This is a genomic window from Micrococcus sp. NPDC078436, assembly GCF_040702705.1.
Taxonomy (GTDB): Bacteria; Actinomycetota; Actinomycetes; order Actinomycetales; family Micrococcaceae; genus Micrococcus.
The window spans coordinates 1-46,024 of the sequence record NZ_JBFBLX010000005.1 but is presented as its reverse complement, the minus strand read 5'-3'; the positions used below and the strand labels follow the sequence as shown (position 1 = coordinate 46,024).

The 46,024-nt window shown below is 72.6% G+C and carries 39 protein-coding genes and 3 tRNA genes; 30 read left to right on the top strand and 12 right to left on the bottom strand.

The window, feature by feature from the left end; all coding sequences use genetic code 11:
- From AB0302_RS04455 to AB0302_RS04395, 13 genes are all read left to right on the top strand, one after another.
- On the top strand, positions 1–1,067 hold a 1,067-nt coding region (locus AB0302_RS04455), incomplete at its 5' end, for a hypothetical protein (RefSeq protein ID WP_366370640.1).
- An 18-nt stretch (positions 1,068–1,085) separates the two neighbouring features.
- Positions 1,086–3,353 carry a fibronectin type III domain-containing protein gene (locus tag AB0302_RS04450; RefSeq protein ID WP_366370639.1) on the top strand — a complete coding sequence of 756 codons (2,268 nt, stop codon included), beginning with the start codon at positions 1,086–1,088 and terminating at the stop codon, positions 3,351–3,353.
- Positions 3,350–4,465 (top strand): hypothetical protein, encoded by a 1,116-nt coding sequence (locus AB0302_RS04445; RefSeq protein ID WP_366370638.1) that lies wholly within the window; start codon positions 3,350–3,352, stop codon positions 4,463–4,465. The genes AB0302_RS04450 and AB0302_RS04445 overlap by 4 nt, the downstream gene beginning before the upstream one ends.
- On the top strand, positions 4,462–5,526 hold the full coding sequence (locus AB0302_RS04440; protein WP_366370637.1) for a hypothetical protein: 1,065 nt from the start codon (positions 4,462–4,464) through the stop codon (positions 5,524–5,526). Before AB0302_RS04445 ends, AB0302_RS04440 begins: the two co-directional genes overlap by 4 nt.
- A gap of 26 nt (positions 5,527–5,552) precedes the next feature.
- Positions 5,553–7,469: a pyocin knob domain-containing protein gene (locus AB0302_RS04435; RefSeq protein ID WP_366370636.1), complete on the top strand. Its 1,917-nt coding sequence runs from the start codon at positions 5,553–5,555 to the stop codon at positions 7,467–7,469.
- Positions 7,470–7,489: 20 nt separating this feature from the next.
- A complete protein-coding gene (locus AB0302_RS04430; protein WP_366370635.1) occupies positions 7,490–8,800 on the top strand; it encodes a hypothetical protein in 1,311 nt (436 codons plus the stop codon).
- Positions 8,801–8,831: 31 nt separating this feature from the next.
- On the top strand, positions 8,832–9,359 hold the full coding sequence (locus AB0302_RS04425) for a carbohydrate-binding protein (RefSeq protein ID WP_366370634.1): 528 nt from the start codon (positions 8,832–8,834) through the stop codon (positions 9,357–9,359).
- Positions 9,360–9,431: 72 nt separating this feature from the next.
- Entirely contained in the window at positions 9,432–9,866 is a 435-nt protein-coding gene (locus AB0302_RS04420; RefSeq protein ID WP_366370633.1) for a hypothetical protein, read from the top strand.
- Positions 9,863–10,342: a hypothetical protein gene (locus AB0302_RS04415; RefSeq protein WP_366370632.1), complete on the top strand. Its 480-nt coding sequence runs from the start codon at positions 9,863–9,865 to the stop codon at positions 10,340–10,342. The genes AB0302_RS04420 and AB0302_RS04415 overlap by 4 nt, the downstream gene beginning before the upstream one ends.
- 5 nt (positions 10,343–10,347) lie before the next feature.
- On the top strand, positions 10,348–10,644 hold the full coding sequence (locus AB0302_RS04410) for a hypothetical protein (RefSeq protein ID WP_366370631.1): 297 nt from the start codon (positions 10,348–10,350) through the stop codon (positions 10,642–10,644).
- Positions 10,641–11,378 carry a hypothetical protein gene (locus AB0302_RS04405; protein ID WP_366370630.1) on the top strand — a complete coding sequence of 246 codons (738 nt, stop codon included), beginning with the start codon at positions 10,641–10,643 and terminating at the stop codon, positions 11,376–11,378. Before AB0302_RS04410 ends, AB0302_RS04405 begins: the two co-directional genes overlap by 4 nt.
- 3 nt (positions 11,379–11,381) lie before the next feature.
- Positions 11,382–12,284 (top strand): M15 family metallopeptidase, encoded by a 903-nt coding sequence (locus AB0302_RS04400; RefSeq protein WP_366370629.1) that lies wholly within the window; start codon positions 11,382–11,384, stop codon positions 12,282–12,284.
- Positions 12,281–12,574, top strand: coding sequence for a holin (locus AB0302_RS04395; RefSeq protein WP_366370628.1), 294 nt, complete (start codon positions 12,281–12,283; stop codon positions 12,572–12,574). The genes AB0302_RS04400 and AB0302_RS04395 overlap by 4 nt, the downstream gene beginning before the upstream one ends.
- 121 nt (positions 12,575–12,695) lie before the next feature.
- Here the strand turns inward: AB0302_RS04395 and AB0302_RS04390 are convergent, their stop codons facing one another.
- The 3 genes from AB0302_RS04390 to AB0302_RS04380 all read right to left on the bottom strand — a co-directional run bounded on the left by AB0302_RS04390 (position 12,696) and on the right by AB0302_RS04380 (position 15,062).
- Positions 12,696–13,823, bottom strand: coding sequence for a site-specific integrase (locus AB0302_RS04390; RefSeq protein ID WP_366370627.1), 1,128 nt, complete (start codon positions 13,821–13,823; stop codon positions 12,696–12,698).
- A gap of 86 nt (positions 13,824–13,909) precedes the next feature.
- Positions 13,910–14,001: transfer RNA gene (locus AB0302_RS04385), tRNA-Ser, on the bottom strand.
- Between the two features lie 233 nt (positions 14,002–14,234).
- Entirely contained in the window at positions 14,235–15,062 is an 828-nt protein-coding gene (locus AB0302_RS04380; RefSeq protein ID WP_298713543.1) for a PRC and DUF2382 domain-containing protein, read from the bottom strand.
- Positions 15,063–15,353: 291 nt separating this feature from the next.
- On the opposite strand from AB0302_RS04380, the gene AB0302_RS04375 reads away from it, so the two are divergent.
- Complete coding sequence (locus AB0302_RS04375; protein WP_366370626.1) at positions 15,354–17,321, top strand: FAD/NAD(P)-binding protein; 1,968 nt, start codon at positions 15,354–15,356, stop codon at positions 17,319–17,321.
- Positions 17,322–17,432: 111 nt separating this feature from the next.
- Here AB0302_RS04375 and AB0302_RS04370 read toward each other — a convergent pair whose 3' ends face one another.
- The 3 genes from AB0302_RS04370 to AB0302_RS04360 all read right to left on the bottom strand — a co-directional run bounded on the left by AB0302_RS04370 (position 17,433) and on the right by AB0302_RS04360 (position 22,946).
- Positions 17,433–20,228 carry an ExeM/NucH family extracellular endonuclease gene (locus AB0302_RS04370; protein WP_366370625.1) on the bottom strand — a complete coding sequence of 932 codons (2,796 nt, stop codon included), beginning with the start codon at positions 20,226–20,228 and terminating at the stop codon, positions 17,433–17,435.
- Between the two features lie 33 nt (positions 20,229–20,261).
- Positions 20,262–22,679 (bottom strand): 5'-nucleotidase C-terminal domain-containing protein, encoded by a 2,418-nt coding sequence (locus tag AB0302_RS04365; protein WP_366370624.1) that lies wholly within the window; start codon positions 22,677–22,679, stop codon positions 20,262–20,264.
- Between the two features lie 179 nt (positions 22,680–22,858).
- A tRNA-Ser gene (locus AB0302_RS04360) sits at positions 22,859–22,946 on the bottom strand.
- A 141-nt stretch (positions 22,947–23,087) separates the two neighbouring features.
- Between AB0302_RS04360 and AB0302_RS04355 the strand changes: the two genes are divergently transcribed.
- Complete coding sequence (locus tag AB0302_RS04355) at positions 23,088–24,197, top strand: NAD(P)H-quinone oxidoreductase (protein ID WP_366370623.1); 1,110 nt, start codon at positions 23,088–23,090, stop codon at positions 24,195–24,197.
- Positions 24,194–24,643: a hypothetical protein gene (locus AB0302_RS04350; RefSeq protein WP_298713529.1), complete on the top strand. Its 450-nt coding sequence runs from the start codon at positions 24,194–24,196 to the stop codon at positions 24,641–24,643. Before AB0302_RS04355 ends, AB0302_RS04350 begins: the two co-directional genes overlap by 4 nt.
- Positions 24,644–24,721: 78 nt before the next feature.
- On the opposite strand, the gene AB0302_RS04345 is transcribed toward AB0302_RS04350, so the two are convergent.
- A tRNA-Thr gene (locus AB0302_RS04345) sits at positions 24,722–24,795 on the bottom strand.
- A gap of 176 nt (positions 24,796–24,971) precedes the next feature.
- Between AB0302_RS04345 and AB0302_RS04340 the strand changes: the two genes are divergently transcribed.
- Positions 24,972–25,769, top strand: coding sequence for an HAD family hydrolase (locus tag AB0302_RS04340; RefSeq protein WP_366370622.1), 798 nt, complete (start codon positions 24,972–24,974; stop codon positions 25,767–25,769).
- 1 nt (position 25,770) lies between these two features.
- Here the strand turns inward: AB0302_RS04340 and AB0302_RS04335 are convergent, their stop codons facing one another.
- Positions 25,771–26,973, bottom strand: a complete 1,203-nt coding sequence (locus AB0302_RS04335; RefSeq protein WP_248118360.1) for a DNA polymerase III subunit delta' — start codon at positions 26,971–26,973, stop codon at positions 25,771–25,773.
- The gene (gene tmk / locus AB0302_RS04330) at positions 26,970–27,641 is read right to left on the bottom strand and encodes a dTMP kinase (RefSeq protein WP_248118362.1); all 672 of its coding nucleotides are present in this window, start codon (positions 27,639–27,641) and stop codon (positions 26,970–26,972) included. The genes AB0302_RS04335 and tmk overlap by 4 nt, the downstream gene beginning before the upstream one ends.
- An 85-nt stretch (positions 27,642–27,726) precedes the next feature.
- Here tmk and AB0302_RS04325 point away from each other — a divergent pair, with 85 nt between their 5' ends.
- Positions 27,727–28,032: a DUF2516 family protein gene (locus AB0302_RS04325; protein ID WP_248118363.1), complete on the top strand. Its 306-nt coding sequence runs from the start codon at positions 27,727–27,729 to the stop codon at positions 28,030–28,032.
- Positions 28,033–28,087: 55 nt separating this feature from the next.
- On the opposite strand, the gene AB0302_RS04320 is transcribed toward AB0302_RS04325, so the two are convergent.
- On the bottom strand, positions 28,088–28,930 hold the full coding sequence (locus AB0302_RS04320; RefSeq protein ID WP_248118365.1) for a class I SAM-dependent methyltransferase: 843 nt from the start codon (positions 28,928–28,930) through the stop codon (positions 28,088–28,090).
- Between the two features lie 106 nt (positions 28,931–29,036).
- Between AB0302_RS04320 and AB0302_RS04315 the strand changes: the two genes are divergently transcribed.
- Positions 29,037–29,795, top strand: a complete 759-nt coding sequence (locus tag AB0302_RS04315) for a phosphoglyceromutase (RefSeq protein WP_298713517.1) — start codon at positions 29,037–29,039, stop codon at positions 29,793–29,795.
- Positions 29,796–29,866: 71 nt separating this feature from the next.
- On the opposite strand, the gene phoU is transcribed toward AB0302_RS04315, so the two are convergent.
- On the bottom strand, positions 29,867–30,538 hold the full coding sequence (phoU, locus tag AB0302_RS04310; RefSeq protein ID WP_248118369.1) for a phosphate signaling complex protein PhoU: 672 nt from the start codon (positions 30,536–30,538) through the stop codon (positions 29,867–29,869).
- A gap of 175 nt (positions 30,539–30,713) precedes the next feature.
- Here phoU and AB0302_RS04305 point away from each other — a divergent pair, with 175 nt between their 5' ends.
- Positions 30,714–31,940, top strand: coding sequence for an ATP-binding protein (locus tag AB0302_RS04305; protein WP_248118371.1), 1,227 nt, complete (start codon positions 30,714–30,716; stop codon positions 31,938–31,940).
- Positions 31,937–32,617, top strand: coding sequence for a response regulator transcription factor (locus AB0302_RS04300; RefSeq protein WP_366370621.1), 681 nt, complete (start codon positions 31,937–31,939; stop codon positions 32,615–32,617). Before AB0302_RS04305 ends, AB0302_RS04300 begins: the two co-directional genes overlap by 4 nt.
- 81 nt (positions 32,618–32,698) lie before the next feature.
- Here AB0302_RS04300 and AB0302_RS04295 read toward each other — a convergent pair whose 3' ends face one another.
- Entirely contained in the window at positions 32,699–33,247 is a 549-nt protein-coding gene (locus AB0302_RS04295; protein ID WP_248118375.1) for a hypothetical protein, read from the bottom strand.
- 194 nt (positions 33,248–33,441) lie between these two features.
- Between AB0302_RS04295 and AB0302_RS04290 the strand changes: the two genes are divergently transcribed.
- From AB0302_RS04290 to glgB, 9 genes are all read left to right on the top strand, one after another.
- A complete protein-coding gene (locus AB0302_RS04290; protein WP_248118377.1) occupies positions 33,442–33,924 on the top strand; it encodes a CarD family transcriptional regulator in 483 nt (160 codons plus the stop codon).
- A gap of 112 nt (positions 33,925–34,036) precedes the next feature.
- Entirely contained in the window at positions 34,037–35,374 is a 1,338-nt protein-coding gene (ispF, locus tag AB0302_RS04285; protein ID WP_366370620.1) for a 2-C-methyl-D-erythritol 2,4-cyclodiphosphate synthase, read from the top strand.
- A gap of 76 nt (positions 35,375–35,450) precedes the next feature.
- The gene (gene cysS, locus AB0302_RS04280; RefSeq protein WP_366370619.1) at positions 35,451–36,914 is read left to right on the top strand and encodes a cysteine--tRNA ligase; all 1,464 of its coding nucleotides are present in this window, start codon (positions 35,451–35,453) and stop codon (positions 36,912–36,914) included.
- A 77-nt stretch (positions 36,915–36,991) separates the two neighbouring features.
- Positions 36,992–37,981 carry a 23S rRNA (guanosine(2251)-2'-O)-methyltransferase RlmB gene (gene rlmB / locus AB0302_RS04275; protein WP_298713499.1) on the top strand — a complete coding sequence of 330 codons (990 nt, stop codon included), beginning with the start codon at positions 36,992–36,994 and terminating at the stop codon, positions 37,979–37,981.
- A 285-nt stretch (positions 37,982–38,266) separates the two neighbouring features.
- Positions 38,267–39,298: an ABC transporter substrate-binding protein gene (locus AB0302_RS04270; RefSeq protein ID WP_298713496.1), complete on the top strand. Its 1,032-nt coding sequence runs from the start codon at positions 38,267–38,269 to the stop codon at positions 39,296–39,298.
- Between the two features lie 108 nt (positions 39,299–39,406).
- A complete protein-coding gene (locus AB0302_RS04265) occupies positions 39,407–40,390 on the top strand; it encodes an ABC transporter permease (RefSeq protein ID WP_298713493.1) in 984 nt (327 codons plus the stop codon).
- Positions 40,383–41,174, top strand: a complete 792-nt coding sequence (locus AB0302_RS04260) for an ABC transporter ATP-binding protein (RefSeq protein ID WP_366370618.1) — start codon at positions 40,383–40,385, stop codon at positions 41,172–41,174. The genes AB0302_RS04265 and AB0302_RS04260 overlap by 8 nt, the downstream gene beginning before the upstream one ends.
- Positions 41,175–41,256: 82 nt before the next feature.
- Positions 41,257–43,341: a maltotransferase domain-containing protein gene (locus AB0302_RS04255; protein ID WP_366370617.1), complete on the top strand. Its 2,085-nt coding sequence runs from the start codon at positions 41,257–41,259 to the stop codon at positions 43,339–43,341.
- Positions 43,342–43,400: 59 nt separating this feature from the next.
- On the top strand, positions 43,401–45,794 hold the full coding sequence (gene glgB / locus AB0302_RS04250) for a 1,4-alpha-glucan branching protein GlgB (RefSeq protein ID WP_366370616.1): 2,394 nt from the start codon (positions 43,401–43,403) through the stop codon (positions 45,792–45,794).
- The last annotated feature ends 230 nt before the right edge of the window (positions 45,795–46,024 follow it).

Genomic DNA, 46,024 nt, shown 5'->3' with positions numbered 1-46,024 from the left:
ACGTCCCGGCGTGGTCCGGGATCAGTTCGGCGGTTAAGGTCGCGTGGGCCGTGATCAGCGCGGTCTTCGAGCTCCTCATGGGTGGGGTCCGCCTGCTGGGCGACATTGCGGTCTGGCTCTGGGAAGGATGGCAGGATGCCTGGCGCTACATTGTTGATGCAACCAGCCAGGCCATCTCGGCAGTCGTGGAGTTCGTCTCTGGTCTCGTCTCCGACGTGGTCCGCTTCTTCAGCGCCCTCTACTCACAGGCATCGGAAAAGGTGTCCGAGCTGTGGTCGCGGGTCCGTTCCTTCTTCTCGGACGGGATCGAGCGGGTCAAGTCGCTCGTGAGCGACTTCGTGACCCGAGTCGTCGGATTCTACGCAGACCTCTTCCGGAGCGCCACGGACAAGGTACGTGAGGGCATGGACAGCGCCAAGCGCGGGTTCTCCGACGGCATGGAGGCCGCGCGGCGCACCGTCTCCGACGGCATCGACAGGGTCCTCGGATTCTTCCGGGACCTGCCCGGCAACGTGCTGCGCGCCTTGGGCGACCTGGGCGGCACGCTGCGCCAGTCCGGGGAAGCCTTGCTGAATGGCTTCATGGACGGCCTCCGCGGCGGCTTCGATAGGGCCAAGGGCGTCGTCGAGGGCGGCATGGCGAAGATCCGTGAGTTCTTCCCGTTCTCGCCTGCCAAGCGGGGGCCGTTCTCCGGCCGCGGGTACACCACCTACTCGGGTCGCGCGTTGAGCCGCGACTTCGCGGACGCCATCGCGGGCGAGGACGGCTACCTTGCCGACGCGGCGGAGCAGTACCTCTCCGCCGCCGACCTGACCCTGAATCCCACCCTCACTGAGCCCGCGCTCGCGGCGCTGTCCGCGTCGGCAGGCTGGGCGGGTGGGGCGATGGCGGGCCCATCTGCGCAGGCCGCGCCGTCCGCTCTGGCCGGCTTTCCCGACGAGGTCATTCTCGTCCTCGACGACGGCACGAAGCTGCGCACGCACATCGAGGGAATCACCACGGCGCAGGCTGCGTCGTGGGTGGCGGGCCTGCAGCAGCCGCTGCGCCAGACCGTCGGCTCGCACTGATCTGAGAGGAGGCCCGCGGTGGCCATCACCTGGGGCGCGCCCGTCAAGAACTCGGAGGGCTGGGAGGTCCGTCTGGGCGCCGAGGCCGTGCCTGGCGCCTGGAACACCGGGTCCCTGACCCCGGCCACGGAGTACCGCACGTGGACCACGAACGTGTACATCTGGACCAAGTACCCCGTGTGGTCGAACGCGTCCAAGATCGCCTACGCGGGGGAGGTGGCGCCCCCCGGCGGCCCCTTCACTGTGGCGTTCAACCACAAGTCCTACGACGCGTGGTCCACGGCGAACATCACCAAGATTCACAGCGGAACCGACCGACTCTATCTGTTCTACGGGGAGCCGTACACGGATACGTCCTCCGTGGAGTGGTACGGGCACCCAGATTTCCCGGCTGCGCGGGTGAACTACAGCGCATCCATGCCTGCCCGCCCCTACGCGGCCCCGGACGCCCCCACGGGCGTGGCCGTGGCCCGCACCTCGGACGCCAAGCACACGGTGTCCTGGACGCGGGTGAACCCCGGCGCCGAGGCCAAGCCCTACCAGTCCGTGCTCGTGCAGCGGTGGGACCACGTGTCCAACGCGTACGTCACGATCGCCACGGTCGGGAACGTCTCGAGCTATGTGGACTCCTCCACGAAGCCCGGCATGCGGTACCGCTACCGGGTGCGCTCGCAGAACAGCGGGGGCGCCTCCGCGTGGGCGTACGGCCCGTACTTCTACACGACGCCTCCGGCGCCGACGCAGGTCACAGCGACCCGCTCAGGGGCGGACATCGCGGTGACGTGGGGGTTGCCCTCGGTCCCAGGCGTGGCGGCGGAGCTCGCGCGGTCCACGGACAACGGCGCGACATGGTCCTACCCGGGGTGGACGTCGTCGGGCAGCAGCTACCTGGTAAAGGCCCCGGACCCGGCGGTGCAGCACCGGTACGCGGTGCGCACGACGGCGGGCTCGCTGGCGTCGGCGTGGGTGTGGACGGCGAACGTCGTGCTGATCACCGCGCCGGCAGCGCCGACGAAGCTCGCACCGGTGGTCGCGGACGCGGCGCAGCCGGTGACCCTCTCGTGGGTGCACAACCCGCTGGACACGACCGCGCAGCAGGCCTACGAGGTCCGGTGGCGGCAGGGCGGGGCCACGGAGTGGTCGGGCACGCCGAAGACGGCGGCGACGGGCTCCAAGCACATCGTGCCGGCGGGCCTGTGGCCGGCCGGGAAGACGGTGGAGTGGCAGGTCCGCACGTGGGGCCAGCACGCTGACCCGTCCCCCTGGTCGGCGGTGTGCCTGACAGCGGTGTCGCAGCGGCCCTCGGCGACGATCACCGCGCCGGCCGAGGCCGCTTTCGCTTCCTCCCGCGTGCAGGTCCGCTGGTCGTTCTTCGATCCGGACGGCGGTGGGCAGGACCAGTACCGGGTGAGCCTCTACGCCGCGGACGGGTCCACAGTGCTGTGGCAGGTGGCCCGCGCGTCGGCCTGGACGATCGCCGACGTGGACCACGTGCTGCAGGATGGCATGTCCTACGTGGTCGGCGTGCAGGTCGCCGACGGCGTGGGCCTGTGGTCGGAGGAGGCTCGCCAGCAGATCGACGTGACCTACGCGCCGCCGCCCACGGCACAGGTCACCACGCACTGGGACGAGGACTCGGCGACCGTGCAGGTCTCCATCCGGCACGAGGCGCCGTCGGCCACGGAGCTCGCGGCGGTCTCGTGCGAGCTGTGGCGGTCCACGGACGGCGGGGACTGGCTGCGCCTCGAGGCTGGGCTGCCGCTGGACACGGCGGTGGTGGACCCGATCCCGGCGACGTCGACGCCGTCGGCGTACCGGGTGGTCACGATCTCGGAGATCGGCTCGACGGCGCAGTCCCCGGTGATCCTCGTGGCCCCGGACCCGGAGGGCTGGATCTGGCTGAACGCCGGCCCGGGGTGGACGCAGGCCGTGAAGATGCGCGACAACGCGGCCCTGGACGTGGACTGGTCCCGCGGCGCGGCGTACCACCACCTGGCCACGGACTCGGACACGGATCTGACGCTGCCGGTGTCGGTGCGCAACCGGCGCGAGTCGGACGTGCTGGACGTGTCCGTGTCCCTCGCGCCGAACCCGGACGGTGGGGCGAGCCTGGCGGAGCTGAAGGCGTTCCTGCGCGCCGCGGAGGAGCCGCTGTGCTACCGGGACGCGAAGGGCCACCGCTGGTTCGTGTCCATCCCGGCGCTGGGCGGCAAGGCGACCGACATCCGGGAGTCGGCGCAGTTCCGGGTGACCCGGATCCGCTTCGATGAGCAGGAGGGCCTGTGACGGATCAGCTGCACCTCGTGGGCGCCCCCTCGTGGGAGGCGTCCAGGGTGGACCTGCTCGCCGCGTCCTCCCGCACGGAGGACTGGATCTTCGAGCTCGTGCACGCCCGCACGAACCGGTTCATCCGGCGGATCGCGGGCGTGCGCGGCTTCGAGGCCGAGTTCAACCTACACGCCACGATCCGCTCGGGCGGGTCCTGCGTGTGGCAGGGCGACGAGCCGGTGGATTGGGCCTCGCACCGGCTGCGGGCGCACTACCGCATCCAGTCCCGCGGGCAGGCGATGCAGTGGACAGTGGGCACGTTCATCGCGCAGACCCCGAAGCGAACGCTCACGGACCAGTCCCGTGGGGCGCTGGAGCTGCAGCTCTTCGACGCGATGGCCCGCCTGGAGTGGCAGACCTCCACCGCCGGCCAGTGGGTGGCGCACAAGGGCGCGAACATCATCGCCACGGCCCGTGCGCTTCTGGACTCCCAGGGCGTGCCGCACGCGATCGAGGACTCACCTCTGGTGTTCTCCGCACCGATGGTGTGGAAGACCGGCACGACGCTGCTGCGCATGGTCAACGACATGCTCGCCGCGGCGAACTTCTTCTCGATCTGGGCTGACCCGCAGGGCGTGCTGCGCTCCGGCCCGCACCGCCCGCCGGCGTACCGCGGCGTGGCGTTCCGGTTCCGCGCGGACGGCACGGGTCTGGGCTACCTGCCGGAGATTGTCCACGAACAGGACACGGCCTCGGTGCCCTCCCAGCTGACCCTCGTGGCGACGTCGGACGACCCGGACGTCGTGCCCGCCACGGCGACGGCCCGCCATGCCCCGGGCTCGCCGTTCTCCTTCGAGACGCGCGGCTATCACGTCTCCGTCACGGAGGACGCCCCGGGGGCGGATCCCGCGGTCTTGCCCGAGCGTGCGGCCCGCCGCCTCGAGGAGCGGTCCCGCCCAGCCTCGACGTATGAGTTCCAGCACCTGATCGCCCCGCTTGCCCCGAACGACGTCGTGGGCCTGGCCCGCGCTCGGCACGGGATCGATGCGCTGGCGGTCATGGAGAAGACGAAGTTCGGGCAGGACTCCGAGGGCTTGGCCACGACGACGGTGAGGGAGGTGGCGGCGTGAGCTCGCACAATCCGCTGGGCGGGCTGGTGGTGCATTTCGCGGCGGCCGCCCGCTCGGGTGGGGACGCGGTGGAGGTGTCCGATGCGGTGGTGGTGGAGGTGGCCGTGGATCCGCCGGCGCTGACCGTGCGCCGGGTGGGCGCCCCGCCGGACTCTGACCCGGAGCCGGCCATGGCGCTGGACCCGCTGGGCACGTTCACGGCCGGCGCCCGTGTGCTCGTGCTGCTCCGTGCGGCGCAGCTGGTGGTCATGGGCCGCCTGTACGGCGCGCCGGCCACGCCGGTGGCACCCACCCCTGAGCCGGACCCTGAGCCAGAGCCCACGCCGGACCCCGAGCCGGACCCCGACCCCGCTCCACCGCCGGCGCCCGCGCCGTCGTTCACGGCGGGGACCCTGTCGACGTCGACCACGCCGGTCCTGGGGCGCACGGTCACCTACCACGTGGCCGCTCCGGGCGGAGGGTCCGCGCGCGGCATGGTCGTGTACTTCGACGGCGACGGGCAGGGCAAGGTGGGCACGCCGGTGTCCGCTGACCTGGTGGAGATGGCGGCGGTGGCCAACCGCAAGGGCTTCACGTTCATCGCCCCGAGGTCCCCGTTCGCGGACACGCAGTGGTGGTCCAACGACGTCACCGAGCACGCCGCGGTCGCCCGCGGCTTCGTGGACTGGGCGGTGGGCCGGTGGGGTGCCGCTCAGATGCACTTCGTGGGCTACTCCGGCGGCACGGTGTTGCTGAACAAGCACCTCGCCAAGGAGGGCACCTGGCCCTCCCGGTTCTCCGGTGGCGGCCTGTCCGTGGGTGGCGGCTCGACCACGGGCACGATCGACACCCCCACCCAGTGGCGTGCCACCTGGCGGATGCAGTGGACGGTCGGCACCCGCGACGTGGAGGGCGCGACGACGCTGCCGACCTGGTCGGCGAAGGCGAAGGCCGAGGGCGCCGAGGCCGAGTTCCGTGCGGCAGGCCACCCCACGGCCCTGGTCTACACCGACGACGACCATGGCAGCTACGACTTCCCGGCCGTGCTGGACGCCTACCTGCCCGCCATCCCCACGGCCTGACCGCCCCTCACCGAAGGAGCTCCCTCATGCACCACTACGACGCCCGCGTGATCGCGGATCAGGCCACCGGCCGCCCGCTCGTGGGGATCCGGGCCACGCTGCTGGACGCGGAGACGCAGACGGTCGTGCAGGCCTACCGGGATGGGGTGCCCGTCACCCTCGTCTCCGGCGCGCACGGCCTGATCGGAGAGTTCGAGACGGAGGAGACCACGCGCCGAGTCCACGTCACCGCCGGCCCCGTCCGCCTCACCATGTGGTGCAGCGAGATCATGGGCGGCGCGCAGGACGCGGCCGAACGCGCGGAGGCGGCGGTCGCAGAAGCGACCTGGCCGAAGGGTGCGCTCGTTGACGCGAACCTGAACGCCTTGACCACTCCGGGCACGTACTGGCAGTCCACGGCATCTTTGGCCACCGTGGCGCGCGGCTACCCTGCCGAGGGTGGCATTGGTGTGCTGACTGTGGAGCAGTTCGCGTCGTCCATCTACATGCAGCGGTTTACCCGTATCGGCTTGGATGGGTGGCTTGAGACTTTCGTCCGCACCGTCGCGCCTGGGAAGCCGGGTGAATGGGCGTCCGAGGCTCGCGCGGCCACGTCTGGGGGTCCCACGTCCAGCCCTATCCGTCTCACGACGGCGGAGGACAGCGATTTCACCGCGCTTGCGCCCGGCATGTACTACGTGCCGTTCGGGTCACACGCGACCGCGCTGGGCCTTCCCGTAGCCGACCACGGCCTGCTGATCGTTCATCACTACGGCGGCACCACGGGCGGCGCGTGGTTCTACCCGCGCTCCGGCGCGGGCGTCTGGAAGCGCGCGAAGAACTCCGGCACGTGGGGGCCGTGGGAGAACATCATCCCCGAGCACATCAAGCTCACGACGGCGACGGACACCGACTTCTCGAAGCTTGAGCCGCGCCCCTATTACGTGCCGTTCGGGTCGCACGCGACCGCGCTGGGTCTGCCCGTGGCCGACCACGGCTTCCTGACGGTCTACCACTACGGCACACAGTCCGGGGCCGCGTGGTTCATGCCACGGACCGCCGCCGGACTGTGGAAGCGCGCCAAGAACGGCGGCACCTGGGGTCCGTGGGAGAACGTCATCCCCGAGCCCGCGCCCGCCGTGACGATGGACGCGGCCCTCCGGCACCAGCACATCGCCACCCGGCACGCGGCCAGGATCGGCGCACCCATCAACGTGGGCACGGCGACGCCTATTGCTTTCGTGTGGGACGACTACCCCGCCGCCATGCGGGACAAGGGCGTGGTCGCCGCCGCCCGCGAGTTCAGCATCCCCATCAACGCCGCATTGTGCTCCCGCACCCTGACTGACCGCGCCGAGAAGCTGGGCGGCGTCGGCATCACCTGGGCAGAAATCGACGCATGGGCCGCCGATGGGGCCGTGGAAATCACACACCACGGGCAGACGCACGACTACCGCGTGACCGACCTGCGCGCCGAGATTGTTACCGGCCTCGAGGAGCTGCGCGGACACTGCCCGTCCGCCGAGATCACCACCTGGGTGACCCCGGCGAACGCCTGGGAAGGCTTCGACGAGGGGCGCACCGCCGACAACTGGGCTTCCCCGGCGGGCCAGTTGATCCACGCCCACCACGCCTACGCGATGGGCCGCGACTATGTGCTCGGGGCCGACCATTCCGTGCCGATGACGGGAACCCCGATCCCCGGTCAGGGCCGCATGTGGGTCGAAGCGGTGGGCATGACGATGGACGCCCGCAAGAAGCGCGTCACGGACATGTACGGCACTGGCCGGGGCGCAGTCCTGGCCGCTCACGCGGAGTGGATCGGCCAGGAAGGCCGGTGGACCGCCGCCGAGGTCCGCGCTTTCTTCGAGTGGCTCCGCGCAGAGGAAGACGCGGGCCGCATCAAGCTCATGCACCTGTCCCGGTGGGCATGGGCGCGCACGGGCTCGACCCCCGCTAACTGACACCCACCCTGGAGGACATGATGACGACGCTGATTCTGGACTGGTCGGACTGGGACGGTGCGGCCTCGGGCTGGGCGTCCCTGACCCGTGTGACATGGCGGCGCGACCCGGACACGTACCAGGTGCCGTGGACCCGGCAGGTGCGGGTGGATGGCCGCACCATCGTGGACGTGCAGGGCATGGCCGGCGAGGCGCTGCGTGTCCGGTGGACCCCAGATGGCGGGGGGTCACGTACAGACCATGTGCTGGTCCCCGACGAGGGCGAGCATCTGGCGCACCTGCTGGAGCGGGTGGACCCGTCCACGCTCGAGCCGCTCCCGGAGTCCATGCCCTCGGCCGTGGACCTGGTGGCGCGGGCGGAGTCGCTCGTCACCCGCATTGAGTCGGGCGAGTTCGCGGGCGCGGACGGCGCGGACGGTGACGACGGGCGTGGGATCACGTCCGTGGAGATGGTCGGCGCGAGCGCCCGGTTCACCTGGACGGACGGGACCACGCAGGACGTGGACCTGTCCGCCCTGGCCGGTGACGACGGGGATGACGGTGTGGGCGTCGAGTCGGTGACGCTGGACGGCACCACGCTCCAGTTCTCCCTCTCGGACGGGACCGCTCGGGACGTGGACGCTGCGGCGCTCCGAGGCAAGGACGGCCGCACCCCGGACCTGGCATGGGACGGGACGCGCCTGGTCGTGGACGGTGTTCCCGGCCCGGACCTGAAGGGTGAGGCGGGCGAGGACGGGCATACCCCGGCCCCGACTTGGCAGGGCACGGCCCTGTCGTGGGATGGCGGCGAGCCCGTGGACTTGCGGGGCGCGTCGGGGCAGACGCCGACTATCAAGATCGGCACGGTCACCTCGGGCACCACGCCGTCCGCGACGATCACGGGCACCTCGCCGGACCTGACGCTCGACCTCGTTCTCGCCAAGGGCGACAAGGGCGACGCCGTCGCGATGGGCCTGCCTGATACGGGATGGCGGAGGATCGCAACGACCATTCCCGGCGTTAGCGCCGTGGCGGGCCTGGACGTCCGCGCTATCGGGAAGATCATCTACGCCCGGCTGCAACCAGTCAGCACCACCAACGGCCTTACTCTCGGCGCTACGCAGACTAAGGCGATCGTGCCTAATGCGACCCTGCCCACAGAGTGGCGCACCCCGGGGCGCATGACCGCACCGGGATACGGGGACAGCGGCATGGACGTTCTGATGATGATGCGGGACGGACAGTTCTGGCTCACCATCCTGACGCCGAACATTGGCTATGTCGCGTGGAACGCCTCCTGGGTAGCCCCGAATGACCCTCACGCCGTCATGCCTCCCGGCGTCCTCGTTTGACCCTGACCACCCGACCGAGAGGAGGGCCACCATGCCCGCCACCTTGCCAGACCTGACCGACGCCGAGACCTGGACGGACGACGACCTGGACGCGCTCCGCGTCGCCGTCCTCCGCGAGCAGGAACGCCGGTACGTGCTCGCCACCGCCGAGGCCCGCGCCGAGCAGACCGCCCAGCAGTACCGCGCCGCCGTGGAGGCCGCGCTCCCGCCGCTCCCCGCGGGGCAGCACCGGCCCTGGTCCCAGCCGACCGGCGCTCATGACGCCTACCCGCGTGGGGCCGTCGTCGCCCACGGCGGGCGCGTCTGGGAGTCCCGGCACCCCGCGAACGTCTGGGCACCCGGCGGCCCCGGCGTCCCCGCCGGGCTGTGGAAGGACGTCACCGCGAACGCCCCCGCCCCTGCCCCGACCCCGACCGCGGCCGCGTGGAAGGCAGGCGAGGCGCTGAAGGTGGGCGACCTCCGCACCTACAAGGGCACCGTCTACAAGGTGATCCAGGCCCACACCTCCGCCGCCCACTGGACCCCCGACGCCGTCCCATCGCTCTACGCCAAGGCCTGACCCGGCCACCCCCTCCCACGGCCCCCGCTCACCAGCGGGGGCCGTCGCCATTCCCAGACCCCAGGAGGCTTCATGCCGCGTCGCGTGGCTCAGCTCGTCACCCGCATCCGCCGTAGCGCGTTCCCAGAGATCGTGGCGGTGTCCCTCTCCGCCGCCCTCGTCGCGATCGGCCTGACCTTCGCCCTCGCCCCGGACCGCTTCCAGACGCCCACCTGGCAGCCCATGTGGCAGTTCGCGTCCCCGCTGGCGTGGGCGCTCGCCGCGGTCTTCGCCGGCACCCTGTCGGTGCTCGTGGTACTGCGGTGGCGTGAGCTCGCCCCGGGCCCGCTGATCCTGCAGACGGGCATCTGGGGGACGATCAGCGCGCTCGTCACGTGGGGCGCGATCGGCGGCGGCGTACCAGCGGCAGCGATCATCTACAGCCTCCCGGGCTGGCTGTCCCTGCTGCTGGTCATGCTCTACATCTCCGAGGCCCGCCACCCCGACGGCGCGGCGGACCACCGATGACCGCCCCCGGCCCCCACGTCCCCGTCACCTCGAGCACTCACGCGTTCGCGGTCACGCTGTACATCGGCATGGTCATCCTCGGACTCTCCCACGTCACCGGGGTCATCTCCTCGCGTGCCGTGGAGGAGGTCCTGGCCTCGCCGTGGGAGGAGATCTGGGCTGGCCTGCACCTGATCGGCCCGATCATGGCCGCCACCGGCGCACTGATGGCCACCCACCGCCGCCTGCCGATCTACTCCATGTCCGCCGAGCTCGTCGGCTGCACGGTCTTCGCCGCCACGAAGGCCACCTACGTCGTCAGCCTCTTCATCGTCTACGGCCTCCAGGGTGGCCCGTCCACGCAGATCATGGGCGCCGGGATCGCCCTCGGCTGCGCCGCACGCGCCACCCAGGTCGGCCTCGAGCTGCACCGCCTCGTGGCCGCCGCTCATGCCACCACCAGCCCGGAGCCCGCCGCCGCGCCCACCGGGAGGTGACCCGCTTGAGCCCTGAGCACGTCGCGCTGCTCATCACCTCCCTCTCCCCGATCGTCCTGGCCCTCATGGCCGGCATCGGGTGGGTCGTGCGGCACCGCATCGAGACGGCGACCGCACCCGGCGCCGAGCCCCCCACCACACAGACCCCGGCGGCACTGCCGCGGGACCTGTACGACGACTGCCGCGAGGACCTCGAGACCACGCGCGCGGAGCTGACCACCGAGCGCGCCCGTCGCATCCACCTGGAGGGCATCCTCGCCCGCCAACGCACCACCCCCGAGTCCCAGGAGGACACGCCATGAGCGACTTGACCCGCACAGTCATCCCCGCCCGCCTCACCGTCCACGTCGGCACCCCTGGTAAGACGGGCCTGCGAAAGCTCGGCACCATCCCGCGCAACACCGAGGTCGAGCTCACCGGTCGAACTTACACGGACTCCAAGGGCACTCTCTGGGCGGAGGGCACCACGGACTGGTCCCGCACACAGACCCCCGTGCTCCGCTACTGGATGGCCGCCGAGTACCTCGCCGGAGACCAGCCCGCCACCGAGCGCCCCGCCGCCGTCCGAGACCCCCTGCACGAGGCCGAGACCCGCGAGTGGTTCAAGGCCGTCCGGGGCCAGCGCGTGGACATGGACCGCTTCCCCGTGGGCCGCGAGGCGCAGTGCGTGGACGTGCCAAAGCACCACTACGCCCACGTCCTCGGCGGCACCCCGGGCGTGTTCGGCAACGGCAAGGACGTCGCCTACAACCTCGGGAAGCTGCCCGAGTTCACCTACCACGCGCCCGGCACGACCCGCGTGCAGCCCGGCGACTATGTGTCCTTCGGCGACCCGCTCGGGCAGGTCCGACGCGAGGACGGCAGCATCCTCGACGCTGGCCACGTCGGCATCTGCCTGGAGCGGGTATCCGACTCCACCGTGGCCGTCGCCGACCAGGACGGATACGCCACCTCAGACGGCATCCACCGCTCCGAGTACCCCATGGACTACATCACCGGCATCGCCCGCCCCGTCCGCTACGCCCAGGAGGACTGATCCATGACTGACACCACGCAGGCCGGCTGGCCTGTCATCTCCACGTCCGAGGGGCTGCAGCCCCTGGACTTCGTCACCGGACGAGTCCTGCCCGGCGACGTCCACACCATCCTCACCTTCCTCTGCCAGCGGTTCGAGCGGCTCGTGGAGCCCATCGTGCGCTCCGAGTCCTGGGGCTGGAACTACCGGCCCGTCCGCGGCTCCACCAACGTCTGGTCCGAGCACTCCGCGGCCGTCGCCATCGACCTGAACGCGTCCGCCCACTGGATCGGCCTGCACGACACGTTCACCGACGCGCAGGAAGCCGGGATCCGTCAGATCCTCGCCGAGTGCGGCGGCGTCGTCGTCTGGGGCGGCAAGTGGGCCTCCAGCCGGCCCGACGAGATGCACTTCCAGCTCCGCCACGACCCCGCCGAGATCAAGCGCATCGCGGGCCTGATCCGCTCCCAGGCAGCCGCCGCCACCGCCGAGCCCGTCAAGGCGCAGAACCGGATCGGCACCCGACAGGGCGCCTCCATCGTGCAGTGGCTCGACGACCAGGGCCGCGACTCCTCCTTCGCCGCCCGCGCTACCCTGGCCCGCCAGTACGGCATTGCGGGCTACGTCGGCTCGGCCGAGCAGAACCTCATCCTGCTGTCCCTGCTGCGCTCCGGCGCGCAGGGCAAGACGTACGTGGTCACCTCCGATGGCCTCAACCGGCGCACCGCCCCCGGCGACCTCCGCGACGAGGCCCTCGCCTACCCCGGCGCACCGCTGGCCACGGGCATGCGCTGGTACGGCACCGGCAAGACCACCACCGACGACCGCGGCGGCACCTGGGTCGAGGGCTGGTCCGAGTGGCAGCGCTCCGCCGGCCAGCCCCCGTGCTGGGTCCACGGCGCCCACCTGAAGGAGGTCGGGGCGTGAGCGGCTCCGTGTACACAGCCGCCGCCTTCTGGCGCGGCGCCGCCGAGAGGGCGGTGAAGACCTTCGCCCAGTCGCTGCTCGCCGTGCTTGGCGTGGGCGCGGCCGGCATCCTCGAGGTCGACTGGGTCGGCGCGCTCTCCGCCGCCGGCCTCGCCACCCTCGTCTCCCTGCTCACGTCCCTCTCTCAGCCCGAGTTCACCGCCGGCCAGCCCGCCGCCGAGGCCGCCCAGGAGGAGCCGACGAGCCTCCCGTTCCGCCGGCGGGACCGTCGCACCCACGACCACCCCTGACCCCCTGCACACGACTGCGCCCCCACTCGCCTCATCGGCGGGTGGGGGCGCTTTCGTGCGTCCAGGGTCAGGGGTGCGGCGGGTAGCGGCGCAGGCGCTGGTGGACCGTGGCCGGCGCGGGCTACCGTCCGAAGACGGAGGCCGCCGTGGCCGCGGCGCGGCGCTGGGCGTCGGGGAGGAGGTGGCCGTAGACGTCGGCGGTGGTCTGGATGGACTCATGGCCGAGGCGCTGGCTGAGCTCGTAGAGGCTCATCTCGGCGCCGAGCATGAGGGCGGCGTGGGAGTGGCGCAGGTCGTGGATCCGCGGCGTCTTCCATGCGGGCCAGGTCTCGTCGCGCGCGGCCGCGGCGCGGGCGGCGGTCCAGGCGTCGAGGCGCTGCCGGTGCTTGGGGATGGAGCGGGAGCCGCGCGGGTTGGAGAGCAGCAGCTCATCCGGTCGGCACGCCTCGAGGACCGGGCGCAGGACGTCCACCGTGGTCGCGGCCAGGCCGAGGGTGCGGGTGGAGCGCCGGGTCTTCGGTGGTCCGACGATCCAGCCGCACGCGGCCTGCTTCCAGGCCTTCGTGACGTGGAGGACAGGGACGGCGGCGTTGAGGTCGATGTCGGAGGGCAGCAGGGCGGTGGCTTCGGCCAGCCGTAGGCCGGTCTCGAGCATGACGCGGAAGAGCGGCCGCTCGTCCTCGGGGAGGTGGGCTTCGATGAGCTCGAACTCGCTGACAGTGAGGAAGGTGGCCTTGCGCTCGGTGCTCGCCTTGGAGGGCAGGAGCCGGCCGTTGCAGGGGTTGTCCTCGCGCTGGCCCTGCCGGATGGCGGTGGCCATGACGCCGTGGAGGAAGCCGTGCACGTTGGCGATCGTCTTGGGGGAGGCGCCGGCGGCCTGCATGCCGCGGATCCAGGTGACCAGGTGGGCCTCGGTGATCTCGTCCACCGGGCGTGCGGCGAGCTCGGCGAGGTGGGTGCGCAGGTAGCCCCGGTACCGCTTCACGGTGTACTCGGTGGCCCGCGGTCCGAGACGGTCGAGGTGGAGCTCGGCGACGTCGCGCAGGGTGGGGGTGGCGCTGGCCCTGGCCGAGAGCGCGGCGGCCGCTCGGTCGGCGTCGTGGCCGGCGGCCTCGAGCACCGCCTTCCACAGCTGTGCCTGCTCGAGGGAGGCCACGCGCTGGCTGCGCTTCTGGCCGGCCTCCCGCCAGATGACGCGCCAGCTGGTGGGGACGCCGTCGGCGTCTCGGCGGGTCTCGATGCTCGCCATGGGGACACACTCCTGCCTCGTTTGGGGACAGGAAGCGCGATATTGGGGACAGGCCCGGAAACATTGGCTTGTTTCCGGGCCTGTCGTGGCGGAGACGGGGGGATTTGAACCCCCGGCTCAACTTTCGCCGAGCCCTTCATTAGCAGTGAAGTCCATTCGGCCGCTCTGGCACGTCTCCATCCGTTCCGTCGGCGCCGTGACGGCGTCCAGGGAACCCGGTCAGCTTAGCCTGCGCGGGGGAGAGAGGGCAAAGGCTCTGCGCCGGGGATCGTCGTGCACCGTCTGCACCGCCGCCGGGCGCCCGTTCCCCTGCCGGGACAGAGAGGGCTCAGGCGAAAGGGCCCCGGATCACCGCGGTGATCCGGGGCCCTTTCGGCCTCACTCGACCTCAGCGGCCGGGCGTCGCGTGACTCAGATGCGGTCGTTGCGATCGTTCAGGTCGGCGCGATCGGTGGTGGTGTCACCGTCGATCTTGACGTCCTCGTGGCGCAGCTCCTCGGAGACGGTCTCGGTCTCCTGGATCTGGCGCTTGCCCAGGGACACCTTCTCGGCCTCCACGGTCTTCTCGACGACCGGGGTCTCCTCGTAGGTGGTCACGGAGACCTCGCCGTCAGCGTCGGCGCGACGGGCCTCGGCGGAGTTGGGATCCACGGACTCGCGCTCCACGACGACCTCTTCGCGGGTGACGGGCACCTCCACGGTCTCGGTGGTGGTGTAGGACTGCTTGCGCAGACGCACACGGCCGGAGGCCTTGCGCTCGGTGCCGACGTTCAGGTGCTCGTCACGGACGACGACGCCGTCAGCGTCGTTCACCTCGCGGCGGTCGGTGTCGACGACGTCACGGTCGGTGTCGACGACGTCGCGGTCGCCGACGACGCCGGCGGTGGTGTCCACGTCGCGGCGGTCCTCCACGTGGCCCTCAGTGGCGGTGTACTCCATGGAGTAGTACTCGTAGATGCGCTGCTCCTCCTGCGGGGTCAGCGAGCCGTCGGCGTCCACGTTCGGGGCATCCTTCACGAAGGCCTTCTCGTAGGGGACGGTGATGCCGTCGGCGGTGGTCTGCGCCTGCTGCAGCGGGATGAAGGTCTCGTTGGCGCCGAAGAGGCCGGTCTTCACGGTCACGAAGGTCGGCTCGTTGGTGACGTCGTCCAGGTAGACCTGGCCGACGGAACCGATCTTGTCGCCATCGGTGGCGTACACGGAAGCGTTCTGAAGCTGATCAAGCATGTTGCGGTCCATGGTATTTCTCCTTCTGGGTTGGGCTTTTTCTTTCCCGTACGACAAGAACAATTCCTCACGAGCGTCCTCCGCGTCAACCGTCGATCCACGACTTGCGGTTATTCCCAGGGTTCTCACAGCCGGGTGGGAAGCACCCCCCTCATTCCGCGATCTGTCAAGGATTCGCCGCGAGATCGCCTCTCGGCTCGACCTCCAGGATCGGCGGATCCCACGCCTTGACGGAAGGCGATAGGGTGTGGTTTTACGCGGGCGAGGCTTCGGACGAGTCCGGAAGGAATCCCAGGAGGCAGTGTGCAAGATTCTAGAGAGGGCGTCCGTCGCCTCTCGATCGTGGGCGCCGGGCCGCGCGGCGTCATGCTCCTCGAGCGGCTGCTGGCGCACCTCGAGCAGGGGAACCTCCACCGCTCTCCCGCGCTGAGCATCCATGTGGTGGACCCGTACCGGCCGGGACCCGGACGGGTATGGCGGACAGACCAGTCCGAGCTCTACTTCATGAACACGCCGGCCTTCTACCCCACGGCGAGCGCGGCCGACAACCCCGGGCTGCGGCCCTCGACGGCCGCCCTCTCCTTCGACCAGTGGCGCCGGGTGAATCCGCAGGAGAGTCGTGGCGTCCAGCGGCACCAATACCCTGCCCGCGCCGCGTACGGGCGCTATCTGCGCCACCTCTACGACACGGTGGTGGAGATGCTGCGGGCCCGCCCCGAGGTGGTGGAGGTCCGGGAGCACCGCGCCGAGGCGACCGCCCTGCACCCGCGGCCCGACGGCGGGGCGCAGCTCACCCTGCGCCATGCCGGCGGCGAGGAGAGCCGGCTCGAGGCGGACGCCGTCGTGCTGTGCCTGGGCCACCAGCCGGCCGAGCTGAGCGCGGGACAGCGCCGCATGGCGGAGGCCGCCGAGGCATCGCCGCACCTGCACTACCAGGGCCCGCAGATCCCCTCGGACGTGGACTGGTCCGCGGTGGAGCCCGGTGCGTCCGTGCTGGTGCGCGGCATGGGCCTGAACGCCTTCGACCTGATGGCTCAGCTGACCCTCGGCCGGGGCGGCGCGTTCCACCGGACCGGAGACGGGGCCGGCCGGGCGCTGCGCTACGAGCCCTCGGGCCGCGAGCCCTCCCTGCGCCTGATGTCGCGGCGCGGCGTGCCGTACCTGCCGAAAGCGGAGGTGGACGCGTTCGTTCCGCGCGGAGTGGCGCTCTCCTACCTCTCCGACGCCGTCGTCGACGGCCTGCTGGCCGAGCACGGGGAGCTGGACCTCGCCGAGCACGTCTGGCCGCTGCTTCACCGGGACGTGGTGCGCCACTACTACGCGACGATGGCGCGCACGCAGCCGGAGATCCTCGGCGGGCTCGTGGCGGCCCGCCGCTTCCTCGGGGAGCTCGTGGGCCTGCTGGAGGAGGCCGGGCGGGGCGCCCCCGTCACGTCGATGCATGCGGCGGACCTGCTCCGCCAGTACGCGCCCGGCCGCGGCTTCCTCGACATCCTGGCGTACGCCGAGCCCTTCCGGGACCAGGTGTTCGACAGCGACGAGGAGTACCAGGCGGCCGTGTCCCACTACGTGGGGCAGGCCTGCGGGGAGGCGGCGCGCGGCGAGGGCTCCCCGTTCATGATGGCGGTCGGCGCCCTGCACGCCGGGCGACTGCGCATCAAGCAGTGGGTGGCGCAGGGGCGGATCACCGAGGCGTCGAGGATCAAGGACGTGCAGGGCTGGTTCGAGCCCCTCGTGGAGGGGCTGGCCTCGGGCCCGCCCCTGTGGCGCGTGGAGCAGATGCTGGCCGTGCACCGGGCGGGCCTGCTGACCTGGTCGGGGCCGTGGCCCACGGTCGAGGCCGACGGCGAGGACGCCTTCCGCGTGCACAGCCCTCAGGTGGGCGCCGCGGACTCCCGCGTGCCGGCGGCGGCCTCGGGGACGTGGCTCGTGGAGGCCATGATGCCGCCCAACCGCGTGCGCTCCGCCTCGACGCCCCTCGTGCGCCAGATGCTGGCCGACGGCGTGGCGGCCACCGGCGTCTGGGAGGACGAGGAGGGCGCCCGGCTCCCCTCGACAGGGTTCGACGTGACCGGACGGCCCCACCGGCTCCGCGCCGCTGACGGCCGCGTGCACGAGCGCATCCTCGTGCTCGGCCTGCAGCTCTCCGGGGTGCAGTGGGGCACCGCGATCGCCGCGGAGGCGGGTGCGGACCCGGACGGCCGCGCCCTCTTCCTCGGGGACGCGGATGCGGCGGCCCGCGTCCTGCTCGAAGGCCGACCCGCGGGGTGAGCACGGGGGACCGGTCCCCGCGCTGACGCGGTGGGGCGGGCCGACGACGACGGCGGGGCCGCCCGGGATCATCTCCCGGGCGGCCCCGCCGTCGTGCGAGGGGTCAGCCGATCAGCCGGCGGCGGGCACGAGGACCCGGCCCTTGCCCTTGCCCGGGTGGGAGCCGTCGTGGCCCTTGCCGGGGTGCATGCCGGTGCAGCGCATCCACTCGGCGGCGGAGAAGCCGCCGTTCCCCTTGCCCTTGCCCTTGGACGGGTGCGTGACGTCCTCGCACTGGCCGCCCGGGGCCGGATCGGTGGGATCCGTGGGATCCGTGGGATCGACCGGGTCCACGGGGTCGACCGGCTCGGTCGCGGGGGCGTCGAGCTGCATGCCCACGAGGATCGGGTTGTGGTCCGAGGAGCGCCACTGGTCCGGGGAGTAGAAGTCCTCCTCCACGTAGTCGTGGCGCGAGTACTCGAGGGCCACGGACTCGTTGGCGTTGATCATCCAGATGTCCTGGCCCGTGATCGCGGCCGAGGCCGCGGGCGAGGCGTAGATGCCGTCCAGGCTGCCCACGCTGCCGCCGAAGACGTACGAGTACTCGTCGGTGAGCGCACCCTGGGAGATGTAGCCGGCCTCCTCGAGGACGCGGATGGGGTCCTCCTTCTCGTAGGAGTTGAAGTCGCCCATCAGCAGGACCTTGTCGGTCCCGGCCAGCACCTTCATCTGCTCCGCGAAGGCCACGAGGGCCTCGGCCTGGCCGACGCGGTCCGCGTTGTAGGCGCCCTGCCCGTCGCCGGAGTCCACGTTCTCGCCGGTGGCGCCGGAGCCGCCCTTGGACTTGAAGTGGTTGGTGATCGCGATGAACTCGGTGCCCTCGACGCCGTCGCCGGAGGCGTCCGCCACGCGGAAGACCTGGGCCATGGGCTCGCGGGCGTTGTCGAAGTTCACCTGGTCGTCCAGGATCACGGACTCGCCGACCGGGGTGACCTCGGCGGGCTGGTAGATGAAGGCGCTGCGGATGACGTCCTCGTCCTCGACGGCGGGACGGTCCGCGGGGGAGGCGACGTACGCCCACTTCTCGTAGCCCGCCTGCTCGTTGAGGGCGTCCACCAGGTGCGCGAGCGCGTGGTCGCGGTCCAGGCCGAACTTCTCGGAGTTCTCGATCTCCTCGAGGGCCACCACGGAGGTGTCCATGCCGTTGATCGCGGTGGCGATCTTGGCCTGCTGGCGAGCGAAGGCCTCATCGGTGTAGGCGCCGCGGGGGAGGCAGTCCTTGGTGGCCACCGGGTCGCCGTCGTTGTCGTAGTAGGCGGAGCAGCCCGGCACATCCTCACCGAGGGTGGTGAAGTAGTTCAGGACGTTGAAGCTGCCCACGGTCACGTTGCCGCCGAGCTCCTCCGGGGCCGCCTCCTCCACGCGCGTGTTCTCGATGGAGACGGGCTGCACGGTCGACGCCGTGGCGTCGGTGAGGTGGCCCAGCGGCTGGAAGGACCACGCGCCGAAGCGGTAGTCCAGGATGACGCCGGTGGTGAACTCGAGGCCGGCACCCACGCGGACGGGCTGGTCCGCGTCGAGGTAGGGCAGCGGGTTCTGATTGCCGGGGGAGCGGAAGAAGTTCACGGTCGAGCCGTCGTCGAGGACGATCAGCTTCTCCGCGTTCGCGGCGGCCACGGCCTGGGCGTCGGCGCCGGGCAGCGCGACCGACGTCGGGTTGTCCAGCGGATCGGTGCCCGGCACGATCCCGAGCGAGCCGTACTGGTTCAGGCTGTAGTTGTCCGTCACGGTCCACTCGCCCTGCGGGGCGAGCAGCTCGCCCTCGTGGGCCTCGCGCTCGGCCTCGGTGAGGGGGAACTCCACCGCGGTGGGGGCGACGGCGGCGCCGTCGGCCAGGGCGGTCACGCCGCCGGCGTCCACGCGGATCTGCGTGAGGCCGTAGTACTCGGAGACCGTGCCGGTGACCTGCACGTGGTCGCCCATCGCGACGGTGCCGACCGTGTCCGGGGAGTACACGAACAGGCCGTCCGACGCGCCCGGGGTGGCGTCGACGGCGTCGCCGCCGGTGCCCGCCGTCTGGATGTAGTAGCCGTTGTAGCCGCCCGTGGAGTACACCGCGGTGACGACGCCGGTGGTGGCGACGGACTGGCCCTCGAGCGGGGACACGGCGCCGGTGCCCTGGATCTCGGCGATGGTGACGCGCTCCACCGGGGCGGGCTCGACCGGGTCGACCGGATCGACGGGGTCGGTCGGATCCGTGGGCTCCGTGGAGGAGCTCGTGGAGTTCATCGGCGTCACGTCGGCGGTGACGGTGAAGTCCGCGGAGTTGTCGTTCGTGTCCACGCCGTCCGCGCGGGTCAGCGACTTCGGGTCCGTGTTGGCCGAGGGGGCGCCGGAGGGAGCGGTCTCGTAGGTGTTGGTGGCGCCGTAGCCCAGCAGGTCGGCGACGCCGGCGGTCTCGTCGGTCACGGAGCCGACGGGGAGACCCGCCAGGGTGCCGGCCTGGTCCGCGAGCACGATGGTGCCCTTGGTGCCCGCGGGGTTGAACGAGCCGCCCGCGTTGAGGTCCGGCGTCGGGAGCGCCTCGCCGGAGGTGCCGTTGGAGCCGCCCTGGATCAGGAAGTGGCCGTGGGCCGGGACCACGCCGCTCAGGGCGACGGTGTTGTTGGTGGCGCCCGTGCCGGTGCCGGAGCGGTACTGCAGCGACCAGCCCTCAAGCGAGATGGGCTCGTCCGTGGGGTTGTAGAGCTCGACGAACTTGTTGGTGTACACCGCGTTGGCGGAGCCGCCGTTGGTGTACGCCTCGTTGATCACGAGGCTGTCGCCGGCGGGGGAGGCCATGGCTGGGCCGGCCACCACGGCGGGGGCCAGCAGGGTGAGGGCCGCGAAGACGGCGGCGGGGCGCGTGCGGCGCAGGGAGATCGGCATGATCGTTGTCTCTCTTCTCAGTCTGTCGTCGTCTCAGCGGCCGGTGGGGGCGGTGCTGAAGGCCTTGCGGAAGCGCACGAGCGCACCCGCACCGAGCGCGGCGATCCCGGCGAGCCACCACGCGGCCTCATCGCCGGTCTGCACCTTGGTGGGGACGGTGTGCTCGGCGGTGTCGGACTCGGCCGGCTTGGCGGGCTTGGCCGGCTTCTCCGGGTGGCCGGACTCGGCCGGCTTGGCGGGCTTGGCCGGCTTCTCCGGGTGGCCGGGCTGCGCGGGCTGAGCAGGCTCGGCGGGCTCGCGCGGCTCGCCCGGCTTGCCGGGGTTCGCGGGGACGGCCGGCTCGGCCGGCTGAGCCGGGGTGGTCGGCTCGGTCGGGTCGGTCGGCTCGGCGGGGACCTCGGCGGCCAGCACCTCGAGGGCGTGGCGCACCACGGTCTCGGTGCCGTCGGCGTAGCGCACGGTCATGCGCAGCTCACCGGCGCCGGCGGTGGCCGGGGCGGTGATGCCCGAGAGGGTCACGGTCTCAGCGCCGGCGGGCACCTCCACGGTGCCCAGCTCCACGGCGGTGCCGTCCGTGCCCACGAAGGCGACGTCCACGGCGGTGGCGGCGGGGGCGCCGTCGGAGTCGATCACCAGGTCGCCGAGGGTGAGGACGATCTCCTCGCCCGCGGTCACGGTGGCCGGGGCGCCGGTGACCGGCACGCTCTTCTTCGCGTAGTCGGGGGCGACGGCGCCGTCCTCGGCGGCCTGGGCCCGCGCGTAGTCCTCGACCGCCTGGGAGTCGAGCAGGCCCGTGTTGACGAAGTTCTCACGGCCCTGCGCGAAGGCGGAGTAGCCGTCGGGGGCCTTGGCCGGGTCGCCGAGGGCCACCCAGGTGTCGTCCGCCAGGAAGGACTGCGTGGCCACGGTGTACATGGCGTCCATGTCGATCGGCTCGCCGTCGATCCAGATGCCGGTGACCTTGTCGCCCTGGGCGCGGGAGTCGTCGTAGGTCCAGGTCAGGTTCTCGGACCAGCCGAGGGTGAAGCGGCGCTCGCCGTCGCGCCAGTTCTGCTCGATGGCCTCCTTGATGGAGGAGCCCGGGATGTCGAAGTAGGCGATGGTGTTGCCGAACGGCGCGACGTCCAGCAGCTCGCCGAGGGTCAGCTGGCCGGTGAGGTCGCCCTTGGAGGTGAACGTGCCGCCGTCGTTGAACTGGTCCTCGAGCAGCTCGGAGCGCAGGCCGCCGGGGTTGGTCACGCCGAGGTCCACCTCGGGGTTGACGGCGGAGGCGGCGTGCTTCACGGCGTCGCCGACCCAGTTGCCCAGCGTGGTCTCGGCCATGCGGGTGCCGCCGGCCTTCCACGGCTTCCCGGCCTCGATGAGCTTCCGGTAGTCGGTGGTGATCGAGCCGTCCAGGTCGGCGACGACCTCGGACTGCATCTCCTCGAAGACCTTCACGGCCTCCTGCTCGATCTCGTAGACCTCGGCGGTGACGGCCGACTCGGCGGCTGCCTCGGCGGGATCCTGGGTGGAGCGCTCCAGCATCTGCTGCGTCACCGAGGTGACCTCGCCGGAGGCGTCCAGGGTGAGCTCGACGGCGGCGAGGTTCTTGCCGGACTGCGCGGCCTGCATCACGGGGCGGGCCACGCCGCCGTTCTCGGTGGAGTACTGGTAGAGCTGGTGGGTGTGGCCGTTGAAGATGACGTCCACGGCGGGGACGGTGTCCTCCACCATGCGCTGGAAGACCTCGCGGTCGGCGAGCTCGGCGGCCAGGTCGCCGCTGCCGGCGGCGCCGTCGTGGTACGAGGCCACGATCACGTCCGCGGAGCCCTCGTTCTCGATCTGCGTGGCCACCGCGTTGACGGCGTCCACCATGTCGATGACCAGGTTGCCCTCGAGGCCGGCGCCCGTGGTGGTGGCGTACAGCTCGTTCGGGGAGGCGCCGATCACGGCCACGCGCACGCCGTTGACCTCGCGGATCACGTGGGAGGTGAGGACGGGCTCCTTGGAGGTCGGGTCCACGAAGTTGGCGGAGAGCACCGGGAAGTCGGCGCGCTCGGCGACGCGGCCCTGGAGGTCGTCCAGGCCCTTGTCGAACTCGTGGTTGCCCGCGGCGAGGGCCTCCAGGCCCAGGGCGTTCATGATGTCGATCGTGGGGTTGTCCTGCTGCACGTTGGAGACCGAGGCGGAGCCGCCGATCAGGTCGCCCGCGGAGGTGAGCAGCACGGAGTCCGCGCCGTGCTCGGCCTCGAACGCGGTGCGGTAGTCCTCCACGGTGTCGGCGAACTGGGTGCCCGAGTAGCCGGAGGAGAGGGCGCCGTGGAAGTCGTTGAACGAGAGGATCGAGATGGTCTTCTCGTCCGCCGCGGACGTCTCGACGGCGAGGGCGGGCATGGCGCTCGCGGGCGCGAGGATCAGGGTGGTGCAGACGACGGTGGCCGCGGTGCGGCGGCTGAACAGGCTGGACATGGTTCTCCCCGGGGTGTGTGGTGATGAGGCGGCGCCGCGCGGTGCGTGGCGCATCACCCCCGATCACAGCACCGTGAGGTGACCTCCGGATGAACGCCGGGTGGGGAGGGAATGACGGGTGGGTGGGGCCAGCGCCGGGCGGCGGCGGCCTGTGCGGGCCGCCGCCGCCCGGGACGGCGCGGATGGTGTGGGATTCGAACCCACGGTGCAGGGTTGCTGCACACCGGTTTTCAAGACCGGGTCCTTCGGCCGCTCGGACAACCATCCTCGACCGCGGTCCGCTCTCGAACCGCTCGGGCAACTCTACCGACTCGCCCCGCGGGAGGCTCGGGCCCGGTGGCCGCCGCGCCGCGGGCGGGGAGATGATGGGAGGAGGAGTCAGGACGCGGAACGAGGCGAGGAGACGTCATGGACGAGCACGGGACGAGTGCAGAGGCCGGGCACGGGGAGATGCTCGCGGTGCGGTACACGGGCGGGGAGGGCGACGCCGGGATCCGGGCCGCGCGCGAGGCGCGCCCCGGCGTCGGGCCGGGGGAGGTGCTCGTCCGCGTGGCCGCCGCGGGGCTGAACCGGGCGGACCTGATGCAGCGCGCCGGGGTGTATCCGCCGCCGTCGGGCGCCTCGGAGATCCCCGGCCTCGAGGTGTCGGGCACCGTCGTGGAGGTCGGCCCGGCGGCCGGGCTGCCGGGGGAGGGCCGGTTCGCCGTGGGCGACGAGGTGTGCGCGCTGCTCGCCGCCGGCGGGTACGCGGAGTACGTGGCCGTCCCCGCGGGCCAGCTCATGGCGGTGCCGGACGGGGTGGACCTGGTGGACGCGGCCGCCCTTCCGGAGGTGGCGTGCACGGTGTGGTCCACGATGTCCGAGCGAGGCGGCGTGCGCGCGGGCGACGTCGTGCTCGTGCACGGGGGCTCCGGCGGGATCGGCTCGTTCGCCGTCCAATACCTCGCGGCGATCGGCGGGCGCGTCCTCTCCACGGCGGGCGGGCCGCAGAAGTGCGAGCGCGTCCGCGCGCTCGGGGCCGAGGACGTCTTCGACCACCGGGCCGCCGAGCCGGGCGCGTTCGCGGAGTGGGTGCTCGAGCGCACGGGCGGGCGCGGGGCGGACGTGATCCTCGACGTCGTCGGCGGGCCCTACCTGGACGCGAACGTGCGGTGCCTGGCGGAGGAGGGCCGGATCGTCGTGATCGCCGCGCAGGGCGGGGTCAAGGCCGAGGGGTTCAACCTCATGCGGCTCGTGGCCAAGCGCGGGTGGCTCACGGGCGCCACGCTGCGCTCGCGGCCGGTGGTGGAGAAGGCGCGGATCGTGGCGGGGACGGAGAGGGCCGTGTCCCCGCTCGTGGCCGCGGGGCGGATCGACCTGTCCGTGGCGGCGCGCTTCCCGTTGGCCGAGGCGGCCGCCGCGCAGGAGTGGTTCGACCACGCCGCGCGTGCGGGCAAGGTCCTGCTCGTGACGGACCCCGCCGACGCGGATCATGCGCCTGGCGAGCCCGGCGACGGCGCCGCGGAGGCCCGCGCGTGAGGGGGCCCTTCGCCCGCTTCCGGCAGGGGCGCAGCGACGACCGGGAGCTGGGCACCGGCCTGTGGCGACGCAGCCACGACCGCTTCGTGCGCGCGATGGACCGCTACTGGCAGGTGGTCCAGGACGCGCGCAGCCCCAGCGCGCTCACGCCGGAGGAGCACAACGGCGTCGTCCACGCCGGCAACGTGCTCGCGGACCGCGTCCCCGCCGTGCGGGCGCTGTGCGTGCGACTGCAGGAGACCCACCCCGGCGACGGCGAGCACATCCCCACCGCGGTGTCCGAGGTGCACCGGGAGCTCTCCCGGGCCTCCCACGAGCTCGCCGCCACGGCCCAGGCCGCCGCGATGTTCCGGCTGGGCCAGGGGACGGCGGACGCCGTGAGCCGCCACGCGGAGCGGACGCTCGGGCACGTGGCACGCGCGGAGGAGCTGGCGTCCCGGGGGTGATCCGCCCGGGCGCACGCCCGCGCCGGTCCCGGAACGGGAAGGACCCCGCCGCCTCGAGGAGGTGACGGGGTCCGTGGGAGCCCCCTGCCGGATTCGAACCGGCGACCTGCTCTTTACGAGGGAGCTGCTCTGGCCAGCTGAGCTAAGGAGGCACGTGACCGGCAACGGCCACGGCAGTCCATTCTACCCGGTTCGGAGCGCCGATTCCACCGGCACCTGATATGCGATCGTGACCGGATCCTCCGGCGGCGTTCACCCGGCCGCCATGCGCCCGTCAGCTGGCCGGGATGGGCTGGGGTCCAGCCGATCCCACCCTTGGAGCCGTCCCATGCGCCTGCACCCCGCCGCCCCCGTCCGTCTCGGCCCAGGCTACACCGTTCCCCGGGCCGTGGGCGGGGGGTCCGCCGAGCCGTCCGCCGTCCCCGCCCGGTCTCCGCGCCCCTCGGACGTCCCGCTGCGCCTGGCCGTGGTGGACATGTCCGGGACCTCGATCGTGGAGGGAGGGCTGCAAGACACCGCGTTCTCCGAGGCCCTCGCGGCACACGGCGTGACGCCTGGGACGCCCGAGCACGATCGGGCGGTCCGCACCTTCGAGCAGCAGCGGGGCACCTCCCGCAGCGCGGTGTTCCGAGAGGTGTTCCCCGAGCGCGCGGCCGCGCTGGCCGCCACCCGCTCATTCGAGACCGCCTTCGACCGGCTGCTCGCCGAGCACGGCGTGCGGGCCGTGCCGGGGGCGGAGGAGGCGCTCACGCGCCTGAGGGAGCTCGGCCTGGACCTGTGCCTGTGCACCGGATACGCCCGCCACACGCAGAACATGATCCTCGAGTCCCTGGGCTGGATGGGCCTCGCGGACCTCAGCCTCTCTCCCGACGACGCGGGCCGCGGCGTGCCCTACCCGGACATGACGCTCACGGCCCTGCTCGCCCTCGACCACGAGGACGTGCGCAGCGTGCTCACGGTGGGGGACACGGCCGCCGACATCCTGGCGGGGCGCCGCGCGGGCGCGGGGCTGGTGGTGGGCGTGCGCTCGGGGGAGGGCGACGCCGGGCAGCTGTGGGAGGCCGGCGCCGACCACGTGGTCGACTCGCTCGGCCAGGTCCCCGGGCTCGTCGAGGTCCGCGGCTGACTCAGCCGCGAGCGCCGGAACGGGCCCGGCGCGGCAGGAGCGCGAGCATCATGGCCTCCAGGGCCAGCTGCTCCGGCACGTTGCCGGCGAGCCGGGTCCGGGCCTGGGCCACGGCGTCGATCCGGGCCACCACGTCCGCCGAGGAGCCCGCGGCCCCGCGTGCGTACGCCTCGATCTCCGCGCGGCGGTGCTCGTTGATCAGCTCGCCCTCCGCGCCCAGCTGCACGCGCAGCACGTCCCGGAAGAGGCCGATCACGTCGATCATCGCCCGGTCCAGCGCGTCCCGCACGGAGCGCTTGCGGCGCCGGGCCTGCTCCTCCTCGAGGCGCTTGACGTGATGGCGCAGCTTGGGCGGCACGGCCTCCGAGCCCTCGATGCCGAGCGCGCGGCGCAGCCCGGCCAGCTCCTCCGCGTCCCGCGCGGCCGAGGAGGACTCCGCCTCGGCGCGGGAGACCTCGGCCAGCTCGGCCGCCGTCGCCATCGCATCGGAGACCGCGGTGGCCCGCAGGGGCAGGGAGAGGACGGCCTCCCGGCGGCGCAGCGCCTCGGGGTCCCGGGCCAGGCGCCGGGCCATGCCCACGTGGGACTGCGAGATCCGGGCGGTGAGGAGCGCGGTGTCCGTGTCCAGCCCGTCCCGGCGGTGCAGCAGCGCGGCCACGTCCTCGACGGCCGGGATCCGCAGGGTCACGAGCCGGCAGCGGGAGCGGATGGTGGGCAGCACGTCCGCCGGGGAGGGCGAGCAGAGCATCCAGACGGTCCGCTCCGGGGGCTCCTCGATGGCCTTGAGCAGCACGTTGGTGGCCCGCTCGGTCATGCGGTCCGCGTCCTCCATGAGGAAGATCCGCCACCGGCCCGTGGCGGGGGTGGACTGGCCGGTCTCCACGAGGGCGCGCACGTCCTCGATCCGGTAGCTCACGCCCTCCGTGGCCAGCACGGTGACGTCCGGATGCGTCCCCGCCAGGGCGGTGCGGCACGCGTGGCACCGCCCGCAGCCGCGCTGCAGGGGATCGGGGGACTCGCACTGCAGGGCGGCGGCGAAGGCGCGCGCCGCCGTCGAGCGCCCGGAGCCGGGAGGGCCGGTGAAGAGCCACGCATGCGTGGGGCGCTCCTCGGCCGCGGCGCGCCGCAGCTGGGCCACGACCGCGTCCTGGCCCGCGAGGTCGGCGAACACGCCGGCGGTCTCCGGCGCCGTCTCCCCGATCATCGGGCCGCCGCCGTCAGGACGCGCTCCACGATGCGGCGGGTCAGCTCCTCCGGCGGGCGCGCCGCGTCCAGCACGAGGTAGCGCGCGGGCTCCTGGTGGGCGCGGGCCAGGAACGCGGCGCGCAGGGTGCCGTGGGCCGAGGCCGTCTCCTGCTCCATCCGGTCCGGGGCACCGCCCCCGGCGCGCTCGCGCCCGGTGCGGCGACCGGCGGCCGTCTCCGGTTCCGCGTCCAGCAGCACGGTGAGGTCCGGGACGAGCCCGTCCGTGGCCCACGCGTTCAGCTCGGCGATCCGCGGCGCGCCCAGGCCGCGCACGGCCCCCTGATAGGCGATCGAGGAGTCCACGTACCGGTCCGTGATCACGACGCGCCCGGCCGCGAGAGCGGGGCGCAGCGTGCGCTCCACGTGGGCGGAGCGGGCCGCCGCGAAGAGCAGGGCCTCCGTGCGCGGATCCACGGGGGCGTGCGCCGGATCCAGGATGAGCGCCCGGAGGAGCTCGCCCAGGTCCGATCCGCCGGGCTCGCGGGTGAGCAGCACGTCCCGTCCGGCCGCGCGCAGGGCCTCAGCGAGGGCGCGCGCCTGCGTCGACTTCCCGGAGCCGTCCGTGCCTTCGAGGGCGACGAACAGGCCGGGATGCGCTGCTCCGGGGTGCTCGGGCGAGGTGCTCACCCCCCGAGCCTAGACGGAGGGGTGGACGCCGAGGCACCCTGTGGACGACGCCGCCCGGCGCCCCCCTGCCTCTAGACTGGCGGGCATGAGCGCTCCCATGGTCTTCGCCCTCACGTTCGAGCACTGGCTGTTCCAGGCGATGGCGCTCGTGGCCGTGGGCGTCGAGATCTGGGCGTTCGCGGACGTGCTCCGCCGCGGCCCCGCCGAATTCCTGCGTGCCGGCCAGCGGGACCGCAGCTTCTGGCTGCTGCTCACCGGCATCGCGCTCGCGGTGGGCGCGATGGGCCTGCTCATGGGCGCCGGCCTCGGCATGTTCAGCATCGCTGCGGTCTGCGTGGCCGCCGTCTACCTCGCCGGTCCGCGCGGAGAGCTGCGCCTCTACAGCCGCTGAACGCTCCGCCTGCTCGGCCGCTGAGGGCTGCGGCTCCGCGCCGCTCCCGCCCGCATCACGCCGACGGCGCCACCGCGTCCCAGCGCACGCTCAGCTCCCCGCGCCGCCACTGGTGCGCGCGCCCCAGCACCGGCCACCCCTCGGTCCGCAGAGCGTCCGCCGTCGCGATCCAGCGCTGCCTCGGCCCGTAGGGCGCGAGCGGGGCGAAGCGCTCCCACGCCGCGTCGGCGGCGGCGAGGAACCGGTGCACGGGCTCGCCGGGCACGTGTCGGTGGATGAGGGCCTTGGGGAGGCGCTCGGCGACGTCGCTGGGCCGGGCGAAGGCGCCGAAGCGCATCGCCACCGTGAGCGAGTGAGGCCCCTCCGGGCGCAGGTCCACCCACGCCGCCCGCCGCCCGTCCTCGGAGCACGTGCCCTCCACGAGCACGCCGCCCTCGGCGAGGCGGGACCGCATCATGGCCCACACGTCGGGCACGTCCTCCTCGCGGTACTGGCGCAGCACGTTGAAGGCCCGCACCACCGTCGGCGCGCGGGGGACCGCCAGTTCGAAGCCGCCCACCTCCCATGTCAACCCGGGGACGCCGGCTGCGCGCTCACGGGCACGGGCCACGCGTGCCGGGTCGATCTCCAGGCCCGTCAGCTCGAGCTCCGGGTTCACGGCGCGCAGGCGGTGGAACATCTCGACGGCGGTCACGGGCTCGGCGCCGAAGCCGAGGTCCACCACGAGGGGCCTCGGGGTGCGGCGCAGCAGGGGGCCATGGACGTCGGCGAGCCAGCGGTCGACCCGGCGCATGCGCTGGGCGAAGGTCGTGCCCCGCGTGACGTGCCCCTGGGGCCCGCGCGCCACGCCGCGGGCCGCCGTCACGGGCGCGCGCAGCCGCCGGGCCTTCTCCACCATGACCGCCAGCCTAGGCGAGCGCTCCGGCCGCCGGCGGACGTCGGAGGCGGGCCGCAGCGGGGCCGTCCCTGGCCCGGCGTGAGGGGGCCCCGCCTATCATGGGGCCATGGCGAACACCACTTACACGCTGGTCCTGCTGCGGCACGGCCAAAGCGACTGGAACGAGAAGAACCTCTTCACCGGCTGGGTGGACGTGCCGCTCACCGAGAAGGGCCGGGCCGAGGCGACGCGCGGCGGTGAGCTCATGGCGGCCGAGGGCATCGCCCCGGACGTGCTGCACACCTCCCTGCTGAAGCGCGCCATCACCACCGCCAACCTCGCGCTCGAGGCCGCGGACCGCCAGTGGATCCCGGTCAAGCGCGACTGGCGCCTGAACGAGCGCCACTACGGCGCCCTCCAGGGCAAGGACAAGGCCCAGGTGAAGGAGGAGTTCGGCGAGGAGCAGTTCATGGTGTGGCGCCGCTCGTTCGACACCCCGCCGCCCGCACTCGACGACTCGTCCGAGTTCTCTCAGGCCGGGGAGGAGCGCTACGCCGAGCTGGGCGACGACGCCCCGCGCACCGAGGCCCTGAAGAACGTCATCGACCGCCTCCTGCCCTACTGGGAGGCCGAGATCGTGCCGGACCTCAAGGCTGGGAAGACGGTGCTCGTGGCCGCCCACGGCAACTCGCTGCGCGCGCTCGTGAAGCACCTGGACGGGATCTCCGACGAGGACATCGCCGGCCTGAACATCCCCACCGGCATCCCGCTCGTGTACGAGCTGGACGAGGACCTCAAGCCCGTCACCCCGCACGGCCGCTACCTGGACCCGGAGGCCGCCGCCGCCGGTGCCGCCGCCGTGGCCGCGCAGGGTCAGAAGCACTGACGTCCCCACGCGCGACGACGGGCCGGGCCCCCTCCTGCGAGGAGGGGGCCCGGCGCGTGGTGCAGGAGGAGTCAGGCGCCGTTGGCGTCCGCGCCGCGGTGGTGGTGGCATTCGCCCGTCACCAGGTAGCGGACCTTCAGCGCGACGGCGAGACCGTGGTCGGTGAACCGCTCGAAGTACCGCGAGGCCAGGGTGACGTCGGTGGTCGTGGAGGGCGAGGCTGTCCAGTCGGGTGACGCGATGGCACGGAACACGGACAGGTGCAGGGCGTTCACGTCCACGTTCAGGGCGTGGATGCGGTCCGCGTGGGCCAGGTCCAGGGTCTCGAGCAGGAGGACGGCCTCCTCGGCCACCTCGACGGCGGCGTCCGCCAGCTGCGTGAAGACGGGGCGCACGGCCTCCGGGATCACGTGCTCCGGGTACCGCAGCCGGGTGAGCTGGGCGATGTGCCGGGCGAGGTCGCCCATGCGCTCCAGCGAGGAGCTCATCCGCAGCGAGGCGACGACGGTGCGCAGGTCCGTGGCCACCGGGGCCTGGAGGGACAGGAGACGGACGGCCTGATCGTCGAGGGACTCCTGGAGCATGTCGATGCGGGCGTCCTCGGAGATGACCCGCTCCGCTCCGTGCACGTCCGCGGTCTCGAGCGCCGTGCGCCCGTCGAGGGCGGCGCGGTGGACGAGGCGGGCGATCTCCACGAGGTCGCGTCCCAACCGGTCGAGGTTGGCGCGGTACAGCTCCCTCATGACGTCCTCTCCGCGTGCGGGCGCACCGTCTGCCGTGCTTCCTGCCGTGCTGCGCCCCTTCAATGAAGCATTCACCATGTCAGGTGGAGGTGAACACGGCATGAACGGCGCCCGGCGGCGGATCGACGCTCTCCTGGCCGCCCGGTCGCCCCGTGCCGCAGGCTAGGCTGGGCGCGTGGATCCCGTCATCATCGGCCTCCTCTGCGGACTGGTCGGACTGCTCATCGGAGTGGCCTCCATGCTGGCCTTCCGGGCATCCGAGCGCTCGCGCACGGTGGACCTGGCCGTCGAGGAGCCCACTCTCGCTCCCGGCACCGCGGAGGTTCTCTCCGTCATCGGCCGTGCCTACGTGGTGGTGGACGCCGTCGACGGCGTGGTGCGCGCCAATCCGTCCGCCTACGCCTTCGGCCTCGTGCGGGGCCACTCCCTCGTCCACGAGCAGCTGCGCGAGTTCACGGGCGCCGTCCGCTCGGACGGCGTGATCCTCGAGCGGCGGATCGAGCTCTCGCGCGGCCCGCTGGCCCCCTCGAGCCTCGTGGTGGAGCTGCGGGTGGCCCCGCTGGACGAGGAGTACATCCTCATCCTCGCCGACGATCGCACGGACCTGACCCGCACGGAGGCCATGCGCCACGACTTCGTGGTCAACGTGTCCCACGAGCTGAAGACGCCCGTGGGTGCCATCTCCCTGCTCTCGGAGGCCATCGGGGACGCGGCGGAGGACGAGGAGGCCGTGCGCCGCTTCGCGATGCGCCTGGGCATCGAGTCGAAGCGGCTCACCGCCCTCGTGCAGGACATCATCGAGTTCTCCCGGCTCCAGGCCAAGGACGTGGTCCAGGAGGGCCGCGCCGTCGACCTGCGGACCGTGGTCCTCGAGGCCGTGGACCGCCTGCGCCTCACGGCGGAGGCCCGCGGCATCACCCTGAAGGTCGGCGGCCGCATGGACGCCATGGTCCACGGGGACCCGGACCAGCTGATGACGGCGGTGCGCAACCTCATCGACAACGCGGTGCGCTACTCCCCGGACGGCACCACCGTGGGCATCGGGCTGAGCGCGCACGACGGGCTGGCCCAGGTGACCGTCACGGACCAGGGCATGGGCATCAGCCCGGAGGACCAGGAGCGCGTGTTCGAGCGCTTCTACCGCGTGGACGCGGCCCGCTCCCGCCAGACCGGCGGCACGGGCCTGGGCCTGAGCATCGTCAAGCACGTGGTGATCAACCACGGCGGCGAGGTCACGCTGTGGTCCCAGCCGGGACGCGGCTCCACCTTCACCATCCGGCTGCCCGAGTGGGAGGACGACGGCAGCCCCGTCGTCGGCGGGCAGGCCGGCACCCATGTCACGCAACGCCGTGGTCATCGAGTGACCGCATCGGCCGCACCCCGGAAGGAGATCAGCGCATGAGCCGCATCTTGATCGTGGAGGACGAGGAGTCGTTCAGCGACCCGCTGTCCTACCTCCTCAGCAAGGAGGGCTTCGAGGTCACGGTGGCCGCGGACGGCAACGAGGCGCTCGCGGAGTTCGAGCGCTCCGGTGCGGACCTCATCCTGCTCGACCTCATGCTCCCGGGGATGTCCGGGACGGAGGTCTGCCGCCAGGTGCGCCAGCGCTCCAACGTCCCGGTCATCATGCTGACCGCCAAGGACTCGGAGATCGACAAGGTCGTGGGCCTGGAGATCGGGGCGGACGACTACGTCACCAAGCCCTACTCCTCCCGTGAGCTCGTGGCCCGCGTGCGCGCGGTCATGCGCCGCCAGGGGGAGCCCGAGGAGCTCGTGGCCTCCGCCGTGGCCGCCGGCCCGGTGCGCATGGACATCGAGCGGCACGTGGTGGCGGTGGACGGCCAGCAGGTCTCCCTGCCGCTCAAGGAGTTCGAGCTGCTCGAGATGCTGCTGCGCAACGCCGGCCGCGTCCTCACCCGCGGCCAGCTCATCGACCGCGTGTGGGGCTCGGACTACGTGGGGGACACCAAGACCCTCGACGTCCACGTCAAGCGCCTGCGCTCCAAGATCGAGCCGGACCCCTCGAGCCCGCGGCATCTGGTGACCGTCCGCGGCCTGGGGTACAAGTTCGAGGCCTGAACCGGCCGGCCTCCGCGCGGGACGACGTCGGCCCCGCACCTCCGGCGAGGAGGATGCGGGGCCGACGTGGCGGTGCTGGGCTCAGTGGCCCTCGCCGTAGTGCAGGCTCTCCTCGTGGAGGTGGCCCTCGAGCTCCTCGTCCGAGGGGCTGACGCCCTCGGGCAGCAGGTCGCGGTACTGCTCCTGCGTGGCGGACATCAGCGGCACCCGGGCCTCGGTCTCGAAGCCCTGGCCCTTGATGACCACGGGGAGCAGCTCGCCGACCCAGGCGTCCTTGCGCTCCAGGGCGATGTCCTGGTCTTCGAGGACGACCGTCTCACCGGCGGGCACGTCGACGGTGGCGGAGCCGCCCGTCGGCGTGGTGAAGGTGTACGCCATGTCCTGGTCCGAGGGGTTCTCCAGGGAGCCGATCAGGCGCGCCGGACCCGAGTCCCCTGCGCCCACGAGGAGGAGGTTGGAGTAGCGGATGAACCCCTCCGAACTGCCGTTGACGCCGTCGGAGGCGGAGTACTGGATGCCGGTGGCGACGGGGCTCACGGCGGAGCAGCCGGTGACGCCCAGGAGGGCGGCGGCGGCGACGGCGCCCGCGGCGAGGCGGCGCCGGGCGGGCCGGGTGGCGGCGAACTTCACGGGGTTCTCCTACAGGTGCGAGGGCGGAGGGGCCCGGTCGGGGCCTCACCCGTCAGGGTACCGCATGGCCGGATGCCGCCCCCTGATCGCTCCGGCGGCCCCACTACCACAGGGAGCGGCCTGGAGAGGGGGGACGCGCGCGGGGAAATGGCTTATCCGTGATAGAATGAGCCGTCTGGAAAGGGGCACATCACATGGTTTTTGAGGTCGGAGAGACCGTCGTCTACCCCCACCACGGTGCTGCGCGGATCGAGGAGATCAAGATGCGCACCATCAGGGGTGAAGAGAAGATGTATCTCAAGCTCAAGGTGGCGCAGGGTGACCTGACCATCGAGGTCCCGGCGGAGAACGTGGACCTCGTGGGAGTGCGTGACGTCGTGGACTCCGAGGGTCTGGACCACGTGATCGAGGTGCTGCAGGCCGAGCACGTCGAGGAGCCCACCAACTGGTCCCGCCGGTACAAGGCGAACCTGGAGAAGCTCGCCAGCGGTGACGTCAACAAGGTCGCCGAGGTCGTCCGCGACCTGTGGCGCCGCGACCAGGACCGCGGGCTGTCGGCCGGGGAGAAGCGCATGCTCTCCAAGGCGCGCCAGGTGCTGGTGTCCGAGCTCGCGCTCGCCAAGAAGACCTCCGAGGAGGAGGCCGAGGGCATGCTGGACAAGGTGCTCGAGGGCTGACCCTCCGCCGTCGCGGACGGATCGGAAGACATGGGCAGGATCTGCGTCGGAGACGCAGATCCTGCCCATGTCTGCAGGTCCTGCAGTGCGGGCCGTCCCTAGGATGGGGGCCATGCCCACCGCGCTCGTGATCGCCGCCGCCGGCTCCGGCACCCGCCTCGGCGCGGGGATGCCCAAGGCCCTCGCCCCGCTCGCGGACGGGCGTGCCCTCCTCGCCCACTGCCTGGACGCCGTCGCCGCGGCCTGGGACGCCGGAACGTCGCTGGACGCCGTCGTCGTGCTGGTCCCCGCGGACCCCGACGGCGGTGCGCGGGTCCGCGCGGTCGTCGCCGAGGGGCGGGCCCGGCTCGGGGTGCCCGTGGCCTGCGTGCCCGGCGGCGCCGAACGGGCGGACTCCGTGCGCTCCGGGCTCGCCGCCGCCGACCACGCCCTGGGGCGCGGGGTGCCCGGTCCGCGCCACGTCCTCGTGCACGACGCCGCCCGCGCGCTCACGCCGCCGGCCGTGTTCGCCGCGGTGCAGGAGGCGCTGGACGCCGGCGCCGTCGCCGCGATCCCCGGAGTCCCGCTGACGGACACGGTGAAGGAGGTCGTGCTGGCGGACGCAGGAGCGGCGCCGGGCGGGCGGACCCTGCGCCTCACGGTGCGCGGCACCCCGCCCCGCGGCGGACTGCGCGCCGTCCAGACCCCGCAGGGCTTCGACCTGGACGCGCTGCTCGCCGCCCACGAGGCCGTCCGCGCCGATCCCGCCCGGGACGCCGCCGCCCTCACGGACGACGCCATGGTGATGGAGGCCGCGGGCCATGCCGTCGCGGTGGTGCCCGGCCACGCCGAGGCGTTCAAGGTGACCACCCCGCTGGACCTGGACCTGGCGGCCGCGCTCCTCGCGCGCCGCCCCGCCGACCGCACGCCCGACGAGAGGACCGCCATGGCCGACGCCACCGCCACCCAGACCCCCGCCCTCCCCGTGCTGCCCCGCACCGGCATCGGCACGGACATCCACCAGTGGGCACCCGAGGACGCCCCGCGCCCGCTGTGGCTCGGCGGGATCCACTGGCCCGGCGAGCGCGGCGTCGCCGCCACGTCCAACGGCGACGTCGCGGCCCACGCCATGTGCAACGCGCTGCTCTCCGCGGCGGGCCTCGGCGACCTCGGCGCCGTCTTCGGCACGGATCGCTGGGAGATGAAGGACGCGACGGGCGAGGACATGCTGCGCGAGGTGCTGCGCCTGCTGGCGGAGGCCGGCTTCCGTGTGGGCAACGTGGCCGTGCAGGTCATCGCCCCGCGTCCCAAGGTGGGCACGCGCCGGGCCGAGATGGAGGCCGCGCTCTCGGCCGCGCTCGACGGCGCCCCCGTGTCCGTCAGCGCCGCGACGACGGACGGGCTGGGGTTCATCGGAGCGGGCGAGGGGCTCGTCGGGCTGGCCACGGCGCTCGTGGTGCCCGCCCACTAGGCTGAACCCGTCCCCGACCGCCCTGCTCAGGCTCGCTGACCCACGACTCTCTGACACAAGACAAGGACGCCGCCCCATGGCCCAGCGCTTCTATGACACCCGCACCGCGCAGATCAGGGACTTCGAGCCCCTCGTGCCCGGCCAGGCCTCGGTCTACTACTGCGGGGCCACGGTGCAGGGGATGCCGCACGTGGGGCACGTGCGCAGCGCGATCGTGTTCGACGTGCTCATCCGCTGGCTCGAGGCCACGGGGCTGCGGGTCACCTCCGTCCGCAACGTGACGGACATCGACGACAAGATCCTCGATCGCTCCGCCGCCTCCCACGCCCCCGGCTTCGAGGCCTCGGATCTCTACCCGGCGCAGGAGCCGTGGTGGGCGCTGGCCTACCGCTTCGAGAACGCCTTCGACGCCGCCTACCTCGCGCTCGGCGTGCGCCGGCCCACCTATGAGCCGCGCGCGACGGGCCACGTCCCGGAGATGTTCGCGCTCATCCGGCGGCTCCTGGACGGCGGTCACGCGTACGCCGCGGCCGACGGCTCCGGGGACGTGTACTTCGACGTGCGCTCGTGGGAGCGCTACGGCGAGCTGACCCGCCAGCGCGTCGAGGACATGCAGGACGCCCCCGACGCGGACCCGCGCGGCAAGCGCGACCCGCGCGACTTCGCCCTGTGGAAGGGCGCGAAGGAGGGCGAGCCCGCCACCGCGGTGTGGGAGTCCCCGTGGCGTGCGGGCCGCCCCGGCTGGCACCTGGAGTGCTCCGCCATGTCCACCAAGTACCTGGGCGCCGAGTTCGACATCCACGGCGGCGGCCTGGACCTGCGCTTCCCGCACCACGAGAACGAGCTCGCCCAGTCGGCCGCGGCCGGCGACGGGTTCGCCCGCTTCTGGCTGCACAACGGCCTCGTCACGTACGAGGGCGAGAAGATGTCCAAGTCCGTGGGCAACACCATCTCCCCGGAGGAGATGCTCGGCATGGCCCGCCCGAAGGCCGTCCGCTACTTCCTCGGCCAGGCCCACTACCGCTCCCAGCTGGACTACCGTCCCGGCGCCCTCCAGGAGGCCGCCGCCGCGGTGGAGCGCATCGAGAACTTCATGGACCGCGCCCGTGCGCAGGCCCCCGACGACGCCGCCGGCACCTCCGGCGCGCCGCTCGCCGAGCGCGTGCCCGCGGCCTTCCGCGCCGCGATGGAGGACGATCTCAACGTGCCGCAGGCGCTCGCGGCCGTGCACGAGGCCGTCCGCGCGGGCAACACGGCGCTCGCCGCGGGCGACGCCGCCGCCACCGCGGCGCGCCTCGCGGAGGTCAGCGCGATGACGGCCGTGCTCGGCCTGGACGACGTCCCGGAGGCGGGCGCGGGCGGCGCCGGTCCCGAGGCGGCCGCGCTCGACTCCCTCGTGCGCTCGCAGATCGCGGCCCGCGCCGAGGCCCGCGCGGCCACGGACTGGGCCGCCGCGGACCGCATCCGGGACGCGCTGGCCGCGGCCGGCGTCGTGGTGGAGGACGGCGCCGAGGGCGCCACGTGGCGCCTGGAGGGCTGACACCTAGACTGGAGGCCGATCCGGCGCGCCGAGCAGGCGGCGTCGACCCCAGCCCCACCCACAGCAGGAGTCCCCTCATGTCCACCGCACCCCGCTCCGGCGGATCCCGCAAGCCCCAGGGCAAGAAGGGCCCGCTGAAGGGCACCGGCGGCCACGGCCGCAAGGCCCTCGAGGGCCGCGGCCCCACGCCCAAGGCCGAGGACCGCACGTACCACAAGGCGCACCGCTCGAAGCAGCTGGCCGAGCGCTCCGCCGCGAAGCGCCCCGGCGCCGGCCCGCAGCGCGCCGCCCGCCCCAAGCTCTCCGACGAGACGGTCTCCGGGCGCAACCCCGTGGTCGAGGCCCTGCGCGCCGGCATCCCCGCCAAGGCGCTGCACGTGGCGGTGCGGATCGAGGTGGACGACCGCGTCCGCGAGGCCCTGCGCCTGTGCGCCGAGCAGGGCGTGCCGGTCATGGAGAACACCAAGCCCGAGCTGGACCGCCTCTCCGCCGACGCGATCCACCAGGGCCTCGTCCTGCAGATCCCGCCGTACGAGTACGCGGACGCGCTCGACCTGGCCCGAGAGACCCTCGAGAAGGGCGAGAAGGGGCACCTGCGCACCGCGCCGCTGCTGATCGCCCTCGACGGCATCACCGACCCCCGCAACCTGGGCGCCATCATCCGTGCCGGCTCCGCGTTCGGCGCGGACGGCGTGATCGTCCCGGAGCGCCGCTCCGTGGGTGTCACGGCGACGGCGTGGCGCACCTCCGCGGGCGCGGCGGCCCGCGTGCCCGTGGCCCAGGCGGGCAACCTCAACAACACCCTCGCGGAGCTGCACCGCATGGGCTACTTCGTGCTCGGCCTCGACGGCGACGGCGACGTCTCCCTGCCCGGCCTCGAGCTCGCCACCGAGCCCCTCGTGCTCGTGGTGGGCGCCGAGGGCAAGGGCCTGTCCCGCCTCGTGCGCGAGCACTGCCAGCAGATCGTCTCGATCCCGATCGACTCGACCATGGAGTCCCTCAACGCCTCGATGGCCGTGGGCATCTCCCTCTACGAGATCTCGACGCGCCGCGCCGGCGCGCGCTGAACCCCCAGCGGTGCCTGTCCGGCCGTCGGCCCCCGCGGATCCCCTCCCGAGGATGCGCGGGGGCCGTCTGCGTCAGGGCTGATGTCGTCTGGGCCGGACGCCTCTGTGCCGAGGACATCCGTTCCCCGCGGCGCGTGGTCGACGTCACAATGTCCACATTTTCATGGGTCATATTGCGCGTGATGCAGTTCACACTGCACAGTGATGGTCACTGTGACCACGCGGCCATCCCCGCGGGCGCAGCCCCCCTGACGCACCCTGCCTGCAGAACGAGGTCCTCGTCCCATGAACCACCGCTCCCTTCGCATCACCGCCGCCCTCGCCGCCGTCGCCCTCGGGCTCACCGCGTGCGGCGGGTCCGGCTCGGCCGACTCCGCCTCGTCCTCGGCGGCGGGCTCCGCCGGGGGCTCCTCCGCTGCGGTCGAGGAGTACACCGTGGGCATCAACCAGCTGACCACCCACCCGGCCCTCGACGCCACGCGTGAGGGCTTCAAGGAGGCCTTCGCCGACGCCGGCCTGAAGGTGGAGTTCGATGAGCAGAACGCCCAGGGCGACCAGGCGACCGTCACCTCCATCGCCTCCACCTTCGCGTCCGCGTCGGACGTCGACCTCGTGGCCGCGATCGCCACCCCGGCTGCCCAGGGCACCGCCTCCGCCGTGAAGGACAAGCCGGTCGTGTTCATGGCCGTCACGGACCCGAAGGCCGCCGAGCTCGTGAAGGCGGACGACGCCCCGGGCGGCAACGTCACCGGCGTCTCCGACCGCAACCCGGTGAAGGAGCAGCTGCAGCTGCTCAAGGACGTCAAGCCGGATGCCAAGACCGTGGGCATCGTCTACAACTCGGGCGAGGTCAACTCCAAGGTCCAGGTGGACCAGGCCAAGGCTGCCGGCAAGGAGCTGGGCCTCGAGGTGAAGGAGGCCACGATCACCAACTCGTCCGAGGTCCAGCAGGGCGTCCAGGCGCTCGGCGACGTGGACGGCATCTACGTCCCCACGGACAACGCCGTGGTCTCCGCGCTCGAGACCGTCCTGTCCTACGGCAAGGACAAGAAGGCGCCCGTGATCTCCGCGGACACCGACTCGGTGGAGAAGGGCGCCCTGGGCACCTTCGGCATCGACTACAAGGAGCACGGCAAGCAGGCCGGCGAGATGGCGGTGAAGATCCTCCGGGACGGCGCCAAGCCGGAGTCCACCCCGGTCGGCTTCGCCGACCCCGCCTCCCTCGAGCTGGTCCTGAACAAGGAGGCCGCGACGTCCTTCGGCGTCGAGCTCCCCCAGGAGCTGCTCGGCAGGGCCGACGAGGTGATCGGCGGCTGACCGCCCCCCTCCGGTGATCCCGGTCGGCCCCGGACGCGCCCGTGTCCGGGGCCGATGCGCGGATCCCGCGTCTCTTCCCCTCCCGGCCCCGCCTCCGAAAGGCCCCCCATGATCACCGCAGTGGAGCTCGGTCTGATCTACGCCGTCATGGCACTCGGCGTGTACCTGACCTTCCGCATCCTCGACTTCCCCGACCTCACGGTGGACGGCTCGTTCACCACGGGCGCCGCCACGGCGGCCGTCCTGATCACGAACGACGTGCCCGTCGCCCTCGCCCTGCTCGCCGCATTCGTCGTCGGCTGCCTCGCGGGCCTCGTGACGGGCCTGCTGCACACGAAGGGCCGGATCGACGGCCTCCTCGCCGGCATCCTCACCATGATCGCGCTGTACTCGATCAACCTCCGGATCATGGGCAAGGCCAACATCCCGCTGCTCGGCCAGGACACGCTGTTCACCTGGCTCGCGGACATGGGCCTGGCGCGGAGCATCGGCTCCATCGTGGTCCTGTTCCTCGGCGTGTTCGTGCTCAAGCTGGTCATCGACTGGTTCCTGCACACGGACCTGGGCCTCGCGTTGCAGGCCACGGGCGACAACGAGGAGATGATCCGCTCCTACGGCGTCTCCACGGACCGGATGAAGATCCTCGGCCTCATGCTCTCCAACGGCCTCGTGGGCCTGTGCGGCGCGCTGCTGGCCATGTACCAGGGCTTCGCGGACATCAGCATGGGCATCGGCCTGATCCTCGTGGGCCTCGCGTCCGTGATCGTGGGCCAGGCGATCTTCGGCCAGCGCACGGTCTTCATGGCCACGCTCGCCGTGATCGTGGGCGCCGTGCTCTACCGCATCATCATCCAGCTCGCGCTCAACGCGGGCCTGAACCCCAATGACATGAAGCTCATCTCCGCCCTGCTCGTGGTCCTTGCGCTCCTCCTGCCGCGGTTCGGGTTCGCGAAGCGGCTGAGCCTGCGCTCGCGGCACACCACGGCCGAGCCCGTCTCGCAGCGGACCGGCGCCCCGACGCCGGCCGACGACGCGGTGGCCGAGGGCGCCGCCGCGTACGCATCCGCCCCGAAGGAGGCACCCCGTGCTTGAGATCCACGACGTCTCGAAGACCTTCTTCCCGGGCACCGTCAACGAGCGCCGTGCCCTGCGGGGCATCGACCTGCGTCTGGCGGAGGGCGACTTCGTCACGGTCATCGGCTCCAACGGCGCCGGCAAGTCGACCATCCTCAACACCATCGCGGGCAAGCTGACGCCGGACTCCGGCACCGTGAGCGTGGGCGGCCGGGACGTCACCCGGATGCCCGACCATCGACGCGCCTCCTGGATCGGCCGCGTGTTCCAGGACCCGACGGCCGGCACCGCGCCCTCGCTGAGCATCGAGGAGAACATGGCGCTCGCGTGGCGCCGCGGCCACACCCGCGGCCTCTCCCGTGGCGTGACCGCGTCCCGCCGTGCGGTGTTCCGGGCGGAGCTCACCAAGCTCGAGCTCGGTCTCGAGGACCGCCTCACCTCGAAGGTGGGCCTGCTCTCGGGCGGCCAGCGCCAGGCGCTCAGCCTGCTCATGGCCACGTTCTCCGGGCCGAAGATCCTGCTGCTGGACGAGCACACGGCCGCGCTGGATCCGTCCCGTGCCGAGCTTGTCACCCGCCTGACCCGGCAGGTGGTTGCGGAGCGCTCGCTCACCACGCTCATGGTCACGCACAACATGTCGCAGGCGCTCGAGGTGGGCGACCGGCTGATCATGATGCACGACGGTCAGGTGATCCTCGAGCTGGATGCGGCCCAGAAGGCTCGCATGACCCCCGCCGACCTCCTCGCGGAGTTCGGCAAGATCAAGGGCGCCGTGGTGGATGACAAGACGATGCTCTCCTGATGCCCCGGTCCCGGGCGGGTCGGACCCGCCCGGGACCGGCCAGGCATTCATTCGGGGGCCCGGTCGCGGTAGCGTCGGGCGCGTGAGCACCTCGAAGAGCGCCCCCGTCAGCGACGTCCGCCTCTCCACCGTCACGGGCCGCATCCCGGTGACCGCCGTCCAGCCGGTGGTGCTGGACGGCCGCTTCCCGGCCAAGGCCGTGGTGGGGGAGGACGTCCCCGTCCGCGCGACGGTGTTCCGGGAGGGCCACGACGCCGTCCGCGCCACCGTCCGTCTCCTCGATCCGGACGGAGCCGAGGTGCAGCGGGTGCCGATGCGCCCCGGTCGCCCGGGCCTGGACGAGGTGCTCGGCACCCTGCGTCCCGCCGAGACGGGCCTGCACCACTTCGTCGTCGAGGGCTGGCACGATCCCGTGGGCACATGGCGTCACGCCGCCACGGTGAAGATCGCCGCGGACGTGGACGTGGAGCTCATGCTGGCGGAGGGCGCCGCCCTGTTCGGCCGCGCGGCGCAGGATGCCGAGCGCCCCGCCGAGGACCGCGCCGCCTTCGAGGCCGCCGTCCGCGGGCTGTCCGACGCCGCCCTCACGCCCGCGCAGCGCCTCGCCGCCGCCGAGTCCGCCGACGTCGCCGCGGCCCTGGACGCCCGTCCGATCCGTGAGCACGTCACCAGCTCCGAGCTCTACCCGCTGGACGTGCAGCGCGAGCTCGCCGGCCGCGGCGCGTGGTACGAGTTCTTCCCGCGCTCCGAGGGGGCACGGTTCGACGAGTCCACGGGCACGTGGCGCTCGGGCACCTTCGCGACGGCGGCCCGCCGCCTCCCCGGGGTCGCCGCGATGGGCTTCCAGGTGGTCTACCTGCCGCCGATCCACCCGATCGGCCGCGCGCACCGCAAGGGCCCGAACAACACCCTCACCGCCGGCCCGCAGGATCCGGGCTCGCCGTGGGCGATCGGCGCGGCCGAGGGCGGGCACGACGCCGTCCACCCGGACCTGGGCACGCTCGAGGACTTCGAGGCGTTCGTGGCCGCGGCCGCGGAGCTGGACCTCGAGGTGGCCCTGGACCTCGCCCTGCAGTGCGCCCCGGACCACCCGTGGGTGGCCACCCACCCCGAGTGGTTCACCACCCGCGTGGACGGCACCATCGCCTACGCGGAGAACCCGCCGAAGAAGTACCAGGACATCTACCCGCTGAACTTCGACAACGACCCGGACGGCCTCTCCGCCGCGGTGCTCGACGTCGTCCTCGGCTGGGTGGGGCGCGGCGTGCACATCTTCCGCGTGGACAACCCGCACACCAAGCCCCTGTGGTTCTGGGAGTGGCTCATCCGCGAGGTGCGCGAGGTGGAGCCGCGCGCGGTGTTCCTCGCCGAGGCGTTCACGCGCCCCGCCATGATGCACGGGCTCGGCCAGGTCGGCTTCCAGCAGTCCTACGGCTACTTCACGTGGCGGAACACCCGCGAGGAGCTCGCCGAGTACCTCGAGGAGATCAGCCATGAGACCGCCGGCTTCTATCGCCCGAACTTCTTCGTGAACACCCCGGACATCCTCACGGAGTACCTCCAGACGGGCGGCCCCGGGGCGTTCCGCATCCGCGCCGCGATCGCCGCGACGTCCAACCCGCTCTGGGGCGTCTACGCGGGCTTCGAGCTCTTCGAGCACGTGCCGCGCCCGGGCGCGGAGGAGTACATCGACAACGAGAAGTACGAGTACCGCCCGCGCGACTGGCAGGGGGCGGAGGCCGCCGGCGCCTCGCTCGCGCCCTATCTGACCCGTCTCAACGAGATCCGGGCCGCGCATCCGTCCCTGCGGGACCTGCAGAACCTCACGCTGCACGGCTCCACCCACGAGGACCTGCTGGTCTTCTCCAAGACGCGCTCGGCCGCCCCGGAGGGCGCGCACCGCGACGCCGCCGCGGTGACCGACGCCGGTCCCGCCGAGGACACCGTGATCGTGGTCGTCACCACGGACCCCCACGGGGTCACCGAGGCGACGCTGCGCCTGGACCTGGACGCGCTGCAGGTCCGGGCCGAGGACCGGGACGAGGAGGGCCGCTTCGAGGTGGAAGAGCTGCTGACCGGGCAGCGCTGGCACTGGGGCGCCGAGCCCTACGTCCGCCTCGACCCCGAGACGCCGGCACACGTGCTGCGCGTCGTCCGCCGCGGCTGAGCCGCCCTCCCGGCGCACCCCCGCCGACCCCGACCGTGACCCCTGAACAGGAAGATCCCATGGCCCCCCGCACCGTCGTCCCCCTCCCCGTCGACCCGGAGGTGCTGGCCGCCGTCGCGGAGGGCCGCCACCATGACCCGCACAGCGTGCTCGGGGTGCACCTCCACCCCGACGGCGCCGGGGTCACCTACCGTGCGCTGCGCCCCTTCGCGCGGACGGTGACGGCGGTCCGCGCGGCCGACGGCTCGCGCGTCGAGCTGGAGCACGAGCACGACGGGGTGTTCGTCGGCGCCGGGCCCCTGACCGCGGCAGGCCCCGGGGCCGTGGGCGAGTACCGGCTCGAGGTCGCCTATCCGGGCGCGGAGGGCGAGGCCGACGCCGTGGAGGCGTGGGACGACCCCTACCGGCACCTGCCGACGCTGGGCGATCTGGACCTGTACCTGATCGGCGAGGGCCGGCACGAGCGGCTGTGGGAGGTGCTCGGCGCCCGCGTGCACCGGGACGCGGCGGGCGAGGCCATCGGCACCGCGTTCGCGGTGTGGGCGCCCAACGCCCGGGCGGTGCGCGTGGTGGGCGAGCACAACGGCTGGCAGGGGCGCACCCACGCGATGCGCTCCCTGGGCTCCTCAGGCGTGTGGGAGCTGCTCGTCCCCGGCGTGGGCCACGGCGCGCGCTACAAGTTCGAGATCCTCGGCCCGGACGGGCTCTGGCGTCAGAAGGCGGACCCCATGGCCCGCTGGACCGAGGTGCCGCCGGCCACGGCCTCGCGGGTGCTGGACTCCACCTACACGTTCACCGACGACGCCTGGATGGAGCGGCGCCGCGCGACCGATCCGCACGAGCAGCCGCTGAGCATCTACGAGGTGCACCTCGGCTCGTGGCGCCCCGGGCTGGACTACGGGCAGCTCGCCGAGCAGCTCGTCGAGTACGTGCAGTGGCTGGGCTTCACCCACGTGGAGCTCATGCCCGTGGCCGAGCACCCGTTCGGCGGCTCGTGGGGCTACCAGGTCACCGGCTACTACGCGCCGACGTCGCGCTTCGGCACCCCGGACGAGTTCAAGCACCTGGTGAACGCCCTGCACGAGGCCGGGATCGGCGTGATCGTGGACTGGGTGCCGGCCCACTTCCCCAAGGACGAGTGGGCGCTGGCACGGTTCGACGGCACGCCCCTGTATGAGCACCCGGACCCGCGCCGCGGCGAGCATCCGGACTGGGGCACGTACGTGTTCGACTTCGGCCGTACGGAGGTGCGCAACTTCCTCGTGGCCAACGCCCTCTACTGGCTGGGCGAGTTCCACGTGGACGGGCTGCGCGTGGACGCCGTCGCCTCGATGCTCTACCTGGACTACTCCCGCGAGGACGGCGAGTGGGAGCCCAACATCCACGGGGGCAACCACAACCTCGAGGCGATCGGCTTCCTGCAGGAGGCGAACTCCGCGGCCTACCGGCTGCACCCGGGGGTGCACATGATCGCGGAGGAGTCCACGGCGTTCAGCGGTGTGAGCGCTCCCGTGAGCGCGGGCGGCCTGGGCTTCGGCAAGAAGTGGAACATGGGCTGGATGCACGACACCCTGGCGTACCTCTCCGAGGACCCGGTGAACCGCCGCTGGCACCACGGCCAGTGGACGTTCTCCATGGTCTACGCGTACTCCGAGAACTACGTGCTGCCGCTGTCCCACGACGAGGTGGTGCACGGCAAGGGATCGCTCCTGCAGAAGGTCCCCGGCGACCGCCGCCAGCAGCTGGCCACCCTGCGCGCGTACTTCGCGTACATGTGGGCGCACCCGGGCAAGCAGCTGGTCTTCATGGGCGCGGAGTTCGCCCAGCCCTCCGAGTGGTCCGAGGGGAACGGGCTGGACTGGCCCGTCTCCTGGGACGAGGCCCACCGCGGGGTGCAGCTCACGGTGCGCGAGCTCAACGCGCTCTACCGCGTGAAGCCCGCGCTGTGGTCCGCGGACCACAGCCCCGAGGGGTTCGCGTGGGTGGACGGCGGGGACGCGGACGGGAACACCCTCGTGTTCCTGCGCCGTCCTACGGGCGGCGGGAGCCAGGCCGAGGCGTCCCCCCTGCTGTGCATCACGAACCTCTCCGGCTCCGCGCGCCAGGGTCTGCGCGTCGGCGTGCCGAGTGCGGGGGAGTGGACGGTGGTGCTGGACACCGACGACGCCGACTTCCACGGGGACGGATGGCGCGAGCAGACCGGCCAGATCGAGTCCCCCGTCGCCGAGCCGGGCGAGTGGCAGGGGCAGCCGGCCCACCTCACGGTGAACGTGCCGGCGCTGAGCACCCTCTGGCTGCAGCCTCACCCGGGCACGGGCGACGAGCCCATGGCGCACGGCACGGTCACGGGGGAGGCGGACGTGGCGGGGACCCCGGTGGTCGACCCGCAGGCCCAGGAGCCGGTGACCGAGCCTCATCCGTCCGACCGTCCCGAGGCCGCCCGCCGAATGTGAGGCAGGCCATGGCGGAGCGCCGGCACGCCTGAGTGGGGTGAACGTCGGATGAACGCTGCGGAACCCCCGTGATCATGCGGGTGGAAGGTGATCGGGGGCGGTGCACGCGGTGCACGGCCCCCGATTTTGTGTGGAGGTCGTGGTGTGTGTAGAGTTCCATCTCGTGCTGAGGCGCGGTTCGAGGAATCGGACGGCCGGGTGAAGAACATGGAATCCGCGGATTCTTGCCG

Coding starts and splice junctions, on each gene's coding strand:
- AB0302_RS04435 (WP_366370636.1), top strand. CDS start 5,553: ATGCACCACTACGACGCCCGCGTGATCGCGGATCAGGCCACCGGCCGC.
- AB0302_RS04430 (WP_366370635.1), top strand. CDS start 7,490: ATGACGACGCTGATTCTGGACTGGTCGGACTGGGACGGTGCGGCCTCG.
- AB0302_RS04425 (WP_366370634.1), top strand. CDS start 8,832: ATGCCCGCCACCTTGCCAGACCTGACCGACGCCGAGACCTGGACGGAC.
- AB0302_RS04420 (WP_366370633.1), top strand. CDS start 9,432: ATGCCGCGTCGCGTGGCTCAGCTCGTCACCCGCATCCGCCGTAGCGCG.
- AB0302_RS04415 (WP_366370632.1), top strand. CDS start 9,863: ATGACCGCCCCCGGCCCCCACGTCCCCGTCACCTCGAGCACTCACGCG.
- AB0302_RS04405 (WP_366370630.1), top strand. CDS start 10,641: ATGAGCGACTTGACCCGCACAGTCATCCCCGCCCGCCTCACCGTCCAC.
- AB0302_RS04400 (WP_366370629.1), top strand. CDS start 11,382: ATGACTGACACCACGCAGGCCGGCTGGCCTGTCATCTCCACGTCCGAG.
- AB0302_RS04390 (WP_366370627.1), bottom strand. CDS start 13,823: ATGGCGAGCATCGAGACCCGCCGAGACGCCGACGGCGTCCCCACCAGC.
- AB0302_RS04380 (WP_298713543.1), bottom strand. CDS start 15,062: ATGGACCGCAACATGCTTGATCAGCTTCAGAACGCTTCCGTGTACGCC.
- AB0302_RS04370 (WP_366370625.1), bottom strand. CDS start 20,228: ATGCCGATCTCCCTGCGCCGCACGCGCCCCGCCGCCGTCTTCGCGGCC.
- AB0302_RS04365 (WP_366370624.1), bottom strand. CDS start 22,679: ATGTCCAGCCTGTTCAGCCGCCGCACCGCGGCCACCGTCGTCTGCACC.
- AB0302_RS04355 (WP_366370623.1), top strand. CDS start 23,088: ATGGACGAGCACGGGACGAGTGCAGAGGCCGGGCACGGGGAGATGCTC.
- AB0302_RS04340 (WP_366370622.1), top strand. CDS start 24,972: ATGCGCCTGCACCCCGCCGCCCCCGTCCGTCTCGGCCCAGGCTACACC.
- AB0302_RS04335 (WP_248118360.1), bottom strand. CDS start 26,973: ATGATCGGGGAGACGGCGCCGGAGACCGCCGGCGTGTTCGCCGACCTC.
- AB0302_RS04325 (WP_248118363.1), top strand. CDS start 27,727: ATGAGCGCTCCCATGGTCTTCGCCCTCACGTTCGAGCACTGGCTGTTC.
- AB0302_RS04320 (WP_248118365.1), bottom strand. CDS start 28,930: ATGGTGGAGAAGGCCCGGCGGCTGCGCGCGCCCGTGACGGCGGCCCGC.
- AB0302_RS04315 (WP_298713517.1), top strand. CDS start 29,037: ATGGCGAACACCACTTACACGCTGGTCCTGCTGCGGCACGGCCAAAGC.
- phoU (WP_248118369.1), bottom strand. CDS start 30,538: ATGAGGGAGCTGTACCGCGCCAACCTCGACCGGTTGGGACGCGACCTC.
- AB0302_RS04300 (WP_366370621.1), top strand. CDS start 31,937: ATGAGCCGCATCTTGATCGTGGAGGACGAGGAGTCGTTCAGCGACCCG.
- AB0302_RS04290 (WP_248118377.1), top strand. CDS start 33,442: ATGGTTTTTGAGGTCGGAGAGACCGTCGTCTACCCCCACCACGGTGCT.
- ispF (WP_366370620.1), top strand. CDS start 34,037: ATGCCCACCGCGCTCGTGATCGCCGCCGCCGGCTCCGGCACCCGCCTC.
- cysS (WP_366370619.1), top strand. CDS start 35,451: ATGGCCCAGCGCTTCTATGACACCCGCACCGCGCAGATCAGGGACTTC.
- rlmB (WP_298713499.1), top strand. CDS start 36,992: ATGTCCACCGCACCCCGCTCCGGCGGATCCCGCAAGCCCCAGGGCAAG.
- AB0302_RS04270 (WP_298713496.1), top strand. CDS start 38,267: ATGAACCACCGCTCCCTTCGCATCACCGCCGCCCTCGCCGCCGTCGCC.
- AB0302_RS04265 (WP_298713493.1), top strand. CDS start 39,407: ATGATCACCGCAGTGGAGCTCGGTCTGATCTACGCCGTCATGGCACTC.
- glgB (WP_366370616.1), top strand. CDS start 43,401: ATGGCCCCCCGCACCGTCGTCCCCCTCCCCGTCGACCCGGAGGTGCTG.